Raw genomic sequence first — 57,671 nt, 5'->3', positions numbered from 1 at the left:
TTACAGAGATAACCGGACTTCCGGATAAAATATTTGGAGTCCGAGCGACCGGACCGGTAGACAGTGACGATATAAAAGATGTTTTGTTGCCAGGACTGGAACGAACTGCTGATAAATTTGGTGAGATAAGGTATTTACTAGTTCTGGATACCGACGTTAAAAATTTCACGGCTGGTGCCTGGGTTCAGGACGCAAGGGCTGGCCTGGAAAATTTTACCAAGTGGAAAAAAATAGCAGTTGTAACAACCGAAACAAGTGTAGAAAGATTTACAGATATATTTACAATTGCAACACCGGGTGCTTCTAAAGGATTTAAGCCAGAAGAACTTGATATTGCAATTGAATGGTTAATTAAAGAGGAATAAAGATATGAAAAGTTCAAAAACCCCGGCAGAAAGCAGTAAAGCCACTGCGCCGAAAACTTCGAAAGCCAAAGGTGCGACTGAAAAAACAACATCCGCAAAAGATGCAAAAAAAGTTAATACAGACAAAGACGCTCCAGTAAAACATAAAAAACCATAATACGCGCGCCTTCTGCTTATGAAAATTGATGCGAATAAAATTAACAGCTTCTATGATAAGACCTATGACTGGATAATTGCCAGGGGACCTTCCGTAATATTAGGTCTGGTTTTACTCTTTGTGGGTTTATGGCTGATAAAATTATTTGGAAAGTGGATTTCAAACGGCATGCACAAAAGAAATGTTAATCCATCACTACAACCATTTCTTTCAAGCTTAATTGTTATTGCGCTACGAATTTTATTGGTGTTAACTGTAATGCAGATTGTGGGTATACAGTTAACGTTTTTGACGGTTCTAATTGGTGGCATCGGCATTGCAGCTGGTTTGGCGCTGTCGGGTACCCTACAAAATTTCGCAAGCGGTGTGCTGATCTTATTATTGAAGCCGTTTGTTGTGGGCGACAACATTATTGCCCAGGGGCAGGAAGGAACGGTTAGCTCCATTCAGATATTTTATACGATTGTAACCACATTTGATAACAGAACTGTTGTAATTCCAAACAGCAAGCTGTCCAATGAAGTCATCATCAACATAAGTATGCAGGGTAGCAGAAGGCTGGATGTGGAAATGAAGTTCAGTTACGGCATTGATTATGAAAAAATTTACGAAATTTTTAATCGCACTGTAGATGAATTTAAACATTGCCTTAAATCTCCGGAAAGGCGTATAGGTATTTCCGCACTCGAAGAAAGCGGATTCAAGGTGATTTTAAATGTTTGGCTGAAGTCGCACGGCTTTATGGATACAAAACTACATTTTCAAAAAGAGCTATTGAGAAATTTGAAAAGCGATGGTATCAAACTACCTGGTATGTCAGATTAGTCTGTTGAATTTTTCAGCAACAAATAGATTTTATCCATTAATTCATCAATATTAAATGGCTTGGCCATAAATTCGTCGGCAGCAATTTCATCCAGCATATAATTAGATGAATTGTACCTTGCTGAAATCATTAAAACAGGAATATGTGTTGTCAGCTTATTGGCCTTTAGTTCTTTTAGCAAAACTCTTCCATCTATATCAGGAAGCATAATGTCCATAATGATAACATCGGGTTGGAAGTCCTGAACATGATTCAGAAATTCGGCGCCTTTGTTTAAGCCGGCAACATTGAAAGCTTCGCTCTCCAGAATAAGTGTTATAACGTCTAAAATTGCATGGTTATCCTCTACAACCAGAATATTTTTTTTTGCCAACTGATTTTTTTTAAATTTTTAACAAATATATAATAAAAAATAAATCCCAAAACTTTATTCAGTTGCTACGTATGTAAATTATTAAGCTTTGAGAATTAAAAAAATCTGATATTTTTGTAACCATTTTATGAACAAATTTTCTGTAGATCTAACAAATTGTGATAAGGAGCCGATTCATATTCCTGGTAAAGTTCAATCACACGGGTTTTTAATTGCCGTAGAGCAATCAACCTACAACATCTCTTACATTAGTGAGAATGCGTTGTTTTTTTTGAAATCGGCGCCGGAGGATTTATTAGAAAAATCTGTATCCATTATAAACAAATTCATAAATCCACAAGCTATTGAATTTGATATTGAAGATTTACTGAAGCTCGGAATCGTCAGGAAAAGTTTTGATGCCATTTCGCCCTATCCGATTAAAATCGGTGATAAGCCATTTTATCTGATAATTTCATCATCTCAAAACGAATGGCTTTTGGAATTTGAGCCACTCACCTTACAATATGATATTCAGAGTTTGATAGGTCGGGCAGCATCAGCCATGTTACAGGGTAAAACCGTGACGGCGCTGTTACAAGGTGCTGCTTTAGAAGTCAAGAAACTGATAAATTATGATAGAATTATGATTTACAAGTTTTTGGATGGGGGGCATGGTGAAGTAGTCGCAGAAGAAAAAGAGCCTGATCTCGAACCCTTTTTTGGTTTGCACTACCCAGCATCTGATATTCCCCAGCAGGCTAGAGAATTATACAAGTTAAATTTGACGAGGTTAATTGCCGATGTAAATAAGGAGGACTCACCAATAATTACGTTTAAAGAAAACCAACCTTTAGATTTGACTAATGGAAGTTTGAGGGCCGTATCGCCAATTCATATTCAGTATTTAAAAAATATGGGCGTTCATTCCAGCTTTAGCATTTCGTTGATTTCGCAGGGTGAATTATGGGGATTAATTGCCTGCCATAATTATAGCCCCAAGTTTATTGATTACAAAGCGCGTGAAGGCTCCAAATTGATAGGTCAAATCCTTTCGTCGGCCTTGGAATATCGCCAGGATGAAGAAAATTCTGAAATTGTAACGCAATTTAAAAATACGGCTAATATACTAACAGCACATTTAAACCGAGATAAATATTTGGCAGATGCACTTACAGACCATGACGTAAATATTTTAGATGTAACAACGGCAACAGGTGCGGTTTTAATTTTTGAAAATGAAATAAGAACAATTGGTGCTGTACCTACAAACGATGAAATTAATGAGCTGGCAGAGTGGCTTAAATCATCAAGTGACGAATCTATTTTTTACACCCACAGGTTGTCGGAAATATTCAGTCCTGCTAAACGATATAAAAACATTGCATCGGGTATTTTGGCTTGTTCGTTAAGCAAAGAGCTTAATGAAATGATTATTTGGTTTAAACCCGAACAAATCGCCACTGTAAACTGGGCGGGTAACCCCGATAAAGAAACATTAAAACCGACAGCGGATGGCTTATTAAGCTTGTCGCCAAGAAAGTCATTCGAGATTTGGTCCCAGGTGGTTAATAACACATCACAGAAGTGGTTGCCTGAAGAAATTGCCTCTGTATTGCGAATACGAGAGATAATTATTTCCAATGTAAATAAGAAAGCAAATGAAATAAGGCTACTTAACGAGAAGTTACAAAATGCCTATGAAGAATTGGATACCTTTAGTTATACAATTTCTCACGATTTACGTACACCTTTAACATCGATTAAAACATATGCAGAATTAATACTTAGAAATAAGAGTATTGATGAGAGTGCTAAAAAAATGTTGGGCAGGATTTTAACAGGCGCTGATAAAATGAACTTTCTCATCAAAGAAATTCTTAATCTAGCCAGAGTCGGCCGTTCTGATATACATTTTGAAAACGTTGATATGCAGTCTTTATTGAATGAAGTTATAGCAGAAGTTTCTGCTGCATATAAAATGGACAAAGCCGAACTTGTTTTAGGACAATTAATTGATTTAAAAGGAGATAGGACAATGTTGGTTCAGGTGTTTACCAACCTGATAACAAATGGTGTTAAGTATTCTTCGAAGGTCGATAAACCTAAAATTGAAATTTCTGCGTATATAGATGGTGACGAGACCATATACCGGGTAAAAGATAATGGTATGGGAATTGATAACCGTTATTACAATAGGGTTTTCGAACTCTTTAAACGTATGGATAATGCCAAGGATATTGAAGGGACAGGAGTTGGCTTAGCCATTGTAAAAAGGGTGATGGAAAGACATAATGGAAGGGTGTGGTTTGAGAGTGAACTAAACATAGGCTCAACCTTTTACCTGGCTTTTAAGAACAAATAGAATGAAAACAACAGATATATTTTATGTAGAGGATGATTCAGACTATGCTTTCTTTATGCAAAGTGCTGTGCAGGAAGTTAAGGATAGCTTAAATCTGACAATTGTTGAGGACGGGATGGAAGCGTTGGCGAAGTTAAAAAGTTTCGCAGATAGTAAAACTAAACCTAAATTGATATTGCTCGATTTAAATTTGCCTGGTCTCTCTGGCCTGGATTTACTGAAATTTATAAGAGATATTCCTTATCTTAAAACGATACCAGTTATTTTATTTTCAACTTCTGATAATCCCGATGACGTGAAAGCATCTATAGAATTCGGAGCGAATGCTTATTTAACAAAACCTGATGGGTACGATAATCTGTTAAAGTGTGTTCATTCGGTACATGATTTCTGGTTTAGTCAACACCTTCGATTAAATTAAAACAATCGAAACCCGAATTTTTAAAAAAAAATAATCTTAATGATTGCCAATCTACTAAGGACCCGAACTGCTGACATGCACACTCAGTTAGAGTCGCGGATGTTCATAAACGAAATTATGAATGGTTCGTTGAATATCGCGGAATATAAGAAACTACTCATAGTTAATTACATCATCCATTATAAGCTTGAACAAAAATTGGTTGATATGCTGAACGCAGATATCATTGAAAAGTTGCAAATGCATACACGTTTTAAGCTCGCTGCTCTTGAAAAGGATTTAGATTATTGGAAGATAGATCCGGCATCATTGCCTGATTTAAATTTTGAGTTATTCGTACCGGAAAATAACGATGCTGAAGTTTTGGGCGCATTGTATGTGCTCGAAGGGGCAACATTGGGCGGTAACGTAATCAAAAAAAGTATTTTGAAAAATCCCGATTTTGCCTATCATAAGGATGGTTTAAATTACTACGGCGTATACGGGGATGAACTAAGCTCAAAATGGAAAATGTTTGTTGCCGTGTTAAATGAAACCGTAACCGAGCCTGATTATGAGCGTTGTATTGAAAGTGCTAACAAAACCTTTAATAACTTAATACACCTTACAAAACAGCATCAATAAATGGGGATTGTAAAGAAAAAAATACTTCTATAAGTGTATAAAGGCATTTTTTACTTCTTAAGATGTGCAAAACTTCTTTCAAATTAATATTTGCTTTCTCTTGTTAATTCAAGGTAAATACGTATTATTGAAAAAATAAATTTTTTAAACCTTAAAAACATCAATTAGCGATGGAAAAATTCTCAAAAGTTAAAGCTGCTGTTGCTGCTATTGAAGCAGATGTAGAAAAATTTTATAACGCTGGCAATGCAGCTGCTGGTACTCGTGTGCGTAAAGCAATGCAAGATCTTAAAGTTTTAGCACAAGAAATCCGTGCAGAAGTAACTGAAAAGAAAAACTCTGGAAAATAATATTTCGCGAGTAGAACGAAAAGGTTCCGATTTATCGGGACCTTTTTGCATTTGAGGGTTTTTGCATTGGTTAGCGTCACAGTATCCAGTCCATCATAGATATTGTGTCAGTTACAGAAAACCAATTGAAAATCTCTAAAAGATAAAGCCCACCATCGCGGCAGGCCATTATCCAACTAACAAAACATATTTTGATGAAGAATTCGACTATCCTTTTTTAACCAATTTGTATTCAATAACCGGTTTACCGCGGGTACCACCATCGTTAGAAATAAAGCTGTTGAATTTTAATTTGTAAACATTTCCGGATCCGTCTTTTACGACGTAAAAAACATTAGTTTTAACACCAATTGCAGTTCCTGTTGTATTTCTCCAGGTAGATCCAATTACATCTCTTGCGGTAGAGAACGTCAGGCCGGTAATATCAGATTCAGCGAAAGAAGCATACGTTTTCGTCGCAGTAGAAACTTGAGCTGCCGAAGTACCTCCCTGATTGTTAATGAAAACCAAATCAGAAAATGCATAAGGAAGTTGTTCTGTACCTGCAGAAGTCCAATACATGCTGTATCCCCAAACGATGTCCCAACTTGCTTTTGCAGGTTCAACAGATACTGTTATACCTTTAACCAGTGAAGCGAATTGAAAATTGGCATCAGTATTTTTAGTGATGTCAATTGTTTTAAAAGTAGTTTCAGCAACTTTAGCATATTGCAACGTATAGCCAGTACCTTTTCTGATAATTCTGATTTTATATAACTCGTCATTGGCTAGAACAGTATTTGAACCGCCTTTTCTGTTAAGAATGTATGCTTTGTTTTCTGTATCGTTGGCGGAGATCGCAGAAATGGCAGTTTTGGTAAGAATATTAGCTTCTCTCGAATCATCAATCAGGGCGAAAGTTCCACCGCCCTGACCAACTTTCAGTGTATTGGGATCAAAATCAGCAATGGTCACTGAATTTAAATCGGTTTTATTAACAGCAATTACAGAAGAACCGTTTGTGGCATTTAAGATAACTTTGAAATCCGAACCGGAATAAAATCCTAAATCCCAGCTGTCCCTGTCAACTGTTGTTTGTTTGTCGGCACTAAAATCCACATAAACGCTGTTACCAGCTGCATTTCCTGCCTCAGCGGCTAGTAATCCATTCAATGTTAAGGTGCTACCATCTGATGGTGGAGCAATAACAAGAGGTTCTTCATTGTCTTTTTTACAAGCGGTAAATGTAACCGCCAATAATGCGATCGCAATAATTGAGTTAAACTTATTCATGTTTCTATTTTTGATGTTTATTAATTAATTTTTATTCCAGTTAAATGTTAAGCCCAATACATAGGATCGTCCATAACTGTTAGGCACAGTAGCACCACCTGTGCTGTGTGCACCGCCACTTGCCGTAGATGTGTTTGATAATTGGGTTACATTGAAGAGATTTTTAACACCTGCATTGATGGTTAAATATTTATATATGTTTTTGCTGAGCATTAAGTCGGCGAGATTAAAACTTCCTATTTTAACCAAGGTTGCTGTTTGAACATTGTTAATAGTACTTAATTGGTAATTAGGAAGACTTCCCGTGTATTTATAGAATAGACTTACGCTACCATTGATTTTAGGTAATGTGTAGGAAAGATTGGAGGTAATTTCTGCCGACCAAACAAATTCGGGAATATCTAAAGAATTAGTCGATTGCAATAAATCATTATATCTTCCGATGTACGACAAACCTACTGTAGCCTGGAAGTTTCTATAAATCAATGTATTTTCAAGTGTACCGCCTGTGGTTTTATATTTTGAAATATTGATTAAGGTCGTAATCGATGGGACAGTTGCATCGATACCATAATCTATTCTATTTTTAAAAAGGTTATAGAAGCCCGCAAGTGTACTTCGAAATTGCAAATTGTCTGTTTTAACTCCTGACCAGGACAACGAACCATTAAAACTGTTCGATTCTTCTGCCCTCAAATTTGGATTGCCCATTATAGAATGACTTGCATCAAAGAAATCGTAATACAATTCGCGAAGGGCAGGGGCACGAAACCCTTTTGCATAAGCCAACCTCAAATCGATGCTTTTGTTTAACTTAAATTTGGTGTTCAATGATGGAATTACTGGTGGTGCATCGTAAACTGAGTTTTTGATGAATCTGAAGCCGGGTCGAATATTTATACCTGCTATTGGCTTGAATTCGCCTGAAATAAAGAAAGCATAATCGTTAATTACCGGCGAACCACTAATCCTCGCACCGCTTGCCGCATCACGATTAAATTCGATGCCGGGTTGTAATGAAAGTTTATCGCTTGCCCTATATTGCGCTGTAGACCTAAATATTGCCGAATTGAATTTAGCAACATCCTGCTCACCAGCAGCTGTTGTTAATTCTTCACTGCCTGTTGTGAAATCATGAATTACTGATTTGGTCGCCCGTTTCAGATTAGTATAACCTGCAATCGCAGATAGCTGCAAATCCTGAGTAATGCGCCATTCTGACTGCAATTGCTGTGTGAAACGATCAGTTGTATAGGTCTGAAATTTTGCTTTATAATTATTGGGATTCATCCCACCGCGGCTATCAATCGTTTCGTTTAAACCATCGAGCCTGTACCAGATATTGAAATTTTCAGTCCTGTATCCAATTTTAGTGTTCCCCAACCATTGCGCTTTAGGTTTCCATCGGTTTCCATCGGCTTCAACCTCTGCAAGTGTTGCAGTTTTTGCCGCCATGTTCCACCCTCCGAATTCGTTATGACTAAAGCCGGCTAAAGCATTCCATCCATTTTTTTGAAAACTGGCACTGATGCTCTGGTTATGATTACCACTTCCGGAAAAGGCGCTATATTCATTACCTGCGGTTTCTTCCTGCATCCTTGCCGATATGCTTATCAGTGATTTGCCGCTATTTTTCGTAATGATGTTAATAACGCCTGCCAATGCATCCGTTCCATATACAACCGACATCGGACCTTCTACAATTTCAATTCGCTCAACCGTATTTATGTCAATCTGATTCAAGCTTTCGCGGGTATCTGATCGGTCTACCATGGGTACGCCATCTAATAGAATTTTGATGTTTCTACCCGTCATCCCCATCAGTTGAACATCGGTAGTTCCGAGTGTCAAATCATTACTGAAGCGGAAACCGAGTTCAGTGTTTAAAACTTGTTGAACATTTGTGGCTGCTCTCAATCTTATCCTTTCTGCGCTTATGGTTCTAATGTTATAAACAGAGTTCTTTAATGTCTGAGGTACAAATTGACCTGTTATTACAACATCTTTTAGATCTTTTGCCTTCGTGGTATCAGGCTTTATATCCTGACTTAAAGCATCAAAACCAATCATTAAAAGAATAATTGATAAATATATTTTCATTTATTTAGACTAATTATAAATTATTGTGCAAATTTGAAGATTATCAAAAACAGGAGATAACGCGAAACGGATAATTAACAACGTGAAACGGATTATTTAGAAAGAATCTAAATAATGATAATGCTGATGTTTATATCAGCGCTCTTGAATAAAGAAAATTGAATGAGGATTAGACTATCAGATTATCGTAGCGGAAAATTACTTTTAGAAAGTATCTATCCTGATGATTTTGATACCGGATTATTTGTCGAAGAACGAGCATGTCAAATAGACAATGGGACCTTTACCATCTGGTTAAATGAAAAATGGTTTAATGGAACATACATCGGTTTTTCTAAAGTTAAATCAGAAATACCCGTAGAAATCTATGTTGAAAATTCAGATGAACAAGTATTTTTTCTTTTCTGTTTAACAGGAGAAATGAAATTCAGGAATATTTCACAACAGGAGGTAATTACTTTGACGGGCAATCAGCAGTATATAGGCAGCGGGGTTTTTAACAATCTGATAGTGCGTCTTAGTAACAATACAGAATACCTATGTCTACAGCTAAGCAGACAACATTATAAAAATTTAACAGGTGAAGAATTCTACAATGATATTGCCATTTATAATTCCGTATCAATTGATCCGGAAGTCAGATTGGTCTTAAATTTAATGATTAGTCAGAAAAACCACAAACGCGTTGAGAGAATCTCAATTGAAGCAAAAGTTTATGAGTTACTGGCTTTTTACATTAATAAAGCAGCCATCGAGTCAACATCCTCTCTAAAAAAACATGATATTGATAAAATATTATTGGCTAAGAAGTTGGTAGAAGAAAACATTCAGACACCCAATTCGTTAATGGAGTTATCCCGGCGGGTCGGTATAAATGATTATAAGCTCAAAATTGGCTTTAAGGAATTAACTGGTTACACGGTTTTCGGATACCTAAATAAGGTTAGAATGGAAAGTGCCTATAACTATTTATTAAAAGAAAAGAAAACTGTAAATGAAGTCGCTTTTTTAGTCGGTTATAAAAATGCGCAACATTTCACTGTTGCTTTTAGAAAAATGTACAATATTTTGCCTGGAAGTATAAATAGGGGGCGTTTGGAGCCAGAAAAATTTTAATTATTTGTATATTTCATTAGCTACTGTATAAGGCATCATAATTACAATCAAACCCTGATGCAAGTGTAAATTAAAATCTTTACACCAGCTGTACTTAAGCATTTTTTTAATGAAGAAAATCAAGCTACTTTAGCTGCAAAAAACAATGTTCGTTTTCTATATCCTATTGATTCTTGTTGTAATCGCATTTGTCGTTATGAATTTGCCGGTTTTTGGTCGCTTACCAAAAGGTAACAGAGCAATTTCAATTCATCAATTGCCAAATTATAAAGATGGGGCTTTACACAATTTGTCGGTTACACCGATGCAACCTGAAGGCGTCTCTTTTTTTGATGTTTTGATAAAATTCCTTTTTGGCAAGTACCCTAATAAAATCCCTTCGAAGCCAATAAAAATTGTGAATCCGGATTTGAATAGCGAACCGATTAGTAAATCAACAGAAATTATCTGGTTTGGCCATTCTTCTTATCTTATAAAAGCCGGCGACAAACGCATTTTAATTGACCCGATTTTTAACAGTACGCCATCGCCTTTTTCTTTTATAGGGAGTAAAGCTTTTCCGGGAACAGAATTTGTTAAGGCAGAAGATTTCTTAAATATCGATATTTTGGTAATCACACACGATCATTATGATCACCTCGATTACCCAAGTATTTTAAAAATTGCACCAAATGTGAATACAATTGTAACCCCGATTGGGGTAGGTGCACATTTAGAACGATGGGGTATTCCTAAAGGAAAAATAAATGAGCTTTATTGGAACCAGTCTGTCACGTTTTTTAATTCCATAAAATTTACGGCTGTACCGGCCCGACATTTTACCGGCCGTAAATTTAAACGAAACCAAACACTTTGGTCGGCATTTGTGCTGGACTTGTCAGATTCAAAATTGTTTTTGGGTGGCGACTCAGGTTATGATAAACATTTCGAAGAAATAGGGAACGCACACGGTCCGTTCGATATCGCATTCTTAGAATGTGGCCAATACAATGAAATGTGGCCATTCATTCATATGTATCCTGAACAAACTGTTCAGGCAGCTATCGACCTCAAGGCCAAAGCTTTATTACCGGTGCATTGGGCTAAGTTCAGTTTGTCCATGCATCCATGGAATGAGCCGATTGAAAGGGTAACTAAGGAGGCTAAACGTAAACAATTAAACCTATTAACGCCGAAATTGGGCGAAACAATTGTACTTAACAAGATTTCTCACTTTGAACAGTGGTGGCTCGTTTAATAAGATTTAAACAATATGATACCTGCCTTGTTATAAATTTATATTATAAAATTATGAAAACCGACTTAGTAGAAATTTTTCAAACCATCAGAGCGAGCCTGCAGCCATATGCAGCCCGAGGTTATACAGTTCACGAAAATTCAGAAACAGGATATGATTTATATAGTGAAAAAAATGTTGAAATAAGTGGTGAAAAAATAACCGAGAGGTTTTTCTGTGGCATTTATATAAATGGTGATAAAGTAGAGGTTAAATTAAATACAAGCGATTTCGAATCTGAAAAACAAAATTTAACTGCATTCGATGAAGGAAAAGCTGGCTTGAAAATTACTGAATTAAGTGATGATAAGCTGAAGGAAACAGAAACACTAATTGAAATTATTCATACTAACTTTAAAGAAAAAGAATGGATTTAATTCATTCTCCGTTTTGAAAAATTAAATTTGCATCAGCGTAAATTAAAATCTGATTTTGTTGGCTACTGTAGGTGCAAATTTTGAAATTGTTACAAATACATGGAAGAACCATTTTCTCGCTGCCCTGGCAGAACGGAAAGTGGTTTTTGAGTTTAATCAAGATTATTTTAGCATTGTATTGCTCACCGGGCATAAAATTGCTATTAATCTGGTCGATACAGTAAACAGCTTTTTACCTGAAGAACTAATTGAAATTCAGAATTCCGAAATAAAGAAAGGTGTCAAGTTAATTCATTTGTGGGAAGATGTATGGTTAACAAAGCGGGATAAGGTTATTTTTAGGCTAAATTCGCTTCGTGGTTTAAACCAAACCCTTCATGGTAGAAAAACAATAATTCATAAAATAGATAAACCGACTGCAAATAAGTTTTTAAATGAAAATCATTTGCAGGGAGCAGTTAATAGTCGCTACAAATACGGTCTATACTATTTAGATGAGCTAGTTGCCGTTGCCACATTTTCTGCGCTTCGCAAAATGAATCATTCAGAAGATTACAAATCCATCGAATTAATAAGATTTGCAGTATTAGGCGGATTTTCAATTACAGGTGGATTAAGCAAGTTACTTAAGCATTTGAAGACACTTCTTCATCCGGATGATATAATGACTTATGCAGATTGCGATTGGTCTTCAGGCGATGCTTATATTAAATTAGGATTTGAACAAGTTGCCACTTTGCAGCCTCAATATTTTGTTTTAAATGAAGATAGAAGTCGTAAATTGATTAAGCAAGGATTAGAAAACAGGGAAGGGGTTGTTTTTAATACAGGGAGTTTAAAATTTATCCTAACGTTTTGAAGATGACGGAAAATTCCTTAATAATAATATTAGGTGCAACTGCTTCTGGCAAAACAAAGCTCGCCGTACAAATGGCTAAAGAATTGGGTGGAGAAATTATTAGTGCCGATAGTCGCCAGATTTTTAACCGAATGGATATCGGTACTGGTAAAGATTTAAATGAATATCGAATTGGCGACATTGAAATTCCCCGTCATCTAATCAACATATTGGATCCGGGAGAGCGCTATAATGTGGATGCTTTTAAGAATGATTTTTATCAATCTTTTAAAGAAATAACCGGACGAAATAAAATACCAATTCTTTGTGGCGGAACAGGGATGTATATTCATAGTATTTTACAAAGCCAACCCTATACCGCCGTTCCTGTAAATGATCAACTGCGATCGAGATTTATTGAGTTAACCAGGGATGACCTGCTCATTGAATTGAATAAATATCCAAAAGAACTAACAAAAAAAGTTGACTTATTATCGAAGAAAAGATTAATCAGAGCCATAGAGATTGCGGAGTACCTCCGATACAATACACTTCCACAAATCGAAAGACCTGAAATTAATTTCATTGTATTTGGCTTAAAAAATGAAGTTGAGCGCACCCGAAAAAATATTATAGAAAGATTAGAGATGAGGTTGCAAAATGGAATGATTGAAGAAGTCGAGGCTTTATTGGCCAGTGGCGTTAGTAAAGATATCTTAATTTTTTATGGCTTGGAATATAAATTTATAGTGAATTATTTATCCGGCAATTTAAGTTACGATGAACTTAAGATACAATTGGGCATTGCAATATGTCAGTATGCCAAGCGGCAAAACACATTTTTCAGAAAGATGGAAAAAGATGGTGTTTTAATAAACTGGCTCGACGCCTCTGCCTCAATAAGTTCCCTAAAAAATCAGGCTTTAGAACAATTATTATCCTAGGGAATTTCCTGGATGTTGTTGTCATATGTTTGAAAAAATACTAAATAGAGCGCTTTTTGGCACAGGGTTTGTAATTGTGCAAGTATTATAGTTTTAACTCAAAATACATAAAAATGAAAACAATTACTAAAATCCTGGCTACTTCAGCAGCTGCCGTAGCTTTATTTTTCTCTACAAACGCAAACGCACAAAACCAAAAATTAGGTATAGGAATTACTGCTGGTATTCCAACAAGCGATGCTTACAGTGTGGCATTAGGAGCAGATTTACGTTATCAATTTGATATTGATAAACAATTATCAATTCCGGTAACAGCGGGTTATACTCACTTAAGTGGAAAAGAGATTGGCAATAGCGGTGTTAATTTCGAGAGTTACGGTTACATTCCAGTAAAAGCTGGCGTTAAATATTTTTTCAATACTTCTGGTTCTGGGGTTTATGGCTTAGCAGAACTTGGTGCTGGTTTCGGTACTAAAGAAGGTAGTGGAACGTCTTTCGTTTATTCACCAGCGATTGGTTATGCTTGGAGTAATGGATTAGACTTAGGCGTTAAATACGAAGGCCTTGCTCAGAATAGTACGAGCACAGGTTTCTTTGGTTTGCGTTTAGCTTACGGCTTTTCTCTATAATCAAAAAAAATAAAATTTAAAGCCTCCGAAATTTCGGGGGCTTTTTCATTTATAAATTTTTCTGAAAAAAATGAAAATAAATAAATCTGAATGAAAGGCATTTTCGTATGTATCTAAAAACCTTAATAAATAATTTAAATACATCCAAAATGAAAACAATTACTAAAATTTTTACTACAGCGGCCACTGCAGTTGCTATTTTTGCCTCAACGAGTGTTAATGCCCAAACGATGGAAGCTACCGATATGAATCCTGCACCAAAAGGCATGGCCTTTAAAGTGGGTTTAGGAGTTAGTGGCGGTGTTTTTCGCGATAAGTCGCCGATGGATTATGCGTACGGTGCTGATTTGAAATTACAATGGGATTTGACACCTTACGTTGCACTAACTGCATCCGGGGGCTATACCAAATTAATTGCAAAAAATAATGGAATCGACGCAGATTTTATTCCTGCTAAAGGTGGTGTAAAAGTATTCCCTGTTAAAAGAATGTATCTGGCTACTGAAGCCGGTGCTGGTATTTCAATTCAGGATGGAGCAAAGACCAACTTTATTTATTCCGGGGGGTTAGGTTATGAGTTTGGCGGATTTGATGCTGGTATTAGGTACGAAGGCTATGCGAATGATAGTGCATCTACAACATACTTCAGAAAAACAGGCCAGTATGCATTAAGACTAGCTTACAATTTTAAATTATAATTAAAACGCCATATAATCAGAGCCTCCGGAATTTTCGGGGGCTTTTTTTATTTATTTAATATTTTAATTGCTATTTTGAGCACAAAACCAAATACAATGAAACGAATACTAGGAGTCGCAGTATTAACCGCATTAATGGCGTGCAACCAATCTGAAAACAAGACTATTGAGAATAAGGATTCTAATCAAGTCGATTCTTCTAAAAACACTTCAGTTGTAATTAAGGATCAAAAGAAATCAGAAATTTTCAGCCAATATGAGGATCTGAAAAATGCTCTAGTGAATTCGGATTCATCAGAAGCACAGAAATCTGCAATTAAACTTGAAAAAAGTCTGGCAACCTATGAAGGTTGTGAAAGTACGGCTAGTATTGCCAGGAAAATATCAGAAACGACTAACATTGTTTCTCAAAGAAAAGAGTTTACTGCATTAAGTATGGATTTAATTGCCTTTATTAAATCCGGTGAAATAGAAAAGGGCACGGTTTACGTTCAGCATTGCCCTATGGCAAATAAAGGAGATGGTGGAGATTGGCTATCTATAGAAAAGGATATTAAAAACCCTTATTATGGCAAAGAAATGTTAACCTGTGGTCGGGTAGTAGAAGAAATCAAATCGAAATAAATTTCAAACGCTGTATATTAATCATGATTGTTACGTCGCACTGACTAATATTTCATATTAAATTAACAGATTTGCTATGCATGTATATTAATTTTATATAAATTAGAAAGCTATAAATACAATACAATAATATGTCAGATATTGCAGAGATTAAAGTTGATGGTAAGACAATCGAATTACCGGTAATTACAGGAACGGAAGACGAGAAGGCGATTGATATTTCTAAATTAAGGGATTTAACAGGCTTTGTGACTTTGGATACTGGTTTCAAAAACACAGGCTCAACAAAAAGTAAAATCACGTTTTTAGATGGTGAAAAAGGCATTCTAAAATACAGGGGCTATTCTATTGAAGAGCTAGCTGAAAAATCCAGTTTTTTAGAAGTTTCTTATCTTATCGTTTATGGGGAGCTGCCAACTCAGGAACAGCTTGATGGTTTTCAGGCGGAAATAAGCAAGCATACACTGATACATGAAGACATGAAAAAGTTCTTTGATGGTTACCCGTCAAGATCTCATCCCATGGGGCAGTTAGGCTCTTTAATCTTCTCATTATCTACATTTTATCCAGAATGTTTAAAACCAAATCAGACTGCAGAAGAACAAGATTTAACGATAATTAAGTTATTAGCTAAGCTTCCAACTATTGTTTCTTTTATATATAAGAAATCTTTAGGCCATCCGCTTATCTATCCGAAAAATAAATACGATTACGTTACCAACTTTCTTTGGATGACTTTCGGTCAGCGTACGGAAGATTATGAAGTGAATCCAATTGTAGTTAATGCAATGAATAAATTGCTTATCCTGCATGCAGATCATGAGCAGAATTGTTCGGCTTCAACGGTTCGTATAGTTGGTTCTTCTGATTGTAATTTATACGCATCTATTGCTGCAGGTATCGCAGCGCTTTGGGGGCCGCTTCACGGTGGCGCAAATCAAGCCGTTATCGACATGCTTGAATTAATAAAGGCAGATGGAGGAGATACTGAAAAATGGATTGCCAAAGCAAAAGATAAAAATGATTCTTTCAGGATGATGGGTTTCGGACACAGGGTTTACAAAAACTTCGATCCCAGGGCTAAGATCATAAAAAAAGCTTGTGATGATATATTGGAGAATTTAGGTATTGACGATCCGATTTTAGCAATTGCTAAAAAATTAGAAGAGGCTGCGCTAACTGATCAGTATTTTATTGATAGAAAATTATACCCTAACGTAGATTTCTATTCAGGAATTATTTACAGGGCTTTGGGTTTTCCATCAGAAATGTTTACGGTTCTATTTGCCTTGGGCCGTTTGCCAGGATGGATTGCGCAGTGGAAAGAGATGCATGAGAATAAAGAGCCTATTGGTCGGCCACGCCAGATTTACGTAGGTGAAACGGACAGGGATTTTGTTGATATTAAAGATAGAAAATAGTTTCAGTCCAGGTAAAGACATAAAAAAAGCTTCTGATTTCAGAAGCTTTTTTTATGTTCCTTGTCGTCGATCACTAGGTAGCAACATAATAAATCAAATTTAACATTATCATTTCCGTTAAGGCCAACGCTATCGCATACAGTATGAAAATCATAAACATTTTGCCTATTACCTTTTTGCGTTGATAAAATACCTTCAAAGCATTAAACATATACCAGCAAATCCATACGACAAGAGCTGTTTCTATTATTGTAGATACCACGGTGTTTTCGCCGAAAATATATTTTATAAATGGCTTCGTCAAAATAGAAACAATGAAATATGCTGTCATTCCATGTATCGTAAATATTAAGTGATCAAGATAGTAGATATGGTTTTTCCTGAAGTTCCACATGATAAACAAGGCCAGCAAAGGCATTAATAAGAAATACTGTTTGGGACGATTGTGTTCCAAAGTTTCCTGTATTACTTCAGATTTCTCACCTATGGTTATGGAGCGTTTTTTAACCAGTCTATCGAACCAATTATCTCGTTCAGTTATAGGAAGGCTTTTCTGCCTGATTAAATAGGAAGCATAAGTACTGTCGTTTCTGTCATCGTGGATTTTACTGAATCTGGTTATAACTTTAGATAGTGAATCAGAATTTTTGGCTTTATTTATTTTTTTTAAATCAGCCAATACTATTTTCTGTTCTTGAAAACTCATGTTTTTAAAGTCTTCTCTATCTAAATCCTCATTAATACGCTTAGTTGTTTCTTTTACTATTCCAGGCGCTTTAGCTGCCAAGCCAACATTCGAAAAAACCTTTCCTACACTATCCAGAGCAGCTTTTCGTTTTTCTGATTGTTCGATGCTAACATGTTCTTTCTCTTTTTTTCGGGCGTGTTCAGGGGAATAGGCAACCAAAAAATAGACGATCGATACAAAAATATACATACTAACCGGGTTGATGTATCTTGCTCTCTTACCAGCTAAATAATCGAGTGTAACCTGCCCGGGTTTGGTTAGGAGGGGGCTTAGGGTTTGAAAAAATTTATTGTCAAAGTGAAAGTAATGGGCAATGCTATGGCTAATAAAACCCCAAAAACTTTCTTTTAATTCTAAATTAGGCTGGCCGCAATTGCTGCAATAATGGGTTTCAACGTGAGAACCACAGTTTAGGCAATTGTGTTCTTTTCTGTACTTACCTGCTGACATAAGGGGTTTCGAGATCTAATTTTAATGGGTTATTGCTTCAATCGCTTTTTCTTCAGCTCTTGTATGTTTGTGTTTAAATAGAAGTGCAAAGCAAACGGTTATAACCAATGCATAAATTGCAAAAGTTAACCATACACTATGCCAATCTTTAACCGGGATTGCTCTACTTAATTGTCCATCATCTAAAACTGATATACCTTTTGATCCCAGGAAATCTATTAAAAGTTTATTTTTTGGATCGGCACCTACCAACGTAGCCATTTCCTGTATACTTGTATAGGCTTTCGTAAAATATTTATCTATAATCCATCCTGACGTTAAACTTCCTAGTATAGCTCCAAAACCATTAGTCATCATCATAAACATACCTTGAGCGGAAGAACGTGTTTTCGGAGTTGTTGACGTTTCAACAAACAATGAACCAGAAATATTGAAGAAATCGAATGCCATTCCATAGACAATGCAACTCATTACAATCATCCATAAGCCATCAGCAGGATTACCAAATGCAAATAAACCAAATCTAAAAACCCAAGCTAACATCGAAATTACCATTACTCGTTTAATGCCATAACGTTTTAAAAAGAAAGGAATGGCCAAAATAAACAGGGTTTCAGATATTTGCGAAATGGATAATATTAAAGTTGATCTTTTAACTACATAAAGCTCTGCGTACTTTGGGAACATTTTAAATTCATCGAGAAATACGTCTCCATAGGCGTTAGTCAACTGCAATGCTCCACCCAAAAACATAGAAAATATGAAGAATAAGGCCATTTTGTAATCAGAAAATAGCTTAAATGATTCGAGCCCTAGTTTTTGTGCAAGGGATTTCTTTTCACTAATTAAATTTGAAGGCTTACAAGCTGGTAAAGTGAATGAGTAAGCCCCTAAAGCTAAAGCACTAAATCCAGCAATATAAAATTGATTTGCACTAGCTTTGTTTCCTGTTAAGTTAGTAATCCACATCGCCACAATAAAACCTATGGTTCCCCAAACGCGTATTGGTGGGAAGCTTTTTACAACATCAAACTCGCTATTTTTAAGTGTTGTATAGCTTATCGAATTGCTTAAGGCAATTGTTGGCATGTAAAAACACATGGCCAATAATATAACCCAAAAAAAACTATGCGGGTTGGAAACTTGTGGCAGATAAAACATTACACAGGCATACAAGATATGCAGAACAGCATATAGTTTTTCTGCATTAATCCATTTATCCGCTATTATGCCAGTAATGGTAGGCATAAATAAAGACGCAATTCCCATAGTGGAAAAGATGATTCCGAAATCGGCGCCGTCCCATTGTTTGGTTCCAAACCAATAATTTGCAATTGTAATTAACCACGCGGCCCATACAAAGAATTGCATGAAACTCATTACAGTTAAGCGAAACTTAACATTCATCATATAGTTAGTTTGGTTTTTTAATGAAAAGTTGAATATAGAACTATTTTAAGCCATAATTCAAAAATAAACCCAAATTATTTTAAACAATTTGGGTTAAGTTGGTTTTTTTATGCTGCGTTTTTTCAAATGAAATATAATCAGAAATGAATTTTTAAATATAATACAAGGGTCTTTATTATGATTTTCCTCTTTTATTCAATTCATCTCTCAATCTGGCTGCTTTTTCATAGGCTTCGTCTGCAATCGCTTCCTGAAGCTTTTGCTGCAATTCTTCAACAGTCAGGTCTTTAAAGCCTTGCTGGCTGTTCGAAGTTGGAATTGCATCTGCATCCGGCTCTTTCGCAATACTGTCCATATTTTCTAGAAATAAGAAATCATTTCCTTCGATTACAATCCCCGCAGAAGCCAAAATAAATTCGTACGTATAAATTAAAGCCTTGAATCTTACGGCCAACGCAATTGCATCGGATGTTCTGGCATCAATCTCCTGAGTATTCTTACCATCACTGCATATCAGTTTCGCATAGAAAACACCATCAACCAGGTTATAAATAATAATTTCACGGATGCTAATATGAAAAGTTTCGGCCATAGATTTGAACAAATCATGGGTAAGTGGCCTGCTTGGGGTCATCTTTTCAATTTCAATCGCGATCGCCTGCGCCTCAAAAGCACCAATTATAATTGGTAAACGCCTGCGCCCATTCACTTCCCCTAAAACCAGTGCATAAGCGCCGGACTGGGTTTGACTGTAAGATAAACCTACAATGTCTAGTTTTACTTTTTTCATATTTAATGAAGTCACATTGAGTCTGCCGAAACATTTGACCAACATTTCGGCAGACTCAGCATGACAAACTTATGCTTTGTGCGCTTTTAGAGCATCAATTAATTTTGGAACAACTTCAAATGCATCACCAACGATTCCATAATCAGCAACTTTAAAGAAAGGCGCTTCCGGATCTTTATTAATGACAACAATTACTTTTGACGAGCTTACGCCGGCTAAGTGCTGGATCGCGCCAGAAATGCCGATTGCAATGTATAAATTCGGACTGATGGCGATACCGGTTTGTCCGACGTGTTCGGAATGGGGTCTCCAGTCTGCATCACTTACCGGTTTCGAACATGCAGTTGCAGCACCTAACAAACCAGCTAATTCTTCAATCATCCCCCAGTTTTCAGGGCCCTTTAAACCCCTGCCTGCAGAAACCACTAATTCAGCATCAGGTAGGGAGATTTTATCCGTTGCACGAACGATATCTTTAATAACCGTGCCCAGGTCTGATTGTTTAATATCAGCCGCAAACGTTTCAACGGAGGCATCAGTCACATTTTCTTTGATACCGAAGGCATTTGGATTTAAAGCAATAATTTTATTTTCAGAAGTTAATTCGGTAACAGCAAATGCTTTACCCGAGAATGCAGTCTTTTTAACTTGAAACTTCCCGCCATCAATTTTTGGTAATTCTACCGCACCATCAGCTAAACCAGCTTTAAGTTTTACGGCAATACGAGGTGCAAGCCCTTTTCCTGAAAAGGAATTGGAAATCACCACAATATTAGCAGATTCTTTTTCGGCAGCTGCAGCAATTACACTTGCATAAGCCTGGTTTACAAAAGTTTTAAGCTGCTCTACGCTAACGTTTAATACTTTCGAGGCACCAAATTTTCCCAATTCCTTTAACTCACTTTCTGCTACATCGCCAATAGAAATTGCGGTTAAATTGGTAGATTGTTGATCTGCAATAGCTTTAGCATAAGAAACAGCTTCGAAAACCGATTTCTTAAACTTACCTTCAGCTTGTTCTACATATACTAATACTGACATATATTTCTTTCTATATCCTTAAAAAAGGATTGTGTTTAAAATTAATTTTTAATTGATGAAGCAGATTAGATAACTTTAGCTTCGCTGTGCAAAAGATTGATTAATTCTTCTGTTTGTTCTGCGGGAATTAATTTAACTGCACCACGTGGGGCAGGTGTTTCATATTTAGCAACTTTGGTTACTTCTTCAATTGAAACAGCCTCAATAACATTCAATGGTTTGGTTCTGGCAGACATAATACCTCGCATATTTGGGATTTTAGGTTCCGCAACACCTTCTGCACAACTTGCTATAAACTTACCTGAAACCGTAATTACCTCTTTTCCTCCCTCAATTTCTCTTTCAATTGTAGCAGTAGTTCCATCGGTTTCTAATTTTTTAATAATCGAAATAGACGGAATATCTAAAAATTCGCCTACCATTGCAGCAACCTGATTGCCATTATAGTCGATAGATTCGCGTCCGGTTAGGATGATATCGAAATCTTTATCTTTCGCGTATTCAGCGATTTGCTTTGATACAAAATAAGCATCCCTGGGTGCGGCATTTACTCTTACAGCATCGTCTGCGCCGATTGCAAGCGCTTTTCTGATTGTTGGATCGTTACCTGCTTCGCCAACATTAATAACAGTTACTGAACCTTTTCCTCCCTCCGTTAACTCAATAGCTTTCGATAAAGCAATCTCATCGTAGGGATTAACAATATATTGAACACCTGCAGTATTGAATTCGGTATTATCGTTAGTAAAAGTTATTTTTGTCGTCGTGTCGGGCACGTTACTGATACAAACTAATATTTTCATATAATTATGTTTTATATATAAGGTCTTTCTGCAAATTTAACTAAAAAAGCAAGGAATTAAAATGTCATCAACCCGATTAAGTAAGTTATTAGATTTTTTGGAGAGCGATCCAAATGATCCATTTATTCTATATGCCTTAGCCACAGAGTATAACGCCCAAAATGATAAAGAAAAGGCCTATTATTTTTACCTTGAATTAACCGATAAATACCCGGATTATGTAGGTACTTATTATCATTTAGGCAAGTTATACGAAAAAGATGATCAGAAAGAGAAAGCAATCGAAGTTTATCAAAAGGGAATGACAGTTGCCCGGAATAAGCGGGATATGCACGCTTTTTCCGAGCTTCAAGGCGCTTACAATTCGGTCGCAGGATTGGATTATGAAGACGATTAACCTCAAACCCCTGAAGGGGCTTTCAGTTGGCAATTTCAAATTATAATTAACCAATTATAGCTATTAACAATTCTTACAATTTACCAGTTAACCACTTACAACAATTAACCAATCCATCTTTAAATGCAGGCTAAACCCTTATTGGTTAGAAAGCAATGGCTTTTCATCAAAAATGTACTATTTTTTACATTTACTTCCTTTGGAGGTGCACAAGCACATCTGGCGTTGCTGTTAAAGTATTTTGTTAATAACACCAAATTCATCACTGAGGAAGAGCTTTTAGAACTAAACGCCCTGGCCCAGGTTTTGCCAGGTCCGGCATCTACACAGACCTTGGTTGGCATTGCATGGAAAGTTGGCAGGTTGAAGCTGGCAGTTATTACGTTTATAATCTGGATTTTGCCTACGGCTGCCATCATGACTATCGCCGCGATAAGTTATGCAATGCTGGATCAAAAACGGAAGTTTGCTGATATTTTGGAATACATACAACCAATTGCTTTGGGAATTGTGGCTTATGGCGCGTTTAAATTAGGTAAAAAGGTGCTTAAATCGCAGATGTCCGTATTTCTTTCGATAGCAGCTGTTGTAGCAACATTAGTATTGAGAAATGCATATGTTTTTCCTCTTGCTATTTTAATTGGCGGAATGATTTCCTCTGCAATTGAAACACCAAAAGAGGAGGCTGAACTAAGAGTTAAGCTTTTCTCAAACGTGAATCCCAGAAAATTGATTTATTTTTTTAGTGCGCTCTTAGTATTCGCCTTAGTTGGTGCGATAATAAACAGAACGTCTCCATTCAGTTTACCCATTCGATTACTCGAAAATTTTTACCGTAACGGAATCCTGGTTTTTGGCGGAGGGCAGGTCCTGGTACCATTAATGTATACGGAATTTGTAGAAATGAAGCATTACTTACCTGCATCAGGCTTTCTATCAGGTTTTGCATTACAGCAGGCTTTACCGGGGCCAACCTTCTCTTTTACGAGCTACCTTGGTGCCTTAAGCATGAAAAATTTTGGCTACGGTATATGGGGGCAAGTACTGGGTGGATTGATCGGCGTAATCGGGATAAACTTACCTGGATTAATTTTGGTTTTATTTATCGTACCTTTTTGGGATGACCTAAAGAAAATATCAAGAATAAGACATAGTCTTTCTGGTATTAATGCGGTAAGCGTAGGTTTTATAATTGCAGCGTTTATTTTACTGCTTATTCCGATTGGATTCAATTGGCTTTTTCTGGGGATAATGTTAGCGACATTTTTGTCCTTAAACTACACTAAAATTAGTCCGACAGTAGTTGTTCTGGTAGGAATTTTAACCAGCTATCTTTTTTAAATGCTAAACTTCGCTTAATAAGAGCTAAAAAAAATAAGACCATCATCCTGCCTTTCTAACAATTCTGGATATTATCTCGCCAGCATTTCCATTAGCTCGAAATAAAAGTTTATATATTAATTTTCCTACGATTCATCCTTTTTTCGTGAAATTAATCCTAGAATGGAGGATCCTCATCATTATAATCGTCCATTTTAGATGGACGGATAATCACATTACTTTGTTTTTCAAAATCCTGGGATGGATACATTCCCGAAGAAGGGTCAGATGCAAATGATGTCGGGGCGGTAAAATCTTCTTCTAGGTCCGTAAACTTAACAAACTTGCCAATGAACCTGAGCGGAACGATTCCTGTTTCACCATTACGGTGTTTTGCGATAATTACCTCACCAATACCGGCCTGTGATCTGCCTTGCTCATCTTCAGTAATACCGTAATATTCCGGACGGTAAAGAAATAAAACCATATCCGCATCCTGCTCAATCGAACCCGATTCACGTAAGTCGGAGAGCATTGGTCTTTTACCTTGTAAACCAGGTCTGCTTTCAACCGCACGACTTAACTGCGATAAGGCTAAAACTGGTACATCCAATTCTTTAGCTACAGATTTCAGAGCCCTGGATATACTGCCGATTTCCTGTTCACGATTACCGCCACCTTTACCGCCTTCGCCTTTACCATGCATTAGTTGAAGGTAATCAACGATTACCAATTGAATATCATATTGAGATTTAAGCCTTCTGCATTTCGCCCTGAACTCAAAAATATTTAGCGCAGGTGTATCATCAATAAGAAGGGGAGCCTCTGTTAAACGGCCAATTTTACTATGCAATTGCTGCCATTCCCATTCCTGTAGATTTCCTTTACGGATTTTTTCCTGTTCTATTTCTGCTTCCCCGGAAATAAGACGATTTACCAACTGGACAGACGACATCTCCAAAGAGAAAACAACAGTAGGTTTTTGAAAATCGACAGTTGCGTTTCTTGCGCAAGTTAATACGAATGCGGTTTTACCCATTGCCGGACGGGCAGCGATAATAACTAAATCCTGCTTTTGCCAGCCCCCGGTAATTCTATCCAGTCCTGTGAAACCTGTTGGAACACCGGTTAATCCGTCCGTTTTAGTTCTTAATTCTTCAAGAGTCGCTAGGGATTGCTTAATAATATCGTCCATTTTTTGCGTGTCTCTACGCAGGTTATTTTGAGCAATATCAAACAATCCTTTTTCAGCATGATCTAACAAGTCGAAAATATCGGTCGTGTCTTCATAGGCATTTGTTATAATATCCGTAGATATTCTTATCAGTTCCCGCTGAATGTATTTCTGAGAAATAATACGGGCGTGGTATTCAATATTTGCTGCTGAAGCGACCCTGTTAGTGAGGTTGGTAATATAATAGGCGCCACCAACCATTTCCAGCGTACCCATCTGCCTTAACTCAGAAGTGACCGTTAAAATATCAACCGGTTTCGATTTTTCAAACAACATGTGTATGGCAGCGAAAATCTTCTGGTGTGCCTCCTGATAAAAAACTTCAGGCTTTAAGATATCGATTACGGCTGATAAGGCATCTTTTTCGAGCATTAAAGCACCTAAAACTGCTTCCTCTAAATCTAAAGCCTGAGGAGGCAGTTTGCCCATTGAACTTACTGTGCTTGTTAATCTTGCTTTTCGGGACAAAATATTGCCTTTTCCACCTTGGTCGTTTTCGATACTCATACAACAAAAGTAGTTAAAAGTTAAGCCTTTTGTTTTAACAAGTTTTAAGTTGTTTGTTAACAAATTGATGTATAAAAAAATATAATTTTTTGTCCTTTTGGAAACTACGGGTGTTTTAAACAAATAAATGTGGATAAGATTAATTATGATTGGTGCTAAAAGATTAATTTGAATACTTTTGCCTAACAATTTTTAAACATGGATAATTATAGAAAACCGCAACGCGTAAAAGAAAATAATGAATTTGTATTCGGTATCAGAGCAGTTATTGAAGCAATTAAAGCGGGTAGGGATATTGAAACAATTTATGTGCAACGTGGATTAGGTGGCGATTTATTCCTTGAATTAAAAGCGTTATTGTCAGGAACACTTATCCCAATGAATTCTGTGCCGGTTGAGAAGTTGAATAGAATGTCGCAGAAGAACCACCAGGGTGTTATAGCGGTTATTTCACCAATTACGTATCAAAATATAGAGGATATAATTCCCGCGGTATTTGAGAAAGGAGAGGTACCGTTGATTTTAGTATTAGATAGTGTTACAGATGTTCGTAACATGGGTGCAATTGCCCGTACAGCAGCCTGTGCAGGCGTGCATGCAATCGTTGTTCCACTTAAAAATGCAGCGCAGATAAATGCTGACGCAATAAAAACATCAGCCGGTGCGTTATTCAGCATTCCAATCTGCAGGCACTCCAATCTTAATAAAACCTGCTTGTTTCTTCAGGAAAGTGGTTTGCAAATCGTTGCCTGTACAGAAAAAACAAACGATTTCATTTACGCACCTGATTACACTATGCCTGTTGCGATCATTATGGGATCGGAAGATGAAGGTATTTCAAACGAACTGCTGAGGGTTGCAGATTATTTGGCGAAAATCCCGATGGCCGGTAAAATAGAATCTCTTAACGTGTCAGTAGCTGCAGGTGTAATCCTTTACGAAGCAGTAAGACAGCGGACTTTATAAATCGTATAATGATCTATTCTAAATCACCGTAAATCGTGTAAATTGGTTAAAATATAAATTTAATGTCAAGGTAAACGGAAAAATATGCAGATGTTAAAAACAGACTATTAAAAAATTACGCTGGATTAGCTTTTTTTAATAATTGTATAAGATTCTTAGATTGAAAACCTACATTCACAATAATACAAGCGGCTTGCAGAATTAAACCCCAAACATCTAACTCAGTTCAAATATTTGGGGCTTGGGCCAAAAATATTATATATACTTATTACCGAATCTCGATTTTACTTCAGCTACAAATTCTTTAACTCTTTGTTCTTCATCGCGAGGACAGATTAGAAGCATATTGTTATTTTCAACTACAATAAAATCATGTAATCCGTTTAAAATAACCAGTTTATCTTTCGGTACATTAACCATGCAATTAGACGAATCGAACATAATTACCTGTTCAGACGGGATAACCGCATTGCCAACATAATCCTTTTCTGTCATCTCGTAGATTGAAGCCCATGTACCCAAATCCGACCATCCGAAATCTGCTGGTAGTACATAAACATTGTCTGCTTTTTCCATAATGCCAAAATCTATCGAAATATTGGTGCATTGTAGATAAGCGTTATTTATAAAAGCTTTTTCCCTGTTAGTATTTAAATCGTTTCTACCTGAATTAAATATTTCATACATATCAGGTAAATGCTTATGGAATGATTTCAGAATTGCTTTCGCCGACCAAATAAAAATACCTGCATTCCATAAAAAATCACCGCTTTGAATAAATGATTTTGCCAGTTCGAGATTTGGTTTTTCGGTAAATGTTTTTACTTTATGCAGACTCTTATCTGTATTAAGAATGTGGTCTGTATATTGGATATAGCCGTAACCCGTATCCGGACGATTAGGTTGAATGCCTAAGGTAACTAAGCAGTCATTTTCAGCAGCGGCATTCAGCGCCTGCTCAATAGATGTATTAAACCCATGCAGATCGGCAATTGTATGATCCGATGGTGCTACAACAATAGCAGCATTTGGATTCAATTCTGCTATCTTCATACAGCCATAAGCTATGCAGGGTGCCGTGTTTCTTAACAATGGCTCTGCTAGTATCTGGTTATCTGTTATTTCGGGAATCTGTTTTTTTATTAAATCCGAATATATGTCGTTAGTGACAATAAAAATATTTTCAGATGGACAGATGCTTAGAAAGCGTTCATAGGTGCTTTGTATTAACGTTTTCCCCACACCAAAAAAATCTATAAACTGTTTTGGGTACTCTGTACGGCTAACAGGCCAGAATCGACTTCCAACACCGCCCGCCATTATTAAAGCATAAAAATTTTTACTCATTTTTTATTAAACTGCTATACGATTCCTTCATTTAAAAGGTCGTGTAAGTGGATAATTCCAAAATATTTTTTTTGGTCTAAAACCAAAAGTTGCGTTATATTGTTTTTTTTAATCAAATCAAGTGCCTCTACAGCAAGTGATTGACGTTGAATGCTTTTGGGTGATTTACCCATTATGTCTTCAGCTTTTAAAGATGTAATGTTAACATTATTTTCCAACATTCTTCTAATGTCCCCATCAGTAACCACACCCAAAATTTCACTTTTTCCATCAATAACAGCTACAGCACCTAAACGGTTTTTACTTATTTCGATGAGAACTTCTTTGACAGAGGCTGTCGGACTTATGGAAGGCTTCTCATTAGACGAAGCTAAATCGCCAGCTTTTAAATATAATTTTTTCCCAAGGGATCCTCCAGGGTGGTATTTCGCAAAATCTTGTTCGTTGAAAGCCCGGCTTTCAAGTAAACATATAGCCAGCGCATCACCGAGGGCGAGTTGAGCGGTCGTGCTTGTAGTCGGCGCAAGGTTATGCGGACAAGCTTCTTTCTCAACGAATGTATTCAATATCAGATCTGCCTGCTGACCCAAAAAAGAGTTTTTTTCACCCACCATAGCTACTAATGTATTTTCTGCTATTCTTAGTAGTGGTACGAGTACCTTAATTTCGGGGGTATTTCCACTTTTAGAGAGGCACATTACAACATCATTGGCTTGTATCATACCCAGATCGCCGTGAATTGCGTCTGCTGCGTGCATAAATACCGCGGGCGTGCCCGTTGAATTAAACGTTGCAACTATTTTCTGGGCGATGATGGCACTTTTCCCAATTCCCGTTACGATGACACGGCCGTTGCACTTTAAAATAGTCGATACTACTTTTTCAAAATCGGTATTCAGGTTTTTGGCAACGGTTAAAATAGCAGCTGCTTCTAGCTCTAATGTATCCCTGGCGGATTGGATAATTGATTTTTTACTTTTCAAAGAGAAAAAAATTGTTTGTTAATACTTGAATTTGTTGTAAAATTATGTTATTTTGGATAGAAAAATAGCATCGCATATTTTATTACACAAAATGGACGTGAAAAAGTCGTTATTTGATAACCTGCAAAATTTTTTCGGGTTTGATAATTTCAAAGGTGATCAGGAGTCGATCATTACAAATATTTTAGAAGGCAATAACACATTCGTTATCATGCCAACAGGCGGAGGGAAGTCTATTTGCTATCAATTACCGGCATTAATGAGTGAAGGAACATCAATTGTTATTTCACCGTTAATTGCGCTGATGAAAAACCAGGTTGACCAGTTAAGAGCGTTTGGTGGAAATGACAGCATTGCTCATTTTCTTAATTCATCGCTCAACAAATCTGAAATTACCCAGGTTAAATCTGATCTTTTAAGCGGGCAGACCAAATTATTATACGTTGCGCCCGAATCCCTGACAAAACAAGATAATATTGATTTTCTAAATCTTATAAAAATTTCTTTTGTTGCTGTTGACGAGGCACATTGTATATCTGAATGGGGTCATGATTTCAGGCCAGAATATCGCAAGATAAAGCAGGTTATTGCTGGATTGGGGGACAATATTCCTATTATCGCATTGACGGCTACTGCTACGCCAAAGGTTCAACAGGATATTATGAAGAACCTCGGTATGACTGAAGCGACACTATTTAAATCTTCGTTTAACAGGCCGAATCTATTTTATGAGATTAGACCAAAAAGGGAAATCATAAAAGAAATCATAAAATACATCAAATCGAACCCCGGTAAATCAGGAATCATATATTGCCTCAGCCGTAAAAAGGTAGAAGAGGTTGCAGAAGCGTTAAACCTGAATGGCATTAGTGCTTTGCCTTATCATGCCGGTTTAGAACCTAAGATCAGGGCCGAAACACAGGATAAATTTTTGATGGAAGATGCTGAGGTTATTGTTGCCACAATAGCGTTCGGGATGGGCATCGATAAGCCAGATGTGCGTTTTGTTATTCATCATGATGTACCGAAAAGCATGGAAGGTTACTATCAGGAAACTGGCAGGGCCGGAAGAGATGGGGGAGAAGGCGTGTGTATCGCCTTTTATTCACAAAAAGATGTAGATAAGCTTGCCAAATTTATGAAAGATAAACCAGTTTCAGAACGCGAAATTGGTACCCAAATATTAAAAGAAGTCATTGACTATGCAGAATCGGGCGTTTGCAGGCGTAAGCAAATTCTACACTATTTTGGTGAAAACTTCAATGAGACGGGCTGCAATTGTATGTGTGATAATTGTAAGAAACCTAAAAAGCAATTTGATGCTGAAGCGCAATTGTCAACTTTGTTGAAGTTTATTGAGAAAACAGGAGAAAAGTTTGATGATGCCCACTTATTGAATGTTTTTCTTGGTTTAGAAACAGCCCAGACCATTGCATACGAACACAGCAAAGTTCTAGAATTTGGAATCGGTAAAGAAGAGGGCGAATTGCTTTGGAAATCCGTTATCCGTCAGGCTGTGTTAAATAATTATCTTTTTAAGGATGTTGACAATTATGGTTTACTCAAATTAACAAAGCAGGGTAAGGATTTTATTGTCAATCCATATAGTCTGAAATTTATATTAAACGAACCGATTGGGGATGGCGTAGAAGAAGATGATGACGACGCAAAGCATGGGACTGGTGCTTTAGATATGCATTTATTGCAGTTGCTAAAGGATTTACGCAAAAAAATCGCCAAGCAAAAAAGCGTTCCACCGTTTGTAGTATTTCAGGATCCGTCTTTGGAAGAAATGTGTACGCATTATCCGATTACGATAGAAGAACTTCGCCAGATTTCAGGTGTAGGTTCGGGCAAGGCGATGAAATTTGGCACACCGTTTATTGAGCTGATTAAAAAATATGTAGAGGACAACGACATTGAGCGACCAATTGATTTGATTATTAAAACCCAGGCCAATAAATCGCAGATGAAAGTTTCCATCATTCAAAATATCGACAGACAAATTGGATTAGAAGATATTGCAGACTCAAAAGGAATTACTTATGAAGAGATTTTGAAAGAGGTAGAATCGATTGTGAACTCTGGTACAAAACTAAATTTAAATTATTTCATCGATGAAGTGATTGATGATGATAGACAAGATGAAGTTTTCGATTACTTTAGAGCGGCTGAAAGCGATTCGATTGACGATGCACTCAATGAGCTTGGCGAAACGGATTACACCCGAGAGGAGATTCAATTAATGCGAATTAAATTCATGTCAGAACTAGGTAACTAGGATCTGATGTAAAGATGGTAAATTGGATGGAATATGTAGTTTGACGCTCGTATTAATGCCCACCATTACCGTTGTCTATTTACCCTTATAAATACACATGCTTAATTATTTAGATAAAATCAAAAATACCGACTCTGGCAATTTCTTTTTGATGGCAGGTCCCTGCGCAATTGAGGGGGAGGATATCGCCATGCGAATCGCCGAGAAGATCATCACAATTACTGATAAACTACACATTCCATATATTTTCAAGGGGTCTTACCGTAAGGCCAATAGGAGCAAAGGCACTTCTTTTACTGGTATTGGTGATGAAAAAGCACTACGGATTTTAGAACGGATTAGTCGCGAATTTGGTGTGCCAACGGTTACTGACATTCACGAAAGCGGTGAGGCTGCAATGGCAGCTGCTTATGTGGATGTTTTGCAGATCCCTGCTTTTCTTTGTCGCCAAACTGATTTATTGATAGCCGCTGCAGAAACAGGTAAGGTGGTTAACGTAAAAAAAGGACAGTTTTTATCTGCTGGTTCGATGAAATTTGCAGTAGAGAAAATTAAAGAAGTTGGTAATAATAAAGTAATTCTGACGGATAGGGGAAACACATTCGGTTATCAAGATTTAATTGTTGATTACCGCGGCTTACCTGAAATGCAGGGTTTTGGTGTTCCGGTCGTTATGGATTGTACACATTCCTTACAGCAGCCCAATCAAAGCAGCGGTATAACCGGGGGTAAACCCGAATTGATTTCGACTATTGCAAAAGCCGCAATTGCAGTCGGTGCTGATGGTTTATTCATTGAAACCCATCCTGACCCTGCAAATGCAAAATCTGATGGTGCTAACATGTTGCATCTGGATTTGTTAGAAGAAACTTTGAGGAAATTAATTCGCATCAGACAAGCAATTTTGTAATCTTGGCAACATCAAAAGTATTTCTCACAGCCGAATGGAGAAAACTCGCTTTAGCCCAATATTCGGTCGATGCTGATATTCTCAACAAGTATCTACCACCTCACACCGAATTGGACGATTGGAAAGGTAAGTATTATGTAAGCCTGGTTGGTTTTATGTTTGTCGATGTAAAATTGCGGGGATTTAACATTCCGTATCATACAAATTTTGAAGAAGTTAATTTAAGGTTTTACGTAAAATATAAGGATGGGGAAGAATGGAAACGAGGTGTTGTTTTCATAAAGGAAATTGTTCCCCTGCCTGCGATAACTTTCGTTGCCAACAAGATTTATAAAGAGAACTACCAAACATTACCGATGAAACATGTTTGGATTGAGCAGGAGCATCAACTCGAAGTAGACTATCTCTGGAAGAACAAAAACTGGCATAGATTTTCTGTAACTGCATCATCAAAAGCTGAGGAAATTGCCCTGGGCAGTGAGGAAGAATTTATTACCGAACACTATTGGGGTTATACTAAAATTGGGCCAGGTAGAACATCAGAATATGGTGTCGAGCATCCACGTTGGCAGGTTTATCCAGTTAAGAATCATAGAATTGAGGTAGACTTTGGAGTTAACTATGGTAGCGATTTCGCATTTTTAAATCATGCGACACCAGATTCGGTAATGCTTGCTGAGGGTTCTGAAATCAGAGTTTTAAAAGGAAAGAAGTTTTAGGTTTATTTGTTTCTTCCCAATAGTGAAGAGTTGAGGGCGATAAAAAAAATCGTTATATCAAATTTTAGTGATTACAAACGACGTTCTGCGGTTATTTTTTCGGCCGGCTTCAGTTTTGTTATCCGCAATTGGTTTGGTTGCTCCAAATCCCATGAATGTAAGTCGCTTACCTTCAATATTTTTTTTCAATAGATACTCGTAAACGGCATTTGCGCGGTTTAGTGATAGCTTTTCGTTCAGCTTTGCATCGCCAACATTGTCGGTATGACCTTGAATTTGGATATTTACATTGGCGTTTTGGTTTAAGAAATCGATTAACAAATCCAATTCTTTGATTGATGCAGGCAATAAATTATATTTGTTGGTATCGAAAAAGATATTTCTCAAAGTGACATTTCCACCTTGCTTAATTTTTTCGATATAGACTTCTATATTATAGGGCTTGTCAATATTGCCAGTTTTAAGTTCAAAGTTTTCTGAGTAAAACAAATAACCATCGGCACTAACATTAAAAAGGTAATTGCCTCCAATTGGCATTACCGCCAAAAATTGGCCTGTTTCGGGGTCGGTATAATCATCAAAAACAGTTTTGTTTGATTTTAAATCTATCACTTGGATATTGCTTTCAATTGTCTTCTTGCTGTCTTTATCTCTTACAATACCTTTTACATACGATACTTTTAAAGGTTTAGCAGCTTCGGGAATCCCAAAAGTATAAATGTCTTGTCCTCCGAAACCATCTTTCAAATTCGAAAAAAACATCCCCGAATTTCCATCAGCGCTAACGATTAAGCCACTTTCATCAGCAAAAGAATTTATGGGAAAACCCAGATTTATTGGTTTTTGAAACTTCCCGGTATCGTCCATTCTGCTGTAGTAAATATCTTTGTGACCAAAACCAGGCCAACCATCAGAGGAGAAATATAAGGTTTTTCCATCCGCATGAAGAAATGGTGTATTTTCATCATAAGGGGTATTTATTTCAGGCCCAAGATTAATCGCAGGTCCCCATTTTGAATCATCGGTTATCGTGCTTTTCCAAATATCGTATCCACCCAAACCGCCAGGACGATTGCTGATGAAATACAACGTTCTACCGTCCGGACTTATAGCCGGCTGCGATTCCCAATAATCCGAGTTAACCGGCTTGCCTACATTGTAAGGCTCGCCCCAATCTTCTCCTTCACGATGTGAAACATAAATATCACAACGACCTAATCCATCGTTACGATTACAACCTGTGAAAAACAAGTATTTGCCATCCGGTGAAATGGTTTGAGCACCTTCGTTATACCTTGTTGTGTTAATCTTTGTTGATAACGGTGTGGCTACATTCCATGAATTGTTTTTGAACTGTGAAGTCCAGAAATCCTCATTTTTATTTACCTGACGCGTAAAAATTAGGCTTTCTCCATCAGCCGTTAATGTAGGGAAATATTCAGAATCTGAAGAATTTATGCCCTTACCCATGTTTATAGGTGCATATTTTACAGGCGTTCTTATCGCTAGTGCAGCAAAATCGCAATCAGTTAAATATTTTTTTGCAAGTTTTGCCCACTTCGATATATTATCTAAAGCTAAAAATTGGTTAAAATGTTGTTTTGCCTTATCATACTCTTGTGTGGCAAATTCCATTTCCGCTAAATTATATATAGCTTCAGGTGCTACATTTTTGGTAATGGAAATCGCTTTGCGATAGGCCGATCTCGAATCGGAATACTTTTTTTGAGCCTTGTAGATGCCAGCCAATAAAATATGGGCATTTTGAAATAAAGGATCGACCTCAATAGCACTATTCAAAGCCTGTTCTGCAGATGCATAATCCAATTTTTCGATATAAGGGGCCGCTTTTTCGAAAAACGCTTGCGCCTTTCTGCTTGAAGTACCTTGAGCACAACAAAAGACACCGGATATACTGAAGAAGAAGAGAAACCAATATTTCATTACATTAGCATTTGGTGATCAAAGCTAATGTAAACTATTTAAGGAATATTTAAAAATTTGTGCGTTTGCAGCGATATTTCCCATTTTGGATTTGCCATAACATATTCGATAATCATGGGCGTAATTTCCTTGGATTTTGACCATTCTGGCTGTAGATATAATTTACAGGTTGGAGATACCATTGCAGCATATTCTTCTGCCCATTTGAAGTCACTCTTATTAAAAACTATAACTTTAAGCTCATTGGCAAAAGGAGTTATATCTGGTCGTGGTGCTTTAAATTTCTTTGGAGATAAACAAATCCAATCCCAGTTTCCAGAAAGTGGGTAAGCACCAGAAGTTTCAATAAAAGTCAAAATTCCTCTTTCTTTAAGCCTATTGGTTAAATAACCAAGATTGTAAATCAATGGCTCACCACCGGTAATTACTACCGCTTTTCCTGGAAACTTATCTGCATTTTCAACTATAACATCAGCTGTCGTAAGTGGATGCATTTCAGCATCCCAGCTTTCCTTAACATCGCACCAATGGCAACCCACATCACAACCGCCCAGACGAATGAAATAAGCTGCTTTGCCTGTATTAAATCCCTCGCCCTGTATTGTGTAGAACTCTTCCATTAAAGGAAGTAATGTGCCGTCTTCTGGTATGTCTTGTTTCATTTTTGAGGATGCAAATATCCTAAAAAAAAATGGTGTAGCAGTCCCATTTCAAAAATTAGTACAAAGATGAAATAACACTGATATTTAAAATACTTATTTTAGCTACATGAAGTGGTTAAAGGCATTAAACAAAGTTCAGATTCCACCAGTTGATTCAATTAAAACCATTGAGATAAACGGTAAACAGCTTTGTATCGTGAACAATGAAAATAAAATTATAGTTACTCAGTCTCATTGCCCACACGCCGGCGGTCATTTTTCCGGCGGCTGGTGTAAAAATGGTCATTTAATTTGTCCGATTCATCGTTATGCGTATAATTTGGAAACAGGAAGAGGAGCGGAAGGGCAAGGAGACTGTATTAATATTTATCCTACTGAGTTAAGGCAAGATGGCTTGTATATTGGCTTCGAAGAAAGTTGGTGGACTAAGCTTTGGAGCTGAAAGAGCAAAGAATAAGGATCAATGAACAAGGATTTTGAGCGTATTATTCTTAAATTTTCATCCCGGCGCTCATCTTTATTCTTTGTTCATTCGTCCTTTCTCTTGAACCAAATGCCTTTTAAAAAATTCCTGGCAATTCAAAACCTCAATCTCAGAAAAATAAAAATCTTCAATATCTTCTGTAATGATACATTTGCACTTAGCGTATTTTGCAGCGTAATATTCAAGGCCATCTTCAAAGTCGTGAATTGATTTGTTCGACAAAGTTTCTAATACACTTTTTGATAAATTTTCAGCAATCTTAATGTGTTGGCAAAGCAAATCGATTTTTTGTTTTGCCAATTGTGATTTATGTTTCTTTTCAGCAAAGTAAAAAGCTATAGCCAAACAAAGTGGCGATGTATAAATTTCGAATTTTGGATGCGACGCTAAACTTAAAATTCTAGACGAATAGGTATAAAGTGGATATTCCTTATTCAATACAGAAACAAGAACATTCGCATCTAAAAATATCTTCATCAATTATTTCTTAGAAGAGAAGAATTCGTCTTTTGAAGCTTCACGAGTTGGTTTTGGCGTTTTTTTATACTCTACTTCACCCTCAGCAACCATGCTCACCCAATCCGAAATTGGAAAGTCTTCTAAAGATTTGTACTCTTTAGCAGTAACCTGTGTTAATAGATGCTCTACCAGGCGAGAAAGACTGATGTTGTTTTCAGCAGCGTACTTTTTTGCCCTATCAACTACGTTTTGGTTAAAGCTTAATGTTAGTTTAGCATCCATTGTCTTGTTGTTTTAAACAAATATACAAAATACACGTATAATTTAAAAATAGTATACGTAAAAAAAAGCAGCTCAATATATGAACCGCTTTTGTTTTTGTTTTGAGCTTTGTCTTAGACCTTCTGTCCTTAAACCCTCAACATTAAGAATATATTTCTTTCCTGGCTGATGCCAATGTATTTTTTAATAAGCCAACAATCGTCATTAGACCTACACCACCCGGAACAGGCGTGATGTAGGAAGCCTGAGGCGCCACGTTTTCAAAATCTACATCTCCAAATAACTTAAAGCCAGATTTGGTTTCTGTAGAAGTTTCGCGGTTAATGCCTACATCAATGATAATGGCACCTGATTTAACCATGTCAGCTGTAATGAAGTTCTTTTTGCCGATTGCTGCGATGATGATATCCGCCTGTAAAACCTGTTCTTTTAAATCTTTGGTACGTGAGTGTGTAAGCGTTACCGTACAGTTACCAGGGTTTGCGTTACGAGCCATTAAAATACTCATCGGGCTGCCTACAATGTTACTCCTTCCGACCACAACGCAATGCATTCCGGTCGTATCGATATTGTATTCCTGTAGCATCAATAAAATACCATAAGGTGTTGCCGGTATAAAGCAAGGTAAGTTACGCATCATCCTTCCAAGATTTACCGGATGAAATCCGTCAACATCTTTGCGGTAATCTATGGTTTCTGTAACCTTTTCGGGGTCGATGTGATTTGGCAGAGGCAGCTGAACAATTAATCCATCAACATCGTTGTCTTGATTAATTTCTTCAATTTTAGCCAACAGTTCGGCTTCGGTAACTGAATTATCATATCGGTACAGGGATGATTTAAAACCAACTTTTTCACAGTTTTTCATCTTACTGGCTACGTAAGTTTCGCTGCCACCATCATTACCGACTAAAATCGCAACCAAATGCGGTTTTCTGCCATTCTCATTCAAAAAGTCTGCAGCCTCTTCAGCAATTTGAACTTTAACTTTTTCTGATACGTATTTACCGTCTAATAATTTCATTTTTAAGTATCGAGTAGCAAGTATCAAGTAACAAGATTGGCAAGTTGTCTTGCTACTTGATACTCGTATCTTGGGTCTATTAATCTAATTTCAAAACTGCCATAAATGCCGTTTGTGGAATTTCTACATTTCCAACTTGGCGCATGCGTTTTTTACCTTTTTTCTGTTTTTCCAATAACTTACGCTTACGGGAAATGTCACCACCATAACATTTTGCTGTTACATCTTTCCTTAAAGCACTAAGAGTTTCGCGGGCAATAACCTTTGCACCGATTGATGCCTGTATTTTAATTTCAAACTGCTGACGAGGTATCAACTCTCTTAGTTTTTCGCAGATTTTCTTTCCGAAATCGTAAGCATTACTTCGGTGAATTAATGACGATAACGCATCAACAGGTTCGTCATTCAATAACATGTCCAAACGGACCAAATCTGATTTGCGGTAGCCTGTCTGGTGATAATCGAAGGAGGCATAACCTTTAGAAATCGTTTTTAGCTTATCATAGAAATCGAATACAATTTCGCCCATAGGCATTTCGAAAACCAACTCAACCCTATCCGAAGTGAGGTAAGATTGGTTTACAATAATTCCCCGTTTTTGAATGCAAAGCGACATAACAGGACCAACAAATTCGGCCTTGGTGATAATATTTGCTTTGATATATGGCTCCTCAACCGAATCCAGTTTACTTGGGTCAGGTAAATCTGAAGGGTTATTTACGATAATTTCATCGCCTTTGGTGGTGTGTGCAATGTATGATACGTTGGGAACCGTTGTAATTACCGTCATATCAAACTCGCGTTCTAAACGCTCCTGAATAATCTCCATGTGCAGCATACCCAAGAAACCGCAACGGAAGCCAAACCCTAAAGCTGCCGAACTTTCTGGTTCGAAAACGATAGAAGCATCGTTCAGTTGCAATTTATGCATTGCTTCACGAAGTTCTTCAAATTCATCAGTATCAACAGGATAAATACCGGCAAAAACCATTGGCTTTACCTCTTCAAAACCCTGGATTGCATCCAACGACGGTCTTGCAACAGTTGTAATTGTGTCCCCAACTTTTACTTCTCTGGCTTCTTTGATGCCCGAAATAATGTAACCCACATCTCCGGTTTTAACTACGTTGCGTGGTGCCATATCCAGCTTCAAAATACCAACCTCATCGGCTAAATATTCTTTGCCAGTATTAATAAATTTTACTTTATCACCCTTTTTAATTTCGCCATTTACCACTTTGTAATAAGCAATAATCCCTCTGAAAGAATTAAAAACCGAGTCGAAAATTAAGGCTTGTAAGGGTGCTTCAGGATTACCAACAGGAGCGGGAACCCGGTCTACGATAGCCTGAATAATGTCAGGAATACCCAAACCTGTTTTACCAGACGCGGGAATAATATCTTCGCGCTTACAACCGATTAAATCAATAATCTGGTCTTTAACTTCCTCAGGCATTGCCCCAGGCAGGTCCATTTTATTTAAAATCGGGATAATTTCAAGGTCGTGCTCTAAAGCCAGATATAAGTTCGAAATGGTTTGCGCCTGAATTCCTTGAGATGCATCAACAATCAACAAAGCGCCTTCGCAAGCCGCAATAGAACGCGAAACTTCGTATGAAAAATCTACGTGTCCGGGGGTATCAATTAGGTTAAAATTATACTCAATATCTCCAACTTTGTAGTTCATTTGTATGGCATGACTTTTAATTGTTATGCCTCTCTCACGCTCCAAATCCATATTGTCGAGCAATTGCGCCTGCGCTTCCCGCTGCGAAATTGTCGCTGTATATTCTAATAACCTATCGGCCAAAGTACTTTTACCATGGTCGATATGTGCAATAATGCAAAAATTACGTATATGCTTCATCTTTGCGCAAAGATATAGTTTTTAATGGAAAATGTAAGGTTGAAAATCGTGGTCAAAAAGGTTTGTTTTTGCCACAGAAACATAGAAAAACGGAAAGGAATTTTATTCCGTTTAAATCTATGCGCTCCGGCTAAATTATTTTTGAGTTATCTAGCTTTCATAATTACACCATCGTTTTCTTCCATTTACCTTTCTTAAATAAGATAAATGCAGCAATGGCAATTCCTGCTTCGGCACTCGGTATGGCAATAAAAACGCCCGTTGGACCCATCTCTAAATATTTCGCAAGGAAATATGCGAACGGGATCTGGAATAACCAGAAAGCAAAAATGTTTATTTTGGTAGGTGTCCAGGTATCACCAGCACCGTTGAATGCGCTGCTAAAAACCATTGCTGAACCGTATATAATGAAACCAATGCTTAATATTTTCAGGGCGCGACTTGCAATCTCAATTACTTTTAAATCAGAAGTGAAGAACGATGCAAATAAGTGGCCGCAGGTTAAAAACACGATGCTTACCACCGCCATAAAAATGATAATGTATTTTAAGGTATGGAAAACTGATTGTTCGGCTCTATCAATATGACCTGCACCTAAATTTTGTCCTACCAAAGTTGCTGCTGCATTACTTAAACCCCAGGCAGGTAACAGGAAAAACATCATTAACCTAAGCGCAGTTTGATAACCAGCAGATCCTTCATCACCACCTGTCGTTGCCACCAATTCGGCTAAAAACACCCAGCTACAACTTGCAATTACAAATTGGAAAATAGCAGGTGCCGCAATTTTAACAATGGCTTTAATTTGTTCAAAATCGGGAATGAAATGGCTGATTCTAATCTTCAAAGCATTTTTGCCATTGAATAAATTGTAAACCTGATAAGTTACACCTAAACCGCGACCTATTGTTGTAGCGATGGCAGCGCCAGTTAAACCAAATGCAGGAATTGGTCCGAAACCATTAATAAAAACAGGGCAGAGGATAATATTCGCAATGTTTGCTATCCATAAACTACGCATCGCAATTGCAGCATTACCAGCCCCTCGGAAAATCCCATTGATTAAAAATAAAAGAACGATAATAATACTTCCACCCATCATAATTCGGACGAAAGTTGTTCCGTGGTCTGCCGTTTCAGTTGATGCGCCCATTAGTAAAAGAATATCTCTTGCGTAAATTAATCCGGCAATGCTAATTAGAATATTAACCGCTACAGCAATTACGATGGTTTGCATACCCGCTTTTGATGCTGCTTCCGGATTTTTCTCGCCAATTCTTCTTGCAACGACAGCTGTGGCTGCCATGCTTAATCCAATGGCTAGGGAATAAATAATAGTCAGAACCGATTCTGTTAAACCTACTGTTTGTATAGCATGGCTACTGTTTTCTAAGTGACCAACGAAATATAAATCGACTAATGCAAATACCGATTCCATCGCCATTTCCAGCATCATTGGAATGGCGAGTAAAATAATTGCTCTTTTAATACTAATCGAAGTTAAATCAACCTCGTTGCCTTTTAGCGATTGTACTAGTACATCAAAAAAAGTTGATAGTTTGCCCTGTGTCTTTACTGACTGCGACATAAAATAATTATAAAATGTAACGAATAAACCAATAGATACGCAACTTTAGCTTGCACATATCTGAAAATGAAAAGGGGAAATCCTCGGTTGTTTAAAACCTCAAACGGATTGCAGATACTATCATGGTTCTGTTCTTTTGATAAAGCAAAGATAGATAAATTTCCGGATTGTCAAATTTCTATGACTGATTTCTGGTGAGTTGATTGATTTTTCCACTGAAATGCAGAATCCTTAGAATTTATTTTTTAATCGGGGTATAAAAATATTAAGCGATATGTTTCGGTTACTATATAGATCCGTGTTTTAAAATATTTCTGAACTTCTATATTTCGGACCTCCGTACTTCTGGTACCTGACTAGATACTATATGCCTTAATCATTTCTTCGGTAACTTTTGTTCCGCGGCTGGTGTTTAAATCAATTAATACATAATCGAAAATCCCGTCAGAAGCTACTTTACCTGTTTTCTTATTTATGATTTCGAACTGGACTGAACAACCCTTATCATGCATGGTTAAAATACCTGTTCGTATTAACATCAAATCGTTCATTAAAAGCGGACGTTTGAAATTAATATCCACATGACTTACAACCCAACCCAAACCCCGTTTGGTAAAATGTTCCCAAGGCATTCCGTAGAATTTTTCCATTTGCTCGTAACGGGCGGCCAATACATAATCCAAGTATTTGCTGTTATGTACATGATTAAACATATCTATATCATCGGGACGTACACGTAATTCGCTTTCGAAAATGCTAAATTGATTCTTTTCCAAGGGTAAAGGTTTTATGCAAAAATAGGATAAGGTTTGATATCTAAATATAAAGATATCTCATCTATTTTCTTTATTTTTGATTGAAATGGGGAAACTTAAATTATATGATACTTCGATCCCGCGCGAAACAATTGTTAATGAGCGTGAAAGTGTCTATTTGAGCCGAACAGCTAAACAACGCTTTTTTGGTGTTTTACAACTTAATCAAATTTCGGTAACTATGAATGGAGGAAGACCCTTAAAATTTCCTCAGGGAAAAGGAATTGTGATTCGAAAGCCAAATACGTAATTTTCAATATGTCCTTCTATAAAGAAAACCCGGAAATGCTTTTGTTATTGGAAACATTTGAGCAATTTGATTTGCGCTATCTTATTGTTGGAGGTTTTGCAGTAAACCGTTATGGTTACAATCGTACAACAGGAGACCTGGATATTTATTTAAAGGATACAAGAGAAAACAGGCAAAATTTAATTTATGCTTTGGATAAAATGGGCTATGGCAAATATAATATGCTTTTAGATGTTCCTATAATTGCGGGTTATTGCGAAGTGTTGATGGATGATGGAATGTATGCAGATTTAATGACCGATATTCCTGGATTGGATAAACAGAAGTTTGATGACTATTTTCAAATGGCGACCGTTGATGAGATTAATGGTATTAAAGCAAGATTTCTTCACTACAATCATCTTCTTGATAACAAGCGCGCAACCAACAGACCTAAAGACCAATTAGACGTTTTGGAATTAGAGCGTATCAATAAGAAAAATTAAGTTTCCCATCTCGTCCAGTTCTTTAAGCCGCTTAGCAATTTTCATTAACCTGAGGCGGAAATGTGCCACCAGGTAAAACAGAAATTTGATTTTAGAAATGAGCTTTAGATCAGGCATACAATTCTGTAATTAAACAATTGGTCATTTCTTTGATTATTTATTAAATTACCTTATCTTTGCGCCACAATTAATTAATTTTTATTGCTTTAATATTATTCAAGAAATGTATTTAAGTCCAGAAAAGAAAGCCGAAATCTTTAAACAACACGGCGAAGTAGAAACCAATACGGGTTCTGCAGAAGGTCAGGTAGCGTTATTTACATACCGTATTGCGCACTTAACAGAGCACTTAAAGAAAAATCGTAAAGATTTCTCTACACAGTTGTCACTTCAAAAATTGGTAGGTAAACGCCGCGGTATTTTGGCTTACCTATACAAAAAAGATATTGAGCGCTACCGTGCTATCATTAAAGCTTTAGAGCTTCGTGATATCATTAAACAAAAATAAGCGAATTTTATCAGCGAAAGCCATTCTTTAGGGAATGGCTTTTTACATTTCCTGTTAAATATTTTAACAGGATTTATTATAGATAGGCTTTTTATATCTTATCTTCGTTTGCAAAAACAAAAACATATATAAACAACGGTGTGTAGAAAGAGGAAAACACATCATAATTCTATTTAAATGAATGTAATAAAAAAATCGTTCGATTTGGGCGATGGCAGAATTGTTGAAATCGAAACTGGTAAGTTGGCTAAACAAGCTGATGGTTCGGTTGTAGTAAAAATGGGCGATACGATGTTGTTAGCAACAGTGGTATCTACTGTTGGTGCTAAACCAGGTACTGATTTTTTACCTTTATCGGTGGATTATCAAGAAAAATATGCGGCTACAGGCCGTATTCCAGGAGGTTTTTTACGTCGTGAGGCTAGATTATCTGATTACGAGGTTTTAATTTCCCGTTTAGTGGATAGGGCTTTACGTCCAATGTTTCCAAGTGATTACCACTCGGATACACAGGTAATGATTTCTTTAATATCTGCTGATAAAGACATTATGCCAGATTGTTTGGCAGGTCTAGCAGCATCTGCTGCATTATCAGTTTCTGATATCCCTTTCAACGGTCCGATTTCTGAAGTACGTGTTGCTAAAATTGATGGTAAACTGGTAATCAATCCATTAGCCAGCCAGTTGGAGCGTGCGACTTTAGAGTTTATGGTTGCTGGTTCGGCTAACGACATTGGCATGGTTGAGGGTGAGTGCGATGAAATTCAGGAAGATGAAATGGTTGAAGCTTTAAAATTTGCACATGATGCAATAAAAGTTCAATGTGCTATTCAGGTTGAATTAACTGAAGCTACAGGTAAAACTGTTAAACGCGAATATAGCCACGAAGACCACGATGCTGATTTAAAAGCGAAGGTTTATGCCGATACTTATGATAAAGTTTATGCTGTAGCGAAAGCTGGTGGCAATAAAGATGTTCGAAAAGAAGGATTTACAGCTATTATAAATGAGTTTTTTGAGGCCATGCCTGAAGATACTGCAGATTTAACTAAAGCAATGGCTAAACATTATTACCATGATGTTCAGTACGATGCAATTAGAAATTTGTTATTGGATGAGGGTATTCGTTTAGATGGTCGTAAGACTACAGAAATCCGTCCGATTTGGAGTGAAGTTGGTTATTTGCCTGCGGCGCACGGTTCGGCCGTATTTACACGTGGCGAAACTCAATCATTGACATCAGTTACTTTAGGTAGCAAAGACGATGAGCAAATGATTGATGGTGCTTTCTTCAATGGTTATAATAAGTTTTTATTACACTATAATTTCCCGGGTTTCTCAACCGGAGAGGTTAGACCAAACAGAGGTGCTGGTCGTCGTGAAATAGGTCACGGTGCTTTAGCGCAACGTTCGTTGAAAAAAGTATTGCCACAGGGTGAGGCTAATCCTTATACAATTCGTATTGTTTCTGATATTTTAGAATCTAACGGTTCATCATCAATGGCAACTGTTTGTGCTGGTACACTAGCACTCATGGATGCAGGTATTAAGATCAAATCGCCGGTTTCAGGTATTGCAATGGGTTTAATTACCGATGAGAAAACTGGTAAATACGCAATTCTATCTGATATTTTAGGTGATGAAGATCATTTAGGTGATATGGACTTTAAAGTAACTGGTACTGAACACGGTATCGTCGCTTGTCAAATGGACTTAAAAATCAATGGTTTATCATACGAAGTTTTAACAAAAGCTTTATTACAGGCGAAAGAAGGTCGTTTACACATCTTAAACGAGATGAAGAAAACCATCAGCTCACCTAATGAGGATTATAAACCACATGCTCCGCGTATTGTTTCTTTAACTATTGATAAGGAATTCATTGGTGCAATTATCGGCCCTGGAGGTAAAATTATCCAGGAAATGCAACGCGAAACCGGTGCGTCAATCTCTATTGAAGAAGTTGATGGTAAAGGTATCGTTGAAGTTTTTGCCGATAACAAAGCCGCTATTGATGCTGCAGTTACTCGTATCCGTAACATCGTAGCAAAGCCAGAAATTGGTGAAGTTTACCAGGGTAAAGTAAAATCAATTATGCCATTTGGTGCATTTGTTGAGGTTATGCCAGGTAAAGATGGTTTACTACACATCTCTGAAATTTCATGGGAACGTTTAGAAACTATGGATGGTGTATTGAAAGAAGGTGATAAGATCGAGGTTAAATTATTAGACATCGATAAACAAGGTAAAATGAAACTTTCCCGTAAAGTTTTATTGCCGAGACCAGAAAAACCAGCTGCGCCACAAGCGTAATCCCTAAATCCCCTGAAGGGGACTTTGAGATATTTAAACCCTTTCAGTTTTTAGCTGAAAGGGTTTTTTGTTTATTGCTATTTCTATATCTTTAACCTATGAAATACATCATTGCACCATCCATACTTTCTTCCGATTTTGGCAATTTACAACGTGATATTGAAATGATTAACCAAAGTGAGGCCGATTGGTTTCATGTTGATGTAATGGATGGCGTTTTTGTACCTAACATCTCTTTCGGCTTCCCCGTTATGGCAGCCGTTAAAAAGCATGCAAGAAAACCCTTGGATGTTCATTTAATGATTGTTGAACCTGATAAGTTTATTCCTGAATTTGCGAAAGCTGGTGCAGATCGAATTACAGTTCATTATGAAGCTTGTACTCATTTACATAGAACGCTTCAATTAATTAAAGCATCAGGCTGCAAAGCTGGTGTAGCTTTAAACCCGCATACGCCTGTCACATTGTTGCAAGACGTTATTGAAGATTTGGATTTGGTGTTAATCATGTCCGTTAATCCGGGTTTTGGCGGACAGCAATTTATACATAATACTTATAAAAAAATCAAAGATTTAAAAAACTTGATCCAAGGTAAAAATGAAGATTTAATTATCGAGGTTGATGGAGGCGTTGGTTTACAAAATGCAGCTACATTAGCAGCAGCAGGTGCTAATGCTTTTGTGGCCGGAAATGCAATTTTCGCAACAGAAAACCCAACGGAGACGATTGCGAAGATGAAACAGTTGACCAATAGTATAAGCATTTAACTATTTTATTGTTAAATTGTTCCAATGATAAGGAGTATAGAGTTATAATTACCTTGATACTTAATACTCTTACATCTTGATACTAACCAATGCTCAAATTTCGTCTACTCCTTTTCCTGTTAATTGCTGGTTGTGGTTTGGCTGTAGCACAGCCATTAGTTAGGGTTTCAGGAATAGTTTACAATGAAGAGAAGTTACCATTATCGCAGGTAACCGTAATTGTTTTAGGTCAGGCGCAATCTACTGTAACTGATGAATTTGGTGTATATACCATTTATTCAAAATCACGAACTTTTAGCATTAAATATTCATTGCTTGGTTATCAACCTCAAATTTTGAAGTTTAACCAACTTTCTGGAGCACGCATTACTCAGCAAGTGAATTTGATGGCTAATGTTAATGAACTTGATCAAGTAAACATCACAAATAAGCAAAATCAATTAAGTAATGCAACTACCATCAATATTGCGGACATCGCCTCTATGCCTTTGGTCTCCGGCAATTTCGAAACCATGCTCAAAACCTTGCCTGGTGTATCTACTAATAACGAGCTAAGTGCTCAATACAGTGTTCGGGGAGGGAATTTCGACGAAAACCTGATTTATATCAATGACGTAGAAATTAATCGGCCGTTATTAATTCGAAACGGACAACAGGAGGGACTAAGCTTTATAAATTCAGAATTAGTGAGTAAAGCAAAGTTCTCTGCAGGCGGTTTCGAGGCGAAATATGGGGATAAACTTTCGTCAGTTTTAGATATAAAATATGATAAGCCCGACAGCAATCAAACGATTTTAAGTACTAGTTTTCTGAACACTTCTTTCACAGCAAAACGGGTTTTCAAACGCAGTTTTTTGCTGGCAGGATTGAGATATAAGAACAATTCGAGCGTACTGATTAAGCAGGACCAAAGGGGGAGTTACAGCCCAAATTTCGCTGATGCGCAGTTGATGTATCAATATGATTTTTCTTCAAGATTTAATATAAGTGTTTTAGGAAGTTTCAATTTGGGTCGGTTTAAGTTAGTTCCGACAAATAGGGAAACCCAGTTCGGGACTCTGAGTACAACTTTACGTTTAAATGTGGATTACATAGGCCAGGAGATTGATGATTACCAGACCTTAGGAACAGCAGCTACGGTAACTTATTCTCCAAAGCCGAATCTGGTTGTCAAGTTCATTAACAGTTATTTCAATACAATTGAGAGGGAACGTTTTGATATTGAAGGAAGTTATGTTTTCGATGAAGTTGATAACGCCTTTTCGGTGGAAAACTTTGGTCCGGTTATAAAAAACAGAGGGATTGGAAGTTACTATAATTATGGTCGCAATAGTTTGAATACCCAAATTTTCGCATCTGAAATTAAGGTTGACCAAAACTTTAATAGTCATGTTTTTTCATGGGGATTAAAGTTTGACAAATCTAAATACAATGACCGTTTAAATGAGTACAACTACACCGATTCTGCTGGTTATATCTTGCCAAACAACACTGAAAATATTGTATTACAAAATGTAGTTAATATTGAGAATAATATTGATATCAAAAATTATAGTGCTTATATTCAGGACAGTTACTCGCTTTCAAATTATGCAGAACTTCAGTTGGGTGCTAGGGCAACTTACAGTTCACTAAGCGAGCAATTATTGATTAGTCCGCGTATGCTGATTGCTTACCGGCCAAATTCAAATAATAAAATTTTAAGGTTTACGGCTGGTGTTTACAAGCAGCCACCGTCTTACCGAACCATCCGCGATCATACAGGGAATTTGAATATTAATCAAAAGGCACAAAGTTCTTATAATACATCTATAGGATACGATTATGCTTTTGATGCATTCGGAACACGTTTAAAATTTACCTCTGAGGCTTACTTTAAGTATTCTGATAAATTAATTCCTTATAAAATTGATAACCTGAGGATTAAATACCTGGCGAATGAAGTGTCTAAAGGCTATGCTTACGGGGCCGATTTCAGTATTGGTGGAGAGTTTGTAAAGGATTTGGTTTCTTATTTCAGGATGTCGGTTATGCATGCTAATGAAGACATTGTTGGCGATAGCTATATCCAAAATGGCAAGACGATTTATCCGGGCTATTTGAAACGCCCAACCGATCAAAGGGTCAACTTTTCGATTTTTTTTCAAGATAAATTATTAAACAGCCCAACTTACAATGTACACCTTAACGCATTATATGGTTCGCGTTTACCAATTGGGCCATCACAAACACCAAGATATTTAGACAAATTTTTTGTTCCTTCGTATAAGCGGATTGACATTGGCTTTTCGAAAGACTTTCTAGATGATTTTGCTTTACATAAACCCAGGTTTTTGGATAGAAATTTTAATTCGGTTATTTTATTTTTCGAGGTTTTTAATATGCTGGATATTGATAACACCATTTCTTATTTGTGGCTGAAAGATGTTAATAATGTACAATATGCAATTCCCAATTATTTAACAGGAAGGCAGTTTAATTTAAAATTGATTGTGAAGTTGAAGAATAAACCATAATTTATGGGTTATAGGATTTCGAGATTTTATTCATCAAAAAATACCAGGATGATTTTTTATCGACTGTGAATATCAATCGTTCTAATAAAATATGCTATTTATTGAAGTCATTGGAATTTAGCCAAAATACAAAGTTTGTTTAGTAAACCAATCGTAGAATTATTTACTTGAGTTATCTTAAACAAAAAAAACCTTTAACTGAAAACCTTTATTAAGTTAAACGTTTTAGTTGTAAAAAATGCAATAAAAACATCAAAATCGCCCCAACTTTTAACAAAATTTAATTTTTTATGATGCGATTTTGTAAGCATAACTGCTTTTAAAATTTTACATTTACGGCATAATCATTTACATAATAAGATGAAGCATAATTTTGGCGCAGGCCCTTGTATTTTACCTCAAGAAGTGTTTAAACAAGCTGCTCAGGCAGTTTTAGATTTTAACGATGGATTATCAATTTTAGAAATTTCGCATAGAACGACTGAATTTGAAGCAGTAGTTGCTGAAGCTGACAAGTTGGTAAAAGAGTTATTAAATGTACCGTCGGGTTATTCCGTTTTATTTTTACAAGGCGGTGCAAGTTTGCAATTTGCAATGGTTCCAATGAATTTGTTGGGCGATGGACAAACTGCAAGTTATTTGGATTCGGGCGTTTGGGCAACCAAAGCTTTAAAGGAAGCTAAGTTTGTGGGCAATGTTAATGTTGTTGCGTCATCAAAGGATTCGAACTATACTTTTATTCCGAAAGATTTCGAAATTCCTGCTGATAGTGCTTATTTTCACTATACTTCGAACAATACAATTTACGGGACAGAACTTTTTGAAGTTCCTGGAACGAGCGTTCCTGTAGTTTGCGATATGTCATCGGATATTATGAGCCGCGTAATTGATGTCTCGAAATACGATTTGATCTATGCTGGTGCGCAAAAAAATGTAGGTCCGGCAGGTTTAACGATTGTAATTGTTAAAGACGATGCACTTGGTAAAATTGATCGTAAAATTCCATCTATGTTGAATTATCAGTCTCATATTGATAACGGTTCAATGTACAATACGCCACCGGTTTTTTCTATTTATGTGGCTTTATTAAATCTTCGCTGGTTAAAATCAAAAGGTGGCGTTGCTGAAATAGAGAAAGAGAATAAACAAAAAGCCGAAGCTCTTTACAGGGAAATTGACCGCAATCCGTTATTTAAAGGTACTTGTGCTGTTGAAGACCGTTCCAAAATGAACATTTGTTTTGTAATGGAGAATACCGAATTGGAGAAACCATTCTTAAAATTCGCGGAAGAGCAAGGTATCGTTGGCATAAAAGGCCATAGAAGTGTTGGTGGCTTCCGTGCATCGATGTACAATGCATTGCCAATTACGAGCGTTCATGCTTTAATTGATGCGATGCAATCATTCGAAGAGAAACAAGCAAAAACAAATTAATTTAATAATAATACCAGATTATCGGTGTAATCCTCGTAATCTGTGCAATCATAAATAACAATGATTAAAATATTAGCTAACGATGGGATAGACCCAATCGGAAAGGAACTACTGGAAAAAGCAGGTTTTAAAGTAGATACAGAAACCATTCCTCAAGACCAACTGGCTGAAGCTCTAAAGAACTATGATGCCATCACGGTTCGCAGTGCAACGAAGGTTAGAAAAGAATTAATCGATGCCGTTCCAAATATTAAATTGATTGGTAGAGGCGGTGTTGGTATGGATAATATTGATGTTGAATATGCGCGCAGTCAGGGTGTTGCTGTAGTAAACACGCCGGCAGCCTCTTCGTTATCAGTAGCAGAACTGGTTTTTTCTCATTTATTTACTGGTATTAGGTTTTTACAAGACGCTAATCGTAAAATGCCAGTCGAAGGTGCTACTCAATTCAACAACCTTAAAAAAGCGTATGCAAAGGGAACTGAATTAAGTGGTAAAACTATTGGGATAATAGGTTTCGGTCGTATTGGTCGTGCAACTGCCAAAGTGGCTTTAGGTTTAGGTATGAAGGTTTTAGCTTACGATTTATATCCATCGGATTCTGAAATTACTTTAGAATTTCAAGGTGGTCAGTCGGTAAGCATTCCAATTAAAACGGTTTCTTTGGATGAAGTGATTGCAGGTAGTGACTTTTTTAGTTTACATACACCTTTTGCTGATAAACCTATTTTAGGCGTTGAGGAATTTGCTAAAATGAAAAACGGCGTTGGTATTGTGAACTGTTCTCGTGGTGGAACTATTGATGAGCCAGCATTAATTGAAGCTTTGAATTCAGGTAAAGTTGCATTTGCAGGTTTGGATGTTTTCGATAATGAGCCTACGCCATTAGCAGCAATTTTAACACATCCTAAAATATCATTAACACCTCATATTGGTGCGTCAACTAACGAAGCGCAAGAACGTATCGGCACGGAATTAGCGACTTTGATTATTGAACATTTTAAGAAGTAACTTGATATTCGGACCTTATAGGTTTAAAAAACCTATAAGGTTTATATTTCTAATCCAAAGCTTTCGTTAGCACCCAATAACGATAACCTAATATCGCTTTCTGAAAAGGTGTTAACTTATTGGGGTCTTTTTTATATAAGCTTGGTAAAATTACCTTATTAATTTTAACCAGGGTTTTAAATAGCGCCTTTTTCATATTTCTTTATTTTTCTGGTGAAGAAATAGAATCCTCCAACCATTGCCAATAGTAAAAAGGCGATGATATAAAAAGATAAGCTTCCGTTATTCTTTTTGGCTAAATCACTTTTCAGTTCTTCATTTTTATCTTGTAATTTTTTTATCGTCCTCATATAATTTTCAATCCGTGCTTGAGAATTATCGGCCACGGCCACTTTCTGTTGATTTTGTAAATCTTTGTAATCCATTAAAACTTTAAGCTCCTTAAAAATATTATTATCTGTTAGCACAACCTGGCGAAGAATTTCGTTGGAGTTTTTGATATCCCTTTTGGTTTGCCAACCGAATATTCCTGTTCGTTGATTTAAGCTTTCATCATACTGACCGAATTTAGCACTTCGTTCCTGCAGCAATGCGTTCACTTTAACACGTTGCGCTGCGTACGCTGCTGTGTCTTGCTGCGCATAAGTATGAAAACTTAGGGACAGGATGGAGAGTAAATAAAAATATTTCTTCATGCCGTATAAACGTAAAAAGAGTAAAAGATGTTTTGGCTTGTTTATTTGTTCATTAGCCATTAGTTCATTGGTTTGCAAGGTTGCTATTACGTTTTCATCATTGAGAATGCATAAATTAGTTTGAAAACTAATTTATTTCGGCGCCACACCAAATGAACCAAATGAACCATTGAACCAATGAACGACTGAACTAAACTAAGGATGAAACTCAACCCTTACAATATCACCCAAGTGCAAGCCCAGTAATCCGCTGGCTTTACCTTTATTAATCGCAATTTCAAGATGGTTACTAATGCCGAACAAACAAAGTTTTTCGCCTTCTTGTACTTCATTGTAATGCCAGCTCAATTGTGTAATGGTCTCGCTTTTTCTAAAGTATAATGTGAAATCGCGGTTTTTCTGAATCTTAGTAAACAGGTCTTTTGTAATATTGGTAATTACATTGCAGAAAGTATCTATATAAACCACACTGCCACGAATAATATCTCGTTCAATAACAGGGTGTAAAAGCATCTTTTGTTCAATCTCTGCTACAGGTAAACCTATTTCTTTTAATTTGCCACCTTTGGCTAAATGCGTTGCAGCCTTAACAAAAATATCAACCAAAGGAAAGTGAAGGTATTTTAAATCCTGCATGATGTTCAGTTCCACAACGTCTTCAGGAACATCATCAAAAAGCAAAGAAAAAATACCATTATCCGCACCTACAAAATAATGGTCACGATGTTTAACGGCAATGTATTTGGTGTTTTCACTATATACAGAGTCAATCCCAATTAGGTGAACTGTATTTTTTGGGAAATAAGGGTATGCATTTTTTAAAACGAATGCGGCATAGGATATGTTAAACGAGGGGACTTCATGGGTAATATCGACTAAATTAACATTAGGCATGAGATTTAACAGGCTACCTTTAAGGGCACTCTGGTAAAAATCTTTTGAGCCTAAATCTGTTGTTAAAGTAATTATCCCCATTAAAAATTCATTATTATTGCTTATTCTTGTGTACAGGCATAAGCGCCTGCAAATATTCAAATTTTAATTAATATACCCCGATAACTTTTTAAAATACTGCAATTTGAACGAATTAAAATTAACTCTGGATACCGTAAATCCTGCTCACTTTTGGGGGGCTAACAACGAGAATTACGAATTAATTAAAGGTGCTTTCACGAAGTTGAAACTGGTGGCAAGAGGAAGTGATGTTAAGGTTCTCGGTGATGAACAGGAACTTAAGGCTTTCGAAGACAAGTTCAATCAGCTTGTTTCACATTTGGAAAAGTACAGCGCATTAACAAATAATGATGTCGAATCTATATTGGGTGCGAAAGCGAATGGAGTCGCAAAAAAAGATATAGATCAGCCAACTGGCGGCGGAGGGGAAGTGATTGTTTTCGGTACGAACGGCCTATTGGTGAAAGCAAGAACGGCGAACCAGCGAAAAATGGTGAGTAGTATAGCTAAAAATGACATCCTTTTTGCTATCGGCCCTGCCGGAACGGGTAAAACCTATACGGCAGTTGCCTTAGCTGTTAGAGCATTAAAGAATAAAGAAATTAAGCGTATAATTTTAACTCGTCCGGCTGTAGAAGCGGGAGAAAACCTTGGTTTTTTACCAGGCGACCTAAAAGAAAAAATTGACCCTTATTTGCGTCCGCTTTATGATGCTTTGGATGACATGATTCCGGCAGAGAAGTTAAAGTTCTATATCGAAAACCGGACCATCGAAATAGCCCCACTGGCATTTATGCGCGGACGAACTTTAGACAACTGCTTTGTCATTTTAGATGAAGCCCAAAATGCGACCGATATGCAACTTAAAATGTTTCTAACCCGTATGGGGCCAACCGCAAAGTTTATCGTTACAGGAGATGTGACACAAGTTGACTTGCCAAAAAAACAAATGTCAGGTTTGTTTAACGGTTTGAGAATCCTTGAAGATATTAAGGGCATTGATATAATTTATTTAAGTGGAGAGGATGTAGTTCGTCATAAGTTGGTTAAAGATATCTTGAAAGCTTATGGCGATATTCAATAAGGCTAAAGTTTACAATTAAAGACATAAGATTAATTGCAGATTGAATGGAAAGTATTTCACTTAATAATAATTTCAAACTTTCTTTTGAAAAATTACCGCATACCATAAGATTAATTGTTTCGAAGAATAACAACGATTGGGTTTGTCGGAAGGAAAAACTAATAAATCTGCTTGCTTTTGCTGAAGTTAATAAAGATGGCCTTTTTAAAGGCAGGCTTCAGCTATTAAAAAGTGATGACAGAATAGATGTACAAGTTAAAAGCGAACTTATCGGATCGGTTTCTAACGAGGCCTTTAGAAAAGTGTTAAGCGAATTAAAACGATCTAAACCTCTTATCCGCTAAACTAAGAGGTTTATCTATACATTTTATCTGGAGGCATCAGTTCCTCGAACTTTCCGACTTTTTTATTTATTTTTATGCCCTCATGAAAGCACAAAAAGAAACGAATTTCAATTTCCCAAATCAAAGCAATTTTTACAAAGGTAAAGTACGTGATGTTTACACAATCGCCGATAAAGTAATGGTAATGGTCGTGTCTGACCGAATCTCTGCATTCGACGTCGTTCTGCCAGAGGCTATACCTTTTAAAGGTCAGGTTTTAAACCAGATTGCGGCGAAATTTCTCGCCGCCACCCAGGACATCGTTCCAAATTGGGTAATATCTGTTCCAGACCCAATGGTTACAATTGGACGCATCTGTGAGCCTTTTAAGGTTGAAATGGTTATAAGAGGCTATTTGGCTGGCCACGCATGGCGTGAATACAGCGCAGGCAAACGTTCGGTTTGTGGTGTTTCTTTGCCGGATGGCTTAAGAGAGAACGATAAACTGCCTCATCCGATTATTACGCCAACAACAAAAGCATCTGTTGGTCATGATGAGGACATATCGAAAGAAGATATTTTGGCAAAAGGAATCGTTTCTCTAACAGATTATGAAAAGTTAGAAGCATTTACATACGCCTTATATCAACGTGGAACTGAAATCGCGGCGAAAAGTGGGTTAATTTTGGTTGACACCAAGTATGAATTTGGCAAAGCTGACGGTGTTATTTACTTAATTGACGAAATTCATACGCCAGATTCTTCCCGCTATTTTTATGCTGATGGATATGAAGAACGCCAGAATGCCAATGAACCTCAAAAGCAGCTATCAAAAGAATTTGTAAGAAAATGGTTAATTGAAAATGGCTTTCAAGGTAAAGATGGACAGGTTATTCCAGAGATGACGCCGGCGATTGTAAATTCAATTTCTGATCGTTATATAGAGCTCTACGAAAAAATTGTGGGTGAAAGTTTTGTTAAAGCCGATGCAGATGCGATTTCAAGCCGTATAGAAAGCAATGTTCTAAAGGCTTTGGAAACCCTTTAAATTTTTATACATTAGTAAAATAAAGATTAGAAGAGATGAAATTTTCAGTAGATAAACACGACAAATATGTAACCTTAAAGCTTAAGGAGCCTAAGTTTACAAATGATAATGCACCTGGTATAAAATCTGAATTATATTTGCTTAATGCAGAAGGTTTTAAAAACATCATTGTCGACTTAAGCCATGTTAAAGAATGTACTGACGCACAAGACTTAAGCTGTTTATTAGTTGGAGACAGGCTTTGCAAATCGGCCGGTGGCTTATTTATCGTAACCGGAATTAATGATGAAATCGCTCCAATAATAGAATTATCAAACATATTTCAATCTGTAACGTTTGTTAATACATTGGCGGAAGCAACTGATTTTATCTTCATGGATGAATTAGAAAAAGAATTCAGAGGCGACAAATAAAGACAATTAAATAAAAATCCAGGCCTCGTAGTTTTTAAATTCTACGAGGTTTTTTATATCTTATTATTATGAAATTTGAAGTTACAATCCTAGGCAGCAGTTCGGCAACACCTGTTTTTAACAGGAATCCATCGGCGCAGCTACTAAATTGTAATGAAAAATACTATCTTATAGACTGTGGAGAAGGCACGCAGCTCCAATTCACAAAGTATAATCTAAAGGCTGCCCGAATCGATTGTATTTTTATTAGTCACTTGCACGGTGACCACTATTTTGGTTTAATTGGTTTGTTATCCAGTTTGCATTTAAATGGCCGGATAAAGCCTATGCAAATTTTTGGGCCCAAACCACTTTTGGAAATCCTTGAAATTCAATTTAAATATTCTGATACTAATTTAAGGTACTCTATTGAGTTTTTTCCAATCGAAGCTGATGAATCCAGGCAGATTTTTGAGAATCAGGATTTGATTGTCAAAACTATAATTTTAAATCATCGCATTCCAACTACTGGTTTTATCTTTCAACAGAAACAAAGACAGCGCAAGATAATTAAAGATAAAGCCGTATCGATTCCAATGGCTTATTATACGGCATTAAAAAGAGGAATTGATGTAGAATTGCCAAGTGGTGAGATTTTGAAGAGTAATGATTATACTACGCCTGCTGACCCACCAAGAAGTTATGCTTATTGTTCTGACACGATGTATGATGAACGATATTTTCCGATTATAAAAGGTTGCGATACACTTTACCATGAAGCAACCTTTATGCATGAACTGTTAGACAGGGCAAACGAAACCCACCATACAACTGCTTTACAAGCAGGAGAGGTTGCTAAAATTAATGGTGTAAAACGATTAATAATCGGGCATTTTTCATCCCGATACAAAACACTCCAGATGCTTTTGGAAGAAACACAATCCGTTTTTGAGCAAACGGAACTAGCTGTGGAAGGAAGGACCTATCAACTATAGTTTATTCCATCTGACCATAAAGTTAATAGATAAATGGCGCAGGGAGCGCAAGCAGGTCCTTATTAACGTAAATATCAATCCGCGTTTATTTTCTAATCGTGGATACTTTTTGACAGAATTTTGCTCGCTGATGTCTCATAGGCATCATGTCCTAAAATTACATCGGCCATTTTAAAGATCTTTCATTTAATTCAGGATAATTAACGAATTAATACTTTCCTTACTTTCTGTTTTTCCATGGCAGAAAAAACATTTAGCAGAATTTGGTTGCACAAAAAAGCCTTGCAATTTAAAAAAAACAAGGCTTTGTGCTAAAACTTAATTCTTACTTATCTTTTTTATTACCACCTCCAAATACTGAGAAGTGTACATAACGTTTAGGATTAGCTTTTAAATCGATCATTAGCTCATCCAGGTTTTTAGATGCGTTGTTTAAGTTCTGATACATTTTATCATCATTTAATAATAAACCTAAACTTCCTTTACCACTCTTAATGCCTGAAATAACGCTTTGTAGATCTGCTATCGCGTTATTTGCATTATCTAATGTTTCTTTGAAATTAGCTGCTGCAAATTTATCGGTAACCGTGTTAATGTTCGTTAAGATATCACTGATTTTTTTATTGTTATTATTTAAGTTAGCGGTAATGCCTTCAACATTTTTGAAGATTGCTTCAATACGGGCACTTTCGGAACCTACTAAACCATCAACTTTTTTAGAAGTTGTTTCCAGGGAAGCAAGTGTTCCAGCAATGCTGCTAAAACTTTTATCAACATTTTTCTGAAAATTCGGATTCAGTATAGAATTTACGCTACTTAAAATGGAGTCCATTTTCCCGATGATCATCTCGGCTTTTTTCTGTACAGGTTGAACCTGCTCCATTAATCCTTTTTCCACGTTTGCATTCAGGGTAAAACCGTCTTCTGCCATCTTTTTAGAGTTACCCAACGACATTACAATCGCCTTACTGCCTAAAAGGTCAGTACCCTCTAAACGAGCGATACTGTTTTCAGGAATTTCATATTTACTATTTATACTAAGCGTGGCCAGAATAGTTCCGTCCGGCTCTAATTGTAGTGCTGCTACACGTCCGATTTGATATCCATTAA

Annotated in this window: 58 protein-coding genes (2 of these 58 running past the window's edge); 36 read left to right on the top strand and 22 right to left on the bottom strand. The window is 36.8% G+C overall.

What is annotated here, in order from left to right:
• The 3 genes in view from ASF92_RS18025 to ASF92_RS18020 are tightly spaced (at most 18 nt apart) and all read left to right on the top strand, a layout consistent with a single transcriptional unit that may run on beyond the window.
• A protein-coding gene (locus ASF92_RS18025) for an STAS/SEC14 domain-containing protein (protein ID WP_056096537.1) crosses the window boundary here: on the top strand, nucleotides 1-365 show its 3' portion. Its footprint begins 4 nt before the window's first position; only the last 365 of its 369 coding nucleotides appear in the window; its start codon lies off the left edge, out of view; it ends in the stop codon at nucleotides 363-365.
• Nucleotides 366-369: 4 nt separating this feature from the next.
• On the top strand, nucleotides 370-522 hold the full coding sequence (locus ASF92_RS21100) for a hypothetical protein (protein WP_157263966.1): 153 nt from the start codon (nucleotides 370-372) through the stop codon (nucleotides 520-522).
• Nucleotides 523-540: 18 nt separating this feature from the next.
• Entirely contained in the window at nucleotides 541-1,347 is an 807-nt protein-coding gene (locus ASF92_RS18020) for a mechanosensitive ion channel family protein (RefSeq protein ID WP_056096534.1), read from the top strand.
• Here the strand turns inward: ASF92_RS18020 and ASF92_RS18015 are convergent.
• Nucleotides 1,344-1,721 carry a response regulator transcription factor gene (locus ASF92_RS18015; RefSeq protein ID WP_056096531.1) on the bottom strand — a complete coding sequence of 126 codons (378 nt, stop codon included), beginning with the start codon at nucleotides 1,719-1,721 and terminating at the stop codon, nucleotides 1,344-1,346. The genes ASF92_RS18020 and ASF92_RS18015 overlap by 4 nt on opposite strands.
• A gap of 127 nt (nucleotides 1,722-1,848) precedes the next feature.
• Here ASF92_RS18015 and ASF92_RS18010 point away from each other — a divergent pair, with 127 nt between their 5' ends.
• The 4 genes from ASF92_RS18010 (at nucleotide 1,849) to ASF92_RS17995 (ending at nucleotide 5,460) form a co-directional block, all read left to right on the top strand.
• The gene (locus ASF92_RS18010) at nucleotides 1,849-4,065 is read left to right on the top strand and encodes an ATP-binding protein (RefSeq protein ID WP_056096528.1); all 2,217 of its coding nucleotides are present in this window, start codon (nucleotides 1,849-1,851) and stop codon (nucleotides 4,063-4,065) included.
• Between the two features lies 1 nt (nucleotide 4,066).
• Nucleotides 4,067-4,486: a response regulator gene (locus tag ASF92_RS18005; RefSeq protein ID WP_056096525.1), complete on the top strand. Its 420-nt coding sequence runs from the start codon at nucleotides 4,067-4,069 to the stop codon at nucleotides 4,484-4,486.
• A gap of 39 nt (nucleotides 4,487-4,525) precedes the next feature.
• Complete coding sequence (locus ASF92_RS18000; protein ID WP_082489610.1) at nucleotides 4,526-5,110, top strand: biliverdin-producing heme oxygenase; 585 nt, start codon at nucleotides 4,526-4,528, stop codon at nucleotides 5,108-5,110.
• A gap of 170 nt (nucleotides 5,111-5,280) precedes the next feature.
• On the top strand, nucleotides 5,281-5,460 hold the full coding sequence (locus tag ASF92_RS17995) for a hypothetical protein (protein WP_056096518.1): 180 nt from the start codon (nucleotides 5,281-5,283) through the stop codon (nucleotides 5,458-5,460).
• A 207-nt stretch (nucleotides 5,461-5,667) separates the two neighbouring features.
• Here the strand turns inward: ASF92_RS17995 and ASF92_RS17990 are convergent, their stop codons facing one another.
• Both ASF92_RS17990 and ASF92_RS17985 read right to left on the bottom strand, forming a co-directional pair.
• Nucleotides 5,668-6,732 (bottom strand): HmuY family protein, encoded by a 1,065-nt coding sequence (locus tag ASF92_RS17990; protein WP_056096516.1) that lies wholly within the window; start codon nucleotides 6,730-6,732, stop codon nucleotides 5,668-5,670.
• A gap of 24 nt (nucleotides 6,733-6,756) precedes the next feature.
• On the bottom strand, nucleotides 6,757-8,832 hold the full coding sequence (locus tag ASF92_RS17985) for a TonB-dependent siderophore receptor (protein WP_056096513.1): 2,076 nt from the start codon (nucleotides 8,830-8,832) through the stop codon (nucleotides 6,757-6,759).
• Between the two features lie 162 nt (nucleotides 8,833-8,994).
• Here ASF92_RS17985 and ASF92_RS17980 point away from each other — a divergent pair, with 162 nt between their 5' ends.
• From ASF92_RS17980 to ASF92_RS17940, 9 genes are all read left to right on the top strand, one after another.
• Nucleotides 8,995-9,948: a helix-turn-helix transcriptional regulator gene (locus tag ASF92_RS17980; protein WP_056096511.1), complete on the top strand. Its 954-nt coding sequence runs from the start codon at nucleotides 8,995-8,997 to the stop codon at nucleotides 9,946-9,948.
• Between the two features lie 145 nt (nucleotides 9,949-10,093).
• Nucleotides 10,094-11,185: an MBL fold metallo-hydrolase gene (locus tag ASF92_RS17975; protein WP_056096508.1), complete on the top strand. Its 1,092-nt coding sequence runs from the start codon at nucleotides 10,094-10,096 to the stop codon at nucleotides 11,183-11,185.
• 53 nt (nucleotides 11,186-11,238) lie between these two features.
• The gene (locus tag ASF92_RS17970; protein WP_056096504.1) at nucleotides 11,239-11,601 is read left to right on the top strand and encodes a hypothetical protein; all 363 of its coding nucleotides are present in this window, start codon (nucleotides 11,239-11,241) and stop codon (nucleotides 11,599-11,601) included.
• A gap of 55 nt (nucleotides 11,602-11,656) precedes the next feature.
• Nucleotides 11,657-12,460, top strand: coding sequence for a hypothetical protein (locus ASF92_RS17965; RefSeq protein WP_056096502.1), 804 nt, complete (start codon nucleotides 11,657-11,659; stop codon nucleotides 12,458-12,460).
• A 2-nt stretch (nucleotides 12,461-12,462) separates the two neighbouring features.
• Complete coding sequence (gene miaA / locus ASF92_RS17960; RefSeq protein ID WP_056096499.1) at nucleotides 12,463-13,383, top strand: tRNA (adenosine(37)-N6)-dimethylallyltransferase MiaA; 921 nt, start codon at nucleotides 12,463-12,465, stop codon at nucleotides 13,381-13,383.
• 113 nt (nucleotides 13,384-13,496) lie between these two features.
• On the top strand, nucleotides 13,497-14,012 hold the full coding sequence (locus ASF92_RS17955; RefSeq protein ID WP_056096496.1) for an outer membrane beta-barrel protein: 516 nt from the start codon (nucleotides 13,497-13,499) through the stop codon (nucleotides 14,010-14,012).
• A 149-nt stretch (nucleotides 14,013-14,161) separates the two neighbouring features.
• Nucleotides 14,162-14,710, top strand: coding sequence for a hypothetical protein (locus tag ASF92_RS17950; protein WP_157263964.1), 549 nt, complete (start codon nucleotides 14,162-14,164; stop codon nucleotides 14,708-14,710).
• Between the two features lie 96 nt (nucleotides 14,711-14,806).
• A complete protein-coding gene (locus ASF92_RS17945; protein ID WP_056096490.1) occupies nucleotides 14,807-15,334 on the top strand; it encodes a DUF3347 domain-containing protein in 528 nt (175 codons plus the stop codon).
• A 131-nt stretch (nucleotides 15,335-15,465) separates the two neighbouring features.
• Nucleotides 15,466-16,755: a citrate synthase gene (locus ASF92_RS17940; protein WP_056096486.1), complete on the top strand. Its 1,290-nt coding sequence runs from the start codon at nucleotides 15,466-15,468 to the stop codon at nucleotides 16,753-16,755.
• Between the two features lie 73 nt (nucleotides 16,756-16,828).
• On the opposite strand, the gene ASF92_RS17935 is transcribed toward ASF92_RS17940, so the two are convergent.
• From ASF92_RS17935 to ASF92_RS17915, 5 genes are all read right to left on the bottom strand, one after another.
• Nucleotides 16,829-17,953, bottom strand: coding sequence for a DUF3667 domain-containing protein (locus tag ASF92_RS17935; protein WP_056096483.1), 1,125 nt, complete (start codon nucleotides 17,951-17,953; stop codon nucleotides 16,829-16,831).
• A gap of 21 nt (nucleotides 17,954-17,974) precedes the next feature.
• Nucleotides 17,975-19,360 (bottom strand): nucleoside permease, encoded by a 1,386-nt coding sequence (locus ASF92_RS17930; protein ID WP_056096481.1) that lies wholly within the window; start codon nucleotides 19,358-19,360, stop codon nucleotides 17,975-17,977.
• 178 nt (nucleotides 19,361-19,538) lie between these two features.
• Nucleotides 19,539-20,153: a bifunctional nuclease family protein gene (locus tag ASF92_RS17925; protein ID WP_056097145.1), complete on the bottom strand. Its 615-nt coding sequence runs from the start codon at nucleotides 20,151-20,153 to the stop codon at nucleotides 19,539-19,541.
• A 69-nt stretch (nucleotides 20,154-20,222) separates the two neighbouring features.
• Nucleotides 20,223-21,194, bottom strand: a complete 972-nt coding sequence (locus ASF92_RS17920; RefSeq protein WP_056096478.1) for an electron transfer flavoprotein subunit alpha/FixB family protein — start codon at nucleotides 21,192-21,194, stop codon at nucleotides 20,223-20,225.
• Nucleotides 21,195-21,259: 65 nt separating this feature from the next.
• Nucleotides 21,260-21,997, bottom strand: a complete 738-nt coding sequence (locus ASF92_RS17915) for an electron transfer flavoprotein subunit beta/FixA family protein (RefSeq protein ID WP_056096475.1) — start codon at nucleotides 21,995-21,997, stop codon at nucleotides 21,260-21,262.
• Nucleotides 21,998-22,058: 61 nt separating this feature from the next.
• On the opposite strand from ASF92_RS17915, the gene ASF92_RS17910 reads away from it, so the two are divergent.
• The gene (locus ASF92_RS17910) at nucleotides 22,059-22,394 is read left to right on the top strand and encodes a lipopolysaccharide assembly protein LapB (RefSeq protein ID WP_056096472.1); all 336 of its coding nucleotides are present in this window, start codon (nucleotides 22,059-22,061) and stop codon (nucleotides 22,392-22,394) included.
• A gap of 123 nt (nucleotides 22,395-22,517) precedes the next feature.
• Nucleotides 22,518-23,735, top strand: a complete 1,218-nt coding sequence (gene chrA / locus ASF92_RS17905; RefSeq protein ID WP_056096469.1) for a chromate efflux transporter — start codon at nucleotides 22,518-22,520, stop codon at nucleotides 23,733-23,735.
• Nucleotides 23,736-23,892: 157 nt separating this feature from the next.
• Here the strand turns inward: chrA and dnaB are convergent, their stop codons facing one another.
• Nucleotides 23,893-25,455 carry a replicative DNA helicase gene (gene dnaB / locus ASF92_RS17900; protein ID WP_056097142.1) on the bottom strand — a complete coding sequence of 521 codons (1,563 nt, stop codon included), beginning with the start codon at nucleotides 25,453-25,455 and terminating at the stop codon, nucleotides 23,893-23,895.
• A gap of 198 nt (nucleotides 25,456-25,653) precedes the next feature.
• Here dnaB and rlmB point away from each other — a divergent pair, with 198 nt between their 5' ends.
• A complete protein-coding gene (gene rlmB, locus ASF92_RS17895) occupies nucleotides 25,654-26,421 on the top strand; it encodes a 23S rRNA (guanosine(2251)-2'-O)-methyltransferase RlmB (RefSeq protein WP_056096466.1) in 768 nt (255 codons plus the stop codon).
• 255 nt (nucleotides 26,422-26,676) lie between these two features.
• Here rlmB and ASF92_RS17890 read toward each other — a convergent pair whose 3' ends face one another.
• Both ASF92_RS17890 and ASF92_RS17885 read right to left on the bottom strand, forming a co-directional pair.
• A complete protein-coding gene (locus ASF92_RS17890; RefSeq protein ID WP_056096463.1) occupies nucleotides 26,677-27,768 on the bottom strand; it encodes a mannose-1-phosphate guanylyltransferase in 1,092 nt (363 codons plus the stop codon).
• A 14-nt stretch (nucleotides 27,769-27,782) separates the two neighbouring features.
• Complete coding sequence (locus ASF92_RS17885) at nucleotides 27,783-28,751, bottom strand: SIS domain-containing protein (protein ID WP_056096460.1); 969 nt, start codon at nucleotides 28,749-28,751, stop codon at nucleotides 27,783-27,785.
• A gap of 91 nt (nucleotides 28,752-28,842) precedes the next feature.
• Between ASF92_RS17885 and recQ the strand changes: the two genes are divergently transcribed.
• From recQ to ASF92_RS17870, 3 genes are all read left to right on the top strand, one after another.
• Entirely contained in the window at nucleotides 28,843-31,032 is a 2,190-nt protein-coding gene (gene recQ, locus ASF92_RS17880; RefSeq protein ID WP_056096457.1) for a DNA helicase RecQ, read from the top strand.
• A 97-nt stretch (nucleotides 31,033-31,129) separates the two neighbouring features.
• Entirely contained in the window at nucleotides 31,130-31,942 is an 813-nt protein-coding gene (kdsA, locus tag ASF92_RS17875) for a 3-deoxy-8-phosphooctulonate synthase (RefSeq protein WP_056096454.1), read from the top strand.
• A gap of 2 nt (nucleotides 31,943-31,944) precedes the next feature.
• On the top strand, nucleotides 31,945-32,661 hold the full coding sequence (locus ASF92_RS17870; RefSeq protein WP_056096451.1) for a YqjF family protein: 717 nt from the start codon (nucleotides 31,945-31,947) through the stop codon (nucleotides 32,659-32,661).
• Between the two features lie 57 nt (nucleotides 32,662-32,718).
• On the opposite strand, the gene ASF92_RS17865 is transcribed toward ASF92_RS17870, so the two are convergent.
• Together ASF92_RS17865 and ASF92_RS17860 are read right to left on the bottom strand one after the other, a co-directional pair.
• Nucleotides 32,719-34,605, bottom strand: a complete 1,887-nt coding sequence (locus ASF92_RS17865) for an OmpA family protein (protein WP_056096448.1) — start codon at nucleotides 34,603-34,605, stop codon at nucleotides 32,719-32,721.
• Nucleotides 34,606-34,643: 38 nt separating this feature from the next.
• The gene (locus tag ASF92_RS17860) at nucleotides 34,644-35,267 is read right to left on the bottom strand and encodes a 7-carboxy-7-deazaguanine synthase QueE (protein ID WP_056096446.1); all 624 of its coding nucleotides are present in this window, start codon (nucleotides 35,265-35,267) and stop codon (nucleotides 34,644-34,646) included.
• Between the two features lie 106 nt (nucleotides 35,268-35,373).
• Here ASF92_RS17860 and ASF92_RS17855 point away from each other — a divergent pair, with 106 nt between their 5' ends.
• Nucleotides 35,374-35,709 carry a Rieske (2Fe-2S) protein gene (locus tag ASF92_RS17855; RefSeq protein ID WP_056096442.1) on the top strand — a complete coding sequence of 112 codons (336 nt, stop codon included), beginning with the start codon at nucleotides 35,374-35,376 and terminating at the stop codon, nucleotides 35,707-35,709.
• A gap of 75 nt (nucleotides 35,710-35,784) precedes the next feature.
• Here ASF92_RS17855 and ASF92_RS17850 read toward each other — a convergent pair whose 3' ends face one another.
• From ASF92_RS17850 to ASF92_RS17825, 6 genes are all read right to left on the bottom strand, one after another.
• Complete coding sequence (locus ASF92_RS17850; protein WP_056096438.1) at nucleotides 35,785-36,228, bottom strand: PIN domain-containing protein; 444 nt, start codon at nucleotides 36,226-36,228, stop codon at nucleotides 35,785-35,787.
• Nucleotides 36,229-36,231: 3 nt separating this feature from the next.
• A complete protein-coding gene (locus tag ASF92_RS17845; RefSeq protein WP_056096435.1) occupies nucleotides 36,232-36,492 on the bottom strand; it encodes a DUF6364 family protein in 261 nt (86 codons plus the stop codon).
• A 142-nt stretch (nucleotides 36,493-36,634) separates the two neighbouring features.
• The gene (locus ASF92_RS17840; RefSeq protein ID WP_056096431.1) at nucleotides 36,635-37,516 is read right to left on the bottom strand and encodes a bifunctional 5,10-methylenetetrahydrofolate dehydrogenase/5,10-methenyltetrahydrofolate cyclohydrolase; all 882 of its coding nucleotides are present in this window, start codon (nucleotides 37,514-37,516) and stop codon (nucleotides 36,635-36,637) included.
• Nucleotides 37,517-37,595: 79 nt separating this feature from the next.
• Nucleotides 37,596-39,383: a translation elongation factor 4 gene (gene lepA, locus ASF92_RS17835; RefSeq protein WP_056096427.1), complete on the bottom strand. Its 1,788-nt coding sequence runs from the start codon at nucleotides 39,381-39,383 to the stop codon at nucleotides 37,596-37,598.
• 163 nt (nucleotides 39,384-39,546) lie between these two features.
• Nucleotides 39,547-40,971, bottom strand: a complete 1,425-nt coding sequence (locus tag ASF92_RS17830) for an MATE family efflux transporter (protein ID WP_056096425.1) — start codon at nucleotides 40,969-40,971, stop codon at nucleotides 39,547-39,549.
• Between the two features lie 356 nt (nucleotides 40,972-41,327).
• Nucleotides 41,328-41,747 carry a thioesterase family protein gene (locus tag ASF92_RS17825; protein WP_056096422.1) on the bottom strand — a complete coding sequence of 140 codons (420 nt, stop codon included), beginning with the start codon at nucleotides 41,745-41,747 and terminating at the stop codon, nucleotides 41,328-41,330.
• A gap of 85 nt (nucleotides 41,748-41,832) precedes the next feature.
• Here ASF92_RS17825 and ASF92_RS17820 point away from each other — a divergent pair, with 85 nt between their 5' ends.
• The 8 genes from ASF92_RS17820 (at nucleotide 41,833) to ASF92_RS17785 (ending at nucleotide 51,070) form a co-directional block, all read left to right on the top strand.
• A complete protein-coding gene (locus ASF92_RS17820; protein WP_056096419.1) occupies nucleotides 41,833-42,036 on the top strand; it encodes a hypothetical protein in 204 nt (67 codons plus the stop codon).
• Nucleotides 42,037-42,044: 8 nt separating this feature from the next.
• Nucleotides 42,045-42,521, top strand: coding sequence for a hypothetical protein (locus ASF92_RS17815; RefSeq protein ID WP_056096416.1), 477 nt, complete (start codon nucleotides 42,045-42,047; stop codon nucleotides 42,519-42,521).
• A gap of 223 nt (nucleotides 42,522-42,744) precedes the next feature.
• Nucleotides 42,745-43,029, top strand: a complete 285-nt coding sequence (rpsO, locus tag ASF92_RS17810; protein ID WP_056096414.1) for a 30S ribosomal protein S15 — start codon at nucleotides 42,745-42,747, stop codon at nucleotides 43,027-43,029.
• Between the two features lie 177 nt (nucleotides 43,030-43,206).
• Entirely contained in the window at nucleotides 43,207-45,342 is a 2,136-nt protein-coding gene (gene pnp, locus ASF92_RS17805) for a polyribonucleotide nucleotidyltransferase (protein ID WP_029275142.1), read from the top strand.
• A 98-nt stretch (nucleotides 45,343-45,440) separates the two neighbouring features.
• Nucleotides 45,441-46,109, top strand: coding sequence for a ribulose-phosphate 3-epimerase (rpe, locus tag ASF92_RS17800; protein WP_056096410.1), 669 nt, complete (start codon nucleotides 45,441-45,443; stop codon nucleotides 46,107-46,109).
• 89 nt (nucleotides 46,110-46,198) lie between these two features.
• Complete coding sequence (locus ASF92_RS17795) at nucleotides 46,199-48,625, top strand: carboxypeptidase-like regulatory domain-containing protein (protein ID WP_056096407.1); 2,427 nt, start codon at nucleotides 46,199-46,201, stop codon at nucleotides 48,623-48,625.
• A gap of 360 nt (nucleotides 48,626-48,985) precedes the next feature.
• The gene (gene serC, locus ASF92_RS17790) at nucleotides 48,986-50,059 is read left to right on the top strand and encodes a 3-phosphoserine/phosphohydroxythreonine transaminase (protein WP_056096404.1); all 1,074 of its coding nucleotides are present in this window, start codon (nucleotides 48,986-48,988) and stop codon (nucleotides 50,057-50,059) included.
• 60 nt (nucleotides 50,060-50,119) lie between these two features.
• Complete coding sequence (locus ASF92_RS17785; RefSeq protein ID WP_197413326.1) at nucleotides 50,120-51,070, top strand: D-2-hydroxyacid dehydrogenase; 951 nt, start codon at nucleotides 50,120-50,122, stop codon at nucleotides 51,068-51,070.
• Between the two features lie 176 nt (nucleotides 51,071-51,246).
• Here the strand turns inward: ASF92_RS17785 and ASF92_RS17780 are convergent, their stop codons facing one another.
• Both ASF92_RS17780 and ASF92_RS17775 read right to left on the bottom strand, forming a co-directional pair.
• Nucleotides 51,247-51,825 (bottom strand): hypothetical protein, encoded by a 579-nt coding sequence (locus ASF92_RS17780; RefSeq protein ID WP_231729859.1) that lies wholly within the window; start codon nucleotides 51,823-51,825, stop codon nucleotides 51,247-51,249.
• A 135-nt stretch (nucleotides 51,826-51,960) separates the two neighbouring features.
• Complete coding sequence (locus ASF92_RS17775; protein WP_056096403.1) at nucleotides 51,961-52,740, bottom strand: S-adenosyl-l-methionine hydroxide adenosyltransferase family protein; 780 nt, start codon at nucleotides 52,738-52,740, stop codon at nucleotides 51,961-51,963.
• A 103-nt stretch (nucleotides 52,741-52,843) separates the two neighbouring features.
• On the opposite strand from ASF92_RS17775, the gene ASF92_RS17770 reads away from it, so the two are divergent.
• From ASF92_RS17770 to ASF92_RS17750, 5 genes are all read left to right on the top strand, one after another.
• On the top strand, nucleotides 52,844-53,803 hold the full coding sequence (locus tag ASF92_RS17770) for a PhoH family protein (protein WP_056096400.1): 960 nt from the start codon (nucleotides 52,844-52,846) through the stop codon (nucleotides 53,801-53,803).
• Between the two features lie 44 nt (nucleotides 53,804-53,847).
• Nucleotides 53,848-54,147 carry a hypothetical protein gene (locus ASF92_RS17765; protein ID WP_056096397.1) on the top strand — a complete coding sequence of 100 codons (300 nt, stop codon included), beginning with the start codon at nucleotides 53,848-53,850 and terminating at the stop codon, nucleotides 54,145-54,147.
• An 82-nt stretch (nucleotides 54,148-54,229) separates the two neighbouring features.
• Nucleotides 54,230-55,174, top strand: coding sequence for a phosphoribosylaminoimidazolesuccinocarboxamide synthase (locus ASF92_RS17760; RefSeq protein WP_056096394.1), 945 nt, complete (start codon nucleotides 54,230-54,232; stop codon nucleotides 55,172-55,174).
• A 35-nt stretch (nucleotides 55,175-55,209) separates the two neighbouring features.
• Nucleotides 55,210-55,587, top strand: coding sequence for an STAS domain-containing protein (locus tag ASF92_RS17755; protein ID WP_056096391.1), 378 nt, complete (start codon nucleotides 55,210-55,212; stop codon nucleotides 55,585-55,587).
• Nucleotides 55,588-55,655: 68 nt separating this feature from the next.
• Nucleotides 55,656-56,561 (top strand): ribonuclease Z, encoded by a 906-nt coding sequence (locus ASF92_RS17750; protein WP_056096388.1) that lies wholly within the window; start codon nucleotides 55,656-55,658, stop codon nucleotides 56,559-56,561.
• A gap of 325 nt (nucleotides 56,562-56,886) precedes the next feature.
• Here the strand turns inward: ASF92_RS17750 and ASF92_RS17745 are convergent, their stop codons facing one another.
• Nucleotides 56,887-57,671 carry the 3' portion of an MlaD family protein gene (locus ASF92_RS17745; RefSeq protein WP_056096385.1) on the bottom strand. 169 nt of this gene lie beyond the right edge of the window, so only the last 785 of its 954 coding nucleotides appear in the window; the start codon falls outside the window, past its right edge; it ends in the stop codon at nucleotides 56,887-56,889.

Source organism: Pedobacter sp. Leaf176, assembly GCF_001424305.1.
Classification (GTDB): domain Bacteria; phylum Bacteroidota; class Bacteroidia; order Sphingobacteriales; family Sphingobacteriaceae; genus Pedobacter.
The sequence above is the reverse complement of the archived record's forward strand: the minus strand, read 5'-3'. Positions and strand labels throughout refer to the sequence as shown.

Bases quoted from the DNA above. Each gene is read 5' to 3' on its own strand.
- ASF92_RS17765 (WP_056096397.1), top strand. From the start codon at position 53,848: ATGGAAAGTATTTCACTTAATAATAATTTCAAACTTTCTTTTGAAAAA.
- ASF92_RS17845 (WP_056096435.1), bottom strand. From the start codon at position 36,492: ATGGATGCTAAACTAACATTAAGCTTTAACCAAAACGTAGTTGATAGG.
- ASF92_RS21100 (WP_157263966.1), top strand. From the start codon at position 370: ATGAAAAGTTCAAAAACCCCGGCAGAAAGCAGTAAAGCCACTGCGCCG.
- ASF92_RS17815 (WP_056096416.1), top strand. From the start codon at position 42,045: ATGTCCTTCTATAAAGAAAACCCGGAAATGCTTTTGTTATTGGAAACA.
- ASF92_RS17840 (WP_056096431.1), bottom strand. From the start codon at position 37,516: ATGAAATTATTAGACGGTAAATACGTATCAGAAAAAGTTAAAGTTCAA.
- ASF92_RS17970 (WP_056096504.1), top strand. From the start codon at position 11,239: ATGAAAACCGACTTAGTAGAAATTTTTCAAACCATCAGAGCGAGCCTG.
- ASF92_RS17775 (WP_056096403.1), bottom strand. From the start codon at position 52,740: ATGGGGATAATTACTTTAACAACAGATTTAGGCTCAAAAGATTTTTAC.
- ASF92_RS18010 (WP_056096528.1), top strand. From the start codon at position 1,849: ATGAACAAATTTTCTGTAGATCTAACAAATTGTGATAAGGAGCCGATT.
- ASF92_RS17855 (WP_056096442.1), top strand. From the start codon at position 35,374: ATGAAGTGGTTAAAGGCATTAAACAAAGTTCAGATTCCACCAGTTGAT.
- recQ (WP_056096457.1), top strand. From the start codon at position 28,843: ATGGACGTGAAAAAGTCGTTATTTGATAACCTGCAAAATTTTTTCGGG.
- ASF92_RS17985 (WP_056096513.1), bottom strand. From the start codon at position 8,832: ATGAAAATATATTTATCAATTATTCTTTTAATGATTGGTTTTGATGCT.
- ASF92_RS18000 (WP_082489610.1), top strand. From the start codon at position 4,526: ATGATTGCCAATCTACTAAGGACCCGAACTGCTGACATGCACACTCAG.
- ASF92_RS17935 (WP_056096483.1), bottom strand. From the start codon at position 17,953: ATGTCAGCAGGTAAGTACAGAAAAGAACACAATTGCCTAAACTGTGGT.
- ASF92_RS17945 (WP_056096490.1), top strand. From the start codon at position 14,807: ATGAAACGAATACTAGGAGTCGCAGTATTAACCGCATTAATGGCGTGC.
- ASF92_RS17940 (WP_056096486.1), top strand. From the start codon at position 15,466: ATGTCAGATATTGCAGAGATTAAAGTTGATGGTAAGACAATCGAATTA.
- pnp (WP_029275142.1), top strand. From the start codon at position 43,207: ATGAATGTAATAAAAAAATCGTTCGATTTGGGCGATGGCAGAATTGTT.
- miaA (WP_056096499.1), top strand. From the start codon at position 12,463: ATGACGGAAAATTCCTTAATAATAATATTAGGTGCAACTGCTTCTGGC.
- dnaB (WP_056097142.1), bottom strand. From the start codon at position 25,455: ATGAGTATCGAAAACGACCAAGGTGGAAAAGGCAATATTTTGTCCCGA.
- ASF92_RS17910 (WP_056096472.1), top strand. From the start codon at position 22,059: ATGTCATCAACCCGATTAAGTAAGTTATTAGATTTTTTGGAGAGCGAT.
- ASF92_RS17930 (WP_056096481.1), bottom strand. From the start codon at position 19,360: ATGAATGTTAAGTTTCGCTTAACTGTAATGAGTTTCATGCAATTCTTT.
- chrA (WP_056096469.1), top strand. From the start codon at position 22,518: ATGCAGGCTAAACCCTTATTGGTTAGAAAGCAATGGCTTTTCATCAAA.
- ASF92_RS17980 (WP_056096511.1), top strand. From the start codon at position 8,995: ATGAGGATTAGACTATCAGATTATCGTAGCGGAAAATTACTTTTAGAA.
- kdsA (WP_056096454.1), top strand. From the start codon at position 31,130: ATGCTTAATTATTTAGATAAAATCAAAAATACCGACTCTGGCAATTTC.
- ASF92_RS17865 (WP_056096448.1), bottom strand. From the start codon at position 34,605: ATGAAATATTGGTTTCTCTTCTTCTTCAGTATATCCGGTGTCTTTTGT.
- ASF92_RS18020 (WP_056096534.1), top strand. From the start codon at position 541: ATGAAAATTGATGCGAATAAAATTAACAGCTTCTATGATAAGACCTAT.
- ASF92_RS17990 (WP_056096516.1), bottom strand. From the start codon at position 6,732: ATGAATAAGTTTAACTCAATTATTGCGATCGCATTATTGGCGGTTACA.
- rpsO (WP_056096414.1), top strand. From the start codon at position 42,745: ATGTATTTAAGTCCAGAAAAGAAAGCCGAAATCTTTAAACAACACGGC.
- ASF92_RS17950 (WP_157263964.1), top strand. From the start codon at position 14,162: ATGAAAACAATTACTAAAATTTTTACTACAGCGGCCACTGCAGTTGCT.
- ASF92_RS17915 (WP_056096475.1), bottom strand. From the start codon at position 21,997: ATGAAAATATTAGTTTGTATCAGTAACGTGCCCGACACGACGACAAAA.
- ASF92_RS17955 (WP_056096496.1), top strand. From the start codon at position 13,497: ATGAAAACAATTACTAAAATCCTGGCTACTTCAGCAGCTGCCGTAGCT.
- ASF92_RS17780 (WP_231729859.1), bottom strand. From the start codon at position 51,825: ATGGCTAATGAACAAATAAACAAGCCAAAACATCTTTTACTCTTTTTA.
- ASF92_RS17755 (WP_056096391.1), top strand. From the start codon at position 55,210: ATGAAATTTTCAGTAGATAAACACGACAAATATGTAACCTTAAAGCTT.
- rlmB (WP_056096466.1), top strand. From the start codon at position 25,654: ATGGATAATTATAGAAAACCGCAACGCGTAAAAGAAAATAATGAATTT.
- ASF92_RS17820 (WP_056096419.1), top strand. From the start codon at position 41,833: ATGGGGAAACTTAAATTATATGATACTTCGATCCCGCGCGAAACAATT.
- ASF92_RS17975 (WP_056096508.1), top strand. From the start codon at position 10,094: ATGTTCGTTTTCTATATCCTATTGATTCTTGTTGTAATCGCATTTGTC.
- rpe (WP_056096410.1), top strand. From the start codon at position 45,441: ATGAAATACATCATTGCACCATCCATACTTTCTTCCGATTTTGGCAAT.
- lepA (WP_056096427.1), bottom strand. From the start codon at position 39,383: ATGAAGCATATACGTAATTTTTGCATTATTGCACATATCGACCATGGT.
- ASF92_RS17860 (WP_056096446.1), bottom strand. From the start codon at position 35,267: ATGAAACAAGACATACCAGAAGACGGCACATTACTTCCTTTAATGGAA.
- ASF92_RS17995 (WP_056096518.1), top strand. From the start codon at position 5,281: ATGGAAAAATTCTCAAAAGTTAAAGCTGCTGTTGCTGCTATTGAAGCA.
- ASF92_RS17760 (WP_056096394.1), top strand. From the start codon at position 54,230: ATGAAAGCACAAAAAGAAACGAATTTCAATTTCCCAAATCAAAGCAAT.
- serC (WP_056096404.1), top strand. From the start codon at position 48,986: ATGAAGCATAATTTTGGCGCAGGCCCTTGTATTTTACCTCAAGAAGTG.
- ASF92_RS18005 (WP_056096525.1), top strand. From the start codon at position 4,067: ATGAAAACAACAGATATATTTTATGTAGAGGATGATTCAGACTATGCT.
- ASF92_RS17890 (WP_056096463.1), bottom strand. From the start codon at position 27,768: ATGAGTAAAAATTTTTATGCTTTAATAATGGCGGGCGGTGTTGGAAGT.
- ASF92_RS17750 (WP_056096388.1), top strand. From the start codon at position 55,656: ATGAAATTTGAAGTTACAATCCTAGGCAGCAGTTCGGCAACACCTGTT.
- ASF92_RS17850 (WP_056096438.1), bottom strand. From the start codon at position 36,228: ATGAAGATATTTTTAGATGCGAATGTTCTTGTTTCTGTATTGAATAAG.
- ASF92_RS17795 (WP_056096407.1), top strand. From the start codon at position 46,199: ATGCTCAAATTTCGTCTACTCCTTTTCCTGTTAATTGCTGGTTGTGGT.
- ASF92_RS17925 (WP_056097145.1), bottom strand. From the start codon at position 20,153: ATGAAAAAAGTAAAACTAGACATTGTAGGTTTATCTTACAGTCAAACC.
- ASF92_RS17785 (WP_197413326.1), top strand. From the start codon at position 50,120: ATGATTAAAATATTAGCTAACGATGGGATAGACCCAATCGGAAAGGAA.
- ASF92_RS17830 (WP_056096425.1), bottom strand. From the start codon at position 40,971: ATGTCGCAGTCAGTAAAGACACAGGGCAAACTATCAACTTTTTTTGAT.
- ASF92_RS17920 (WP_056096478.1), bottom strand. From the start codon at position 21,194: ATGTCAGTATTAGTATATGTAGAACAAGCTGAAGGTAAGTTTAAGAAA.